Consider the following 57,671-nt stretch of genomic DNA (forward strand, 5'->3'; position numbering starts at 1 on the left):
GTTGTTCGATCTCCGTTGTCGATTGACGTTGATCGGCCGGGTGGTCCAGGACGTGGATCGAGTGCAGCGAGCGCCCGGGGTCGGGGCCGAGTCGCCGGCTGCCAATGTCGCGCGGTGCGGCCCGAGGGTGGTGCGGCCGGAGGGTGGTGCGGCCGGAGGGTGGTGCGGCCCGAGGGTGGTGCGGCCGACGTCGACGCTCGGCCGACGGTAGTGCGGCCCGACGGCGGCCGTCGGCTGGTCGCGAGGGCTTGATCGACTCGGATTTCTTGAAGTCGGCCGGTCTCCCTCCCCGGGACCCCCCGATTTCAAGGAACGCGAGTGGATCAACCCCGCTCGGCTCGGCCCCGCCCCGCCCGGCCCGGCCCGGCTCGGCTCGGCCCGGCCCGGCCCGGCCCGGCCCGGCCCGGCCCGGCCCGGCCCGGCCCGGCCCGGCTCGGCCCCGCCCGGCTCGGCCCGGCTCGGCCCCGCCCGGCTCGGCCGGTGGGCTCGCGGCCGTTCCAGGCCGCGCCCAAAGGTTGAATGTTATCGATAACACCGGCCCCTCGCGCGGCCCCGGGGTGAGCCCAAAGCCCCCGGGGAGCGCTCGCTCATGAGTCATCGTGATGCCGGCAGCGATGCCAGAGGTCCGACCATGGGAGCACGGCGGCTCGGTGATGTTATCGCCAACATCATCAGACGCCGGTGCTCGGGCGGGCGTCTGGCGGTGCGGTGGTGCGGTCCCCGTCGCCCGGCCCGTCGAGGGGCTTACGGTCGATGGCGGTCCGTGCGACGGGCCTCGTCCCGGCTGCCCGATCGGTGGAGGGTGCGTGCGACGGCCCCCGGCCCCGGCTGCCCGATCGGTGGCCGACACCGGATTCGCGTGCTTTGTGGCGGTCCGCCAGCGACGCGCCCGAGTCGACTCGGCTTCCGCGTTCCGTTACGGAGCTGTTGCGCCTAGATGTCTTGACGAGGCTGGATGTGAGCGTTAACACTATCCCCGTTAACGGTGGAGGTGAACATGAACCGTGTGGACGGAGCTGACGACCGCTACGTCGTCGGTGTCGACTTCGGCACCCTGTCCGGGCGAGCTCTGGTGGTCCGTGTCGGCGATGGTGCCGAGTTGGGGACCGCGGTGCACGAGTACGGCGACGGCGTGATCAGCACGGCGCTTCCGGGAGGCCGAGCGCTGCCTCCGGACTGGGCTCTGCAGAACCCGGACGACTACCGCGACGTGCTGCGCCACGCCGTTCCGGCAGCGGTGTCCGCCGCGGGGGTGGACCCCGCCGCGGTGGTTGGCATCGGCATCGACTTCACCGCCTGCACGGTGCTGCCGACGCTCGCCGACGGCACCCCGCTGTGCGAGACGGCCGAGTTGCGCGACCGGCCGCACGCCTGGGTCAAGCTGTGGAAGCACCACGCCGCCCAGCCGCACGCCGACCGGATCAACGCGCTGGCGCACGAGCGGACCGAGCCGTGGATCGGCCGCTACGGCGGCAAGATCTCCGCCGAGTGGCAGTACGCCAAGGGTCTGCAGATCCTCGAGGAGGACCCCGAGGTCTACGACCGGGCCGAGCGTTTCGTCGAGGCGGCCGACTGGATCGTCTGGCAGCTCTGCGGCACCGAGACCCGCAACGTCTGCACCGCGGGCTACAAGGGCATCCTCCAGGACGGTCACTACCCGTCCGAGGGCTTCCTGACCGCGCTCAACCCCGACTTCGGCGACTTCGTGACAAAGCTCGACGGTCCGTTGCTGCCGCTCGGTGCCCGGGCCGGCGCGCTCACCGCTCAGGCCGCCGCGTGGACCGGCCTACCGGAGGGGATCGCGGTGGCCGTCGGCAACGTCGACGCGCACGTCACCGCGGCATCCGCGCAGGCCGTGGAGCCCGGCCGTCTCGTCGCCATCATGGGCACCTCGACCTGCCACGTCGTCAACGGCGCGCAGGTCGCCGAGGTGGCCGGGATGTGCGGTGTGGTGGACGGCGGCATCAGCCCCGGCGCGTGGGGTTACGAGGCCGGGCAGAGCGGTGTCGGCGACATCTTCGGCTGGTTCGTCAAGCACGCCGCCCCGGCCGGCATCGACTCGCACGAACAGCTCACCGAGCTGGCCGCCAGCCAACCGGTCGGTGCGCACGGGCTCATCGCGCTGGACTGGTGGAACGGCAACCGCTCGCTGCTGGTCAACCACGACCTCAGCGGGATGATCGTCGGAATGACCCTGGCCACCCGGCCGCAGGACATCTACCGGGCGCTGCTGGAGTCCACCGCCTTCGGCACGCGGATGATCATCGAGGCGTTCGTCGACGCCGGTGTGGCCGTGAACGACCTGGTGATCGCCGGTGGCCTCACCAACAACGCGCTGCTGATGCAGATCTACGCCGACGTCACGCGGCGACCGCTGAACATCATCGCGTCCGCGCAGGGGCCGGCGCTCGGGTCGGCGATCCATGCCGCCGTCGCCGCCGGTGAGTTCCCGTCGATCCACGAGGCGTCGCAGGCGATGGGCCGGGTGCACGAGGCGGTCTACCGACCGGACCCGGACCGGGCGCGCGCCTACGACGCCCTGTACGCCGAGTACCGAGCGTTGCACGACCACTTCGGTCGCGGCGGCAACGACGTCATGCTCCGCCTGCGGGCGATCCGCAACGCGGCGGCCGAGACCGCCACGGCGACCCAGGAGGCCGCGCTGGAGGTCGTCGCGTGACAGCGGCCGGCGAACTGGACGTCCACGGTCGCCAACCAGTCCCACCGGCGGGTTCCTGACCCTCTGCGGCCACACCCGACCCGCCGGTCTGCACCACCCCGAAGTAGCAGCACGCAACACCCGCGTACGCCGCTCCTTGCACATCGGCGGTTGGCGCGGTTCCCCACCACACCGAGCCAAGGAGATTCGATGCGCAAGATGCGAATGCACTCCGCTCCGTGGCGCGCTGCCACGGTCCTCGCCAGTGTGCTGCTCGTCGGCAGCATGGCGGCCTGCGGCAACAGCGACACCGGCGGCGGCGACACCAAGGACGACGGCAAGATCACGATGGGCTTCTCGCAGGTCGGTGCGGAGAGCGGCTGGCGTACCGCGAACACCACCTCGATCAAGGAGTCCGCCGCCGCGGAGGGCATCGAGCTGAAGTTCGATGACGCGCAGCAGAAGCAGGAAAACCAGATCAAGGCGATCCGCAACTACATCCAGCAGAAGGTCGACGTGATCGCCTTCTCGCCGGTGGTGGAGTCCGGTTGGGACACCGTGCTCAAGGAGGCCAAGGACGCCAAGATCCCGGTCATCCTGACCGACCGCTCGGTGGACTCGGCCGACAAGTCGCTGTACAAGTCGTTCCTCGGCTCGGACTTCGTCAAGGAGGGCAAGCTCGCCGGTGAGTGGCTGGTCGAGCAGAAGAAGACCGCCACCGGTCCGGTGAACATCGTCGAGCTGCAGGGCAACACCGGTGCGGCGCCGGCGAACGACCGTAAGAAGGGCTTCGGCGAGGCGATCGCCGCCAACCCGAACCTGAAGATCATCGCCTCCCAGCCGGGTGACTTCACCCGCGCCGGTGGCAAGCAGGTCATGGAGCAGTTCCTCAAGGCCAACAAGCAGATCGACGTGCTGTTCGCGCACAACGACGACATGGGCCTGGGTGCGCTCGAGGCGATCACCGCCGCCGGCAAGGTGCCGGGCAAGGACATCACCATCATCACGGTCGACGCCGTCAAGGATGGTATGCAGGCCCTCGCCGACGGCAAGTTCAACTTCATCGCGGAGTGCAGCCCGCTGCTCGGCCCGCAGCTGATGGACCTGGCCAAGAAGGTCCACGCGGGCGAAGAGGTCCCGGCTCGGATCGAGACCCAGGAGACCACCTTCACCCAGGCGCAGGCCAAGGAGGCTCTGCCCACCCGCAAGTACTGATCGACGTCGGGGGGCCGCCGCGCTCGCGTGGCGGCCCCGCCTCGTTCCCCCATAAATCCGAACGGACCGGGCATGACCCGCGATGACCCGCGCCACGCCCGCCCGAGCCCCCCGCAGGGGCGGCCGGGCGTGCGCGGTGGGAGCGCAGCGGCCCTTCCGCGTCGACAACCCCCAGAAGAGGTCTGATGGGATGACGGATAGCCGTCCGGTCCTGACGATGACCGGGATCAGCAAGTCCTTTCCCGGGGTGCGCGCACTCCACGACGTCAACTTCCGGCTTTTTCCCGGCGAGGTGCACGCCCTGATGGGCGAGAACGGCGCCGGCAAGTCGACCCTCATCAAGGTGCTGACCGGCGTCTACGACACCGACGCGGGCACGATTACCCTGGACGGCGAGCCGGTGTCCTTCACCGGGCCGATGCAGGCGACCGCCCACGGCGTCAGCACCGTGTTCCAGGAGGTCAACCTCTGCACCAACCTGTCGGTGGCGGAGAACATCTTCATCGGCCGTGAGCCCCGGCTCCTCGGCGCCGTCCGCTGGGGCGAGGTTCGCCGCCGCGCCCGAGCCCTGCTCACCCGCCTCGACCTCGACCTCGACGTCAGCGCGCCGCTCGGCTCGTACTCGCTGGCGATCCAGCAGATGGTCGCCATCGCCCGCGCCATCGACATCAAGGCCCGGGTGCTGATCCTGGACGAGCCGACGTCCAGCCTCGACGCAGGCGAGGTCGCCCAGTTGTTCCGCATCATGCGGCAACTACGCGACGAGGGCATCGCGATTCTGTTCGTGACCCACTTCCTCGACCAGGTCTACGACATCGCGGACCGCATCACCGTGCTGCGCAACGGTGGGCTCGTCGGCGAGTACCTGACCACCGAGCTGCCCCAGCTCTCCCTGGTGGAGAAGATGATCGGCAAGGAACTCGACGTCCTCGAGGGCATCGAGGAGCACTCCCGACGGGACCTCGCCGCGGTGGAGAAGGGCACCCCGCTGGTGGCGGTGTCGGACTTCGGCCGGGCGGGGGCGGTCGAGCCGTTCAGCCTCACCATCCACGCCGGCGAGGTGGTGGGCCTGGCCGGCCTGCTGGGCTCGGGGCGTACCGAGGTCGCGCGGTTGTTGTTCGGCGCGGACCGGACCGACGGCGGTCAGGTCGCGGTCGACGGCACGACGAGTAGCCTGCGGACCCCCGCGCAGGCCATCGACCATGGCGTCGGCTTCTGTTCGGAGAACCGCCGCGCCGAGGGCATCGTCGCCGACCTGTCGGTCCGGGAGAACATCATCCTCGCCATGCAGGCGGCCCGCGGCTGGCTGCGGCCCATCCCGCGCCGTCGCCAGGACGAGCTGGTCGACAAGTACATCAAGGCACTCAACATCCGGCCCGCGGACCCGGAGGTTCCGGTCCGCAACCTCTCCGGCGGCAACCAGCAGAAGGTGCTCCTGGCCCGGTGGCTGATCACCGAGCCGCGGCTGTTGATCCTCGACGAGCCGACCCGGGGCATCGACATCGGTGCGAAGACCGAGATCCAGAAGCTGGTGACGCAGCTGTCCGACGGAGGCATGGCGGTGCTGTTCATCTCTGCCGAGTTGGAGGAGGTGCTGCGCCTCAGCCACAAGGTGGCCGTCATGCGGGACCGCCAGATGGTCGCGCAGCTCGCCAACGACGACAGCCTGAACGCCGACCGCATCATGCAGACCATCGCGAGTGGGTCCCACCGCGAGGAGGCAGACCGATGAGCGACACCGTGAGCCGCTACCGGACGATCACCGGTCACCGGCTGTTCTGGCCCGCGGCCGTGCTGGTCGCCATGCTCGCCGCGAACACGATCTACCGGCCCGGGTTCCTGTCCATCGAGCTCAAGGACGGGCACCTGTACGGCTCGCCGATCGACATCCTGCGGTTGAGCGCGCCGTTGATCCTCGTCGCGCTGGGCATGACCCTGGTCATCTCGACCGGCGGCATCGACCTGTCGGTCGGCTCGATCTGCGCGATCAGCGGCGCGATGGCCTGCATGTACATCAGCAAGCAGCCCGACCAGAACAGCCTCACCGTGGTGCTGATCGCCCTCGCGATGGCGTTGGGGCTCGCGCTCGTGCTGGGCGTCTGGAACGGGGTGCTGGTGGCCGTGATCGGGATCCAACCGATCATCGCCACCCTGATCCTGATGGTGGCCGGCCGGGGTCTCGCCCAGCTGATCACCCAGGGGCAGATCATCACCATCAACTCCGGGCCGTTCCGGGCGATCGGGCTGGGTCACCTGCTGACCCTGCCGTTGGCCATCTTCATCGCCCTCGCCGCGGCACTGCTCGTCGCCGCGTTCACCCGCCGCACCGCACTCGGCATGATCATCGAGTCGGTGGGCGGCAACGCGGAGGCGAGCCGACTCGCCGGCATCCGCTCCGGCCGGGTCATCTTCCTCGCGTACGTCGTCAGCGCCGTCTGCGCGGCGGTCGCCGGCTTCATGATGACGGCCAACGTCTCCAGCGCCGACGGCAACGCCGTCGGCCTCTGGGTGGAGTTGGACGCCATCCTCGCGGTCGTCATCGGTGGCACGTCCCTCGCCGGCGGCCGATACTTCCTGAGCGGCACCATCCTCGGCGCGCTGATCATCCAGACCCTGACCACCTCGGTGTACGCCATGAACATCTCGCCGCAGACCTCGCTGCTGTTCAAGGCGGTCGTCGTCATCGCCGTCTGCCTCATCCAGGCGCCGGCCTTCCGGGCCCGGTTCGCCCGCCGCAGGCGCAGCGTTCCGCCGTCCGCCCCCATCGCCGACAAGCCGAAGGAGCAGGTGCCGGCATGACCACTGGAACGCTTACCGCCGGTCGTACCCGGTTCCGGCTGCCGAGGAAGCAGATACCGGTCCTGGCGACGCTCGCCCTGCTACTGGTGATGTACGCCATCGGGGTGTCGCAGTACACGGCGTTCTCCAACGTGCAGGTCATCTTCAACGTCTTCATCGACAACGGCTTCCTGCTCGTCGTCGCGGTCGGCATGACCTTCGTGATCCTCACCGGCGGCATCGACCTGTCGGTCGGGTCGGTCGTCGCCATGACGGCGATGGTGTCGGCCGCGCTGCTGCAGGACGGCATGCCGGCGGCACTGGTGCTCGTCATCGCCCTGCTCATCGGCCCGACGCTCGGTCTGCTGATGGGTTGCGCCATCCACTTCTTCGAGATCCAGCCGTTCATCGTCACACTCGCCGGGATGTTCTTCGCCCGGGGCATGTGCACGTTCATCTCCGGCTCGTCCATCCCGATCACCGACGGGATCTGGACCTCGATGTCGCAGGAGCGGATCGGTAACCCGCAGGGCAACTTCGTGTCGATCAGCGTGCTGATCGCCTTCGTCGTGGTCGCCGTCGCCGCGTACGTGCTGGCCTACACCCGGCTGGGCCGCAACGTGCACGCCATCGGCGGCAACCCCCAGTCGGCCCTGCTGATGGGCCTGCCGGTGGGGCGGACCCGGATCGCCGTGTACACGATCAGTGGCCTGTGCTCCGCGATCGGTGGGATCCTGTTGTCCTTCTACACCCTCTCCGGTGCGCCACTGATCGCCGTCGGCATGGAGCTGGACGTCATCGCCGCCGTCGTCATCGGCGGCACGGTGCTCACCGGGGGCGCGGGTTACGTCTTCGGAACGGTGCTGGGCGTGCTGGTCCTGGGCGTGATCCAGACCCTTATCACCTTCGATGGGAGCCTCAACTCCTGGTGGACCAAGATCGTGATCGGCGGTCTGCTCTTCGCGTTCATCCTCCTCCAGCGCCTCATCGGAATCCGTTACAAGTGACAGTTCCTCTCGCGGAAGGCAACCCCATGGCACCACAAACCCAACCCGAGATCTGGTTCCTCACCGGCAGCCAAGGCATGTACGGCGAGGAGACGCTCCGGCAGGTCGCCGAGCAGTCCCGCCAGATCGCGGCCGCGCTCGACGACTCGCCGCAGATTCCCGCCCGGGTGGTCTGGAAGCCCGTCCTGACCAACAGTGGTGAGATCCTGCAGGTCTGCCGGGACGCCGCCGCCCAGGGTGCCGTCGGGGTCATCGCCTGGATGCACACCTTCTCTCCGGCGAAGATGTGGATCTCCGGTCTGGACGCGTTGCAGACGCCGCTGCTGCACCTGCACACCCAGGCCAACGTGCTGCTGCCCTGGAACGACATCGACATGGACTTCATGAACCTGAACCAGGCCGCCCACGGCGACCGGGAGTTCGGGTACATCCAGACCCGTCTCGGTGTGGCCCGTAAGACGGTGGCCGGGCACGTCAGCGACCCGCGGGTCACCGCTCGGGTCGGGGCGTGGGCACGTGCGGCGCTCGGTTGGTCGGCGATGCGGTCGCTGCGCCTGGCCCGCTTCGGTGACAACATGCGCGACGTCGCGGTGACCGAGGGCGACAAGGTCGAGGCGGAGCTGCGGTTCGGGGTCTCGGTCAACACCTACGGCGTGAACGACCTGGTCGAGGTGGTCGGTGAGGTCACCGACGCGCAGGTGGACGACCTGGTCAAGGAGTACCAGGACACCTACCGCATCGGCAGCGACCTGCTGCCCGGCGGCGACCGGCACGACTCGTTGCGGTACGCGGCCCGCCTGGAGCTGGGCATGCGCACGTTCCTGGACGCGGGCGGGTTCCGGGCCTTCACCACGAACTTCGAGGACCTCGGGGGCCTGCGTCAGCTGCCGGGCATCGCCGTGCAGCGGCTGATGGCCGACGGCTACGGCTTCGGTGGCGAGGGCGACTGGAAGACGTCGGTCCTGGTGCACACGCTCAAGGCGATGTCGGTGGGCGTGGACGGCGGCACGTCGTTCATGGAGGACTACACCTACGACCTCACCCCGGGCGAGGAGTTGGTGCTCGGCGCCCACATGCTGGAGGTCTGTCCGACCATCGCCTCCGACGTACCCAACGTGGAGATCCACCCCCTGAGCATCGGCGGTCGGGAGGACCCGGTCCGGCTGGTGTTCGACGCCGCGCCCGGCCCGGCGGTGGTGCTCGGGCTCGCCGACATGGGCGAGCGGTTCCGGCTGGTGGCCAACGAGATCGACGTGGTGACGCCGCCGCAGCCGTTGCGTCGACTGCCGGTGGCCCGTGCCGTCTGGCGTCCGCGGCCCGACCTGCCCGTTTCGGCCGAGTCGTGGATCACCGCCGGGGCGCCGCACCACACCGTGCTGTCGCAGGCGGTGGGCGTGGAGGAGTTGCACGACCTGGCCGAGATGAGCCGTACCGAACTCGTCGTCATCGACGCGGACACCGAGCCCCGCCGCTTCGCCGACGAGATCCGCTGGAACCAGGCCTACTACCGGTTGGCCCGCGGCTTCTGACCGGCGCGGCCCGGCCGCGTCCATGACGGGTGGTCCATCCCGGCCTGCGGGCCGGAGGTGGGCCACCCGTTCGCGTCTGCGCCAGCAGGGCCACGAGGCGATTGTGTTACGCCTTGACTAACAGCATGTTATCGCTCACAGTCTATAGCCAAGATGGTCGATGTCGTTGGCTGGTCCGGCCGCGCGCGCGTCCTACCCCCGCGGTTTCGGCACCTCGTCACCGCGACGGTCGGGCAACCGGTGTTAGCGATCACATGGCCGGGCGTGGTCAGCTCGGTGCCCCGCCCGGTGCCGCGGACGCCGACCCAGACCGCACGGTTCGCGTCAGCAGAGGAGGATCATGCTTTCCATCGGTCGGGTTCCCCGGGGTGCACCACGGCGAGGGTGGCTCACGAGACTCGCCGTCGCCGCGATGGTGCTGGTGGTCGGTGGCGCGGCTGCGGCCGTCGCCTCGTCGCCCGCGTCAGCGGCCACGGTCGACACCAGCGCGTGGTACGTGTTGGTGAACCGCAACAGTGGCAAGGCAGTGGACGTGTACAACCTGGCCACGAACGACGGCGCGCGGATCACCCAGTGGACGCGCAACAACGGCAACCAGCAGCAGTGGCAGTTCGTCGACTCCGGCGGTGGCTACTACCGGCTCAAGTCGAGGTTGTCGGGCAAGGTGCTGGACGTCTCCGGCCGCTCGACCGCCGACGGCGGGGCGATCGTGCAGTGGTCTGACAACAACGGCACCAACCAGCAGTTCCGGTTGGCCGACTCGGACAGCGGTTACGTCCGGCTGATCAACCGCAACAGCAACAAGGCGATGGAGGTGCAGGGCGCCTCGACCGCCGACGGCGGCAACATCGTGCAGTACGCCGACTGGAACGGCACCAACCAGCAGTGGCAGCTCGTCCGCGTCGACGGCGGGACCGACCCCACGACGCCACCGCCCACCACCACGCCGCCCCCGTCGAACGGCACGTACACGAACCCGGTGGTCTGGCAGGACTTCGCCGACGTCGACATCATCCGGGTGGACAACGCCTACTACATGTCGGCGTCCACCATGCACTACTCGCCGGGCGCCCCGGTGCTGCGCTCGTACGACCTGGTGAACTGGGAGTTCGCCGGTCACTCGGTGCCCAAGCTCGACTTCGGCTCGAAGTACGACATGAGTGGCGGCAGTAACGCGTACGTCGACGGGATCTGGGCGTCGACCCTGAACTACCGGCCGAGCAACAAGACGTACTACTGGGCCGGGTGCATCGACTTCGCGCAGACCCACATCTACACCGCGTCCGCCGTCGACAGCACGTGGAGCAAGCACACCACCATCCCCAACTGCTACTACGACGCCGGCCTGCTGTTCGACGACAACGACACCCCGTACGTCGCCTACGGCAACGGCACCATCAGCGTCGCCCAGCTTTCCGCCGACGGGAAGTCCCAGGTCCGGGCCCAGCAGGTGTACCAGACGCCGTCGAGCATCGGGACGCTCGAGGGCGCCCGCTTCTACAAGCGCAACGGCGCCTACTACATCTGGCTCACCCGCCCGGCCAACGGCCAGTACGTGCTGAAGTCGACGAACGGCCCGTTCGGCCCGTACGAGCAGCGGCAGGTGCTGCTCAACCTGCCCGGCCCGATCTCCGGTGGCGGCGTGCCGCACCAGGGCGGACTGGTGCAGACCCAGAACGGCGACTGGTACTACATGTCCTTCGTCGACGCGTACCCCGGTGGTCGGATGCCGGCCTTGGCCCCGATCACCTGGACCGGCGACGGCTGGCCGGTGCTGCAGACGGTCAACGGCACGTGGGGCACCACGTACCCGAAGCCGAACCTGCCGGCGCCGCCGCGAGCGGTCAAGCCGCTCACCGGCACCGACACGTTCGCCGGCACCACCCTCGGCCCGCAGTGGGAGTGGAACCACAACCCCGACACCAGCAAGTGGTCGGTGAACAACGGGCTGAACCTGCAGACCGCCACCGTCACCGGCGACCTGTACAAGGCGCGCAACACGCTGACCCACCGGATCCAGGGCCCCACCTCGACCGCCACCATCGAGTTGGACTACTCCACGATGCGCGACGGAGACCGCACCGGCCTGGCGGTGCTGCGCAACTCGTCGGCCTGGATCGGGGTCCGGCGGGACAACGGGTCCACCCGTCTGGTCATGCAGAACGGGCTCACGATGGACGGCAGTTGGAACACCACGAGCACCGGCAGTGAGGTGGCGAGCACCGCCGTCTCCGGTGGCCGGATCTGGTTGCGGGCCAACGCCGACATCAGACCCGGGTCCGGCCGCCAGGCCCGCTTCTCGTACAGCACGGACGGGGTCAACTTCACCTCGTTCGGCAACACCCTGACGTTGGCGAACAACTGGCAGTTCTTCATGGGCTACCGGTTCGCCATCTTCAACCACGCGACGTCGGCGCTCGGCGGCGCGGTCACGGTCCGCAGCTTCAACCTGTCGACGCCGTGACACCGGTCACACAACGATCGGTTTGACCGGTGGCGTCGACGAGCGCCGGCCCAGTCGGCACACGGAGTCGGCGCCACCAGGTCATGTTCCAGTCGGCCCTGCTCCACGCTCTCTCCAGGAGCGTGGAGCAGGCTGGCGTGCCACCGCAGCCCGTAACCGCGAGCCGGATGCCCGCGTACGGCGGGTGGGAAATGCCTTGTGCGGCTTTCGATGCGTAGCACATCCGGGCACAGCCGTCCCGTATTCGAAGCGGATGCTGGCGTAGACTGACGGCGATTCAGCGCTGGTCACCTGGGATTCAGCACCGGCGTGGTGGCTGAGCGAGGGGGATCGGGCCGGGCCGCTCCAGTCGACGTCGACGGGCCGCGGGCCGGAGACGTAGCGGGGAGAGTGAAATGGCCGTCCACGGTCCCGCGATGACAGATGTCGCTCGTCTGGCCGGTGTCTCCCATCAGACGGTGTCGCGGGTGCTCAACGGGCACCCCAACGTTCGTGAGCAGACCCGGCTTCGGGTGCGGGCGGCGATCGCCGAACTCGGCTATCGCCCCAACGGCGCCGCTCGTGCCCTGGTGACCGGCCGATCCCAGGTCATCGGGGTGGTCGCACAGAACACGACGCTCTACGGTCCGGCCTCGATGTTGGCCGCGTTGGAGCAGACCGCCGCCGAAGAGGGTTTCGCGGTGAGTGTCGGCAGCGTGCGAAACCTGGACCACCGCTCAATTTCGGCAGCCGTCGAGCGACACCTGTCGCACCGGGTTGCCGGCATCGTGGTCATCGCGCCGGTGGAGTCGGCGGGTGAGGCGCTGGAACACCTGCCGCAGGATGTCCCGCTGGTCACGGTCGACGGCGACCCGAGCCGCCCGGTCCCGTTGGTGACGGTCGACCAGGTGGCGGGCGCCCGGGCGGCGACCCAGCATCTGCTCGACGCGGGGCACCGCACCGTCTGGCACGTCTCCGGGCCGTTCGACTGGTTCGACAGTGTCGGCCGGATCGACGGTTGGCGGGAGGCGCTGCTGGCAGCCGGGGTGGACCCGCCGCCGCTGATGCCGGGGGACTGGTCCGCCGCATCGGGTTACCGGTGCGGGCAGATGTTGGCGAGGATGCCGGAGGTCACGGCGGTCTTCACCTCGAACGACCATCTCGCGCTGGGCGTGCTGCGGGCGTTGCACGAGTTCGGCAGGCGGGTGCCGCACGACATCAGCGTGGTCGGCTTCGACGACGTGCCGGAGGCGGCGTACTTCATTCCGCCGCTGACCACCGTCCGCCCCGACTTCGACGCGGTGGCGCGGGCGAGCCTGCAGATGCTGCTGGCCCAGATCGAAACGGGCACCGGCGGGGCGATGCGGCAGACCATCGCCCCGGCCCTGGTCGCCCGCGAGAGCGTCGCCCCACCGCGGAGTTGAGTCGGTCCCAGCCGGAGGCTGTTGGGCGGGGTGACCGGAGGTTGTCGGCGTTCGCAGCACGTCGCCGTACTGCTGGCTCGTCACCGTCGGTAAGACGACGCTCAATCGAGCGCTGACTTTTTTCATCGACCGAAGGCAATGCAACTGGTGGCGAGGTATTGAACCTCGTGAAATGTGGCCGTAACATGATGGACGTCTCTGTTAACGCTAACAAGATTTGGCGTCCAGCTATCGCCCCACCAGTCAGATCGTAGTCACGGGCGGGCGCCACCGACAAGGAGGCTCGATGAACCGCATCACCCGAGGTCGACGCTGGGGGAGCGTACTGGCGGCCGGAGTGCTTGTCGCCGGTGCTCTGGTCGGCCTCCGCGCCCCAGCGGCGCAGGCACTGGACAACGGGGTGGCGCGTACTCCCCCCATGGGCTGGAATTCGTGGAACTCGTTCGGCTGCAACATCAACGAGGCGCTGATCCGGCAGACGGCGGACGCGATCGTCAGCAGCGGCATGCGGGACCTGGGCTACAACTACGTCGTGGTCGACGACTGCTGGTTCAACCCCAACCGGGACAGCTCCGGCAACATCCAGGGCGACCCCACCCGGTTCCCCAGCGGGATGAAGGCGCTCGGCGACTACCTGCACGCCCGGGACCTGAAGTTCGGCATCTACCAGGTGCCCGTCGACAAGACCTGCGCCCAGTACTTCGGCGCCTACCCCGGAGCAACCGGCAGCCGGGGCCACGAGGTGCAGGACGCACGCCAGTTCGCCGCCTGGGGCGTCGACTTCCTCAAGTACGACTGGTGCTCGCCGGAGGGCAGCATCAACGACCAGGTGGCGACCTTCGCCAAGATGCGTGACGCGCTGGCCGCCACCGGCCGACCGATCGTCTACAGCATCAACTCGAACAGCATCCACGCCAAGACCGGCCCGCAGCGCAACTGGGGCGATGTGGCCAACATGTGGCGTACCACCGAGGACATCACCAACGCCTGGGACACCGGCCAGACCAACGGCTACCCGATGGGCATCCAGAACATCATCAACGTGACCGTTCCGTTGGCGTCCTACGCGAGGCCGGGTGGGTTCAACGACCCGGACATGATGGAGGTCGGTCGCGGCGGCATGAACGACACGGAGATGCGCAGCCACTTCGCCATGTGGGCGATCATGGCGTCTCCGCTGATCGCCGGCAACGACGTCCGGAACATGAACTCCGCGACGCAGACCATCCTCAAGAACGCCAACCTGATCGCGATCAACCAGGACTCGCTCGGGTTGCAGGGGACGCAGGTGTCGTTCGACGGCACCCGCCGGGTGCTGGCCAAGCGGCTCGCCAACGGTGACGTCGCCGTCGCCCTGTTCAACCAGGGTGGCTCGACGACGACGATCTCGACCACGGCCGCCGCCGTCGGCAAGTCCGGGAGCTCGTTCACGCTGGTCGAGGCGTGGTCCGGTGCCACCACCTCCAGCAGCGGCACCATCAGCGCCAGTGTTCCGGCGCACGGCACGGTGGTCTACCGGGTCAGCGGTGGGGGGACGACTCCTCCGACGACCCCGCCGCCGACGACCCCGCCGCCGGGCACGTCGAGCGCGCTCGCCAGCGCCGCCTCCGGCCGCTGCCTGGACGTTCCGAACAGCAACACCACCAACGGCACCCAGCCGGTGATCTGGGACTGCAACGGCGCCGCCAACCAGCGCTGGACCGTCAACGGTCAGACCCTCCAGGCGCTCGGCAAGTGCCTGGACGCGCCCACGAACGCCGCGGCCGGTTCCAAGGTGCAGATCTGGGACTGCAACGGTGGGGCCAACCAGCGGTGGACCGTCAACGCCAACGGCACGATCAGCGGCGCCCAGTCCGGGCTCTGCCTCGACGTCAACGGCAACGGCACGGCCAACGGCACCACGGTGATCCTCTGGAACTGCACCGCGGCGGCCAACCAGCGGTGGACGCAGCGATAGCCGACCGGGTCCGTCGACCGACCAGGTCGCGGCAGCCCACCTGATCCGGCTCCACCCCGGTGCCCGCGGACGACGCCCGTCGTCCGCGGGCACCGTCGCGTCCGCCGACCGTCCGGGCCGGTGGTGCGGCCACCCGGCGGCGGTCTTGCCCGGGGGTAGCCCCGCGCTGTGGCGGTCCGGCTTGGTGGGTCGCCTGGTCGGGCCCCCGCGCGGCGGCGGTCCGGGCCGGTGGTTCGGGACGCTCGACGGTCCCGCCCGACGGCTGTTCGCTCCGGCGCCGGTCACCGCTGTGCTCCCAGGTCCGGGCACCTCCGAGCGCTGGTCTCGTCCGTGGAGACGCCTCCGTTACGAGACCGTGACACCGGTATTTCGGATCAAGTGTTGACGTGCCGGATGTGAGCGCTAACACTACCCCGAAAGGTGACAGTTTTGGCCCCGGCACTCGACGGGGGAGTCCAGAGAGGAGAAGCCCGTGGGCAGGAGATTCCTGGTTGCTCTCGGCGGCGCTATGCTGACGCTGAGTATGGCAGCGTGCAGTGGCGGGGGTGCCGGCAGCGGTGACGACAAGAGCAGCGCGAAGCCTGGTGACCTGACCATCGGTGTGTCGATGCCGACCCAGACCTCGGAGCGGTGGATCGCCGACGGCAACGCGGTGAAGTCCAAGCTTGAGGGCAAGGGCTACAAGGTCGACCTCCAGTACGCCGGCGACGACATCCCCACCCAGTCGCAGCAGGTCGACCAGATGATCACCCAGGGCGCTGACGTCCTGATCATCGCGGCGATCGACGGCACCGCGCTCAGCAGCCAGCTGCAGGCCGCCGCGTCCGCGAAGATCCCGGTCATCTCCTACGACCGGCTGATCCGCGGTAGCAAGGACGTCGACTTCTACGTCAGCTTCGACAACTACAAGGTCGGCGTCGCCCAGGGCACCGCGCTGCTCGTCGGGCTCGGCCTGCTGAACAAGGACGGCTCGAAGGGCACCGCCAAGGGGCCGCTGAACGTCGAGCTCTTCGCTGGGTCGCTGGACGACAACAACACGCAGTTCTTCTTCAGCGGCGCAATGGACACGCTCAAGCCGTTCGTCGACGACGGCACGCTTGTCGTCAAGTCCAAGCAGACCACCCCCGAGCAGGTCGCCACCCTGCGGTGGCAGCAGGAGACCGCGCAGAAGCGCATGGAGAACCTGCTGACCTCCAGCTACAACGACGGCTCGAAGGTCGACGGTGTGCTGTCGCCGTACGACGGCATCTCCCGGGGCATCATCACCGCCCTGCAGAACGCCGGCTACGGCACCGGCGCGAAGAAGCTCCCGGTGGTGACGGGTCAGGACGCCGAGATCGCCTCGATCAAGCTGATCAACGACGGCGTGCAGAGCTCCACGGTCTTCAAGGACACCCGTCTGCTGGCCGACCAGGCCGTGAACGCCGCCGAGGCGTTCCTGCAGAAGAAGGAGCCGGAGGCCAACGACACCAAGACGTACAACAACGGTGTCAAGGTCGTCCCGTCGTACCTGCTCCCGATCGTCACGGTCTACAAGGACGACATCAAGACCGCGCTGATCGACTCCGGCTACTGGACGGCGGAAGAGGTCGCCGCCGGTCAGGCCAAGAAGTAAGCCTATCGTCGGGCCCGGCGGTCGCCGCCGGGCCCGACGTCTGGGCGTACCGTGTCCAGACCTGACGGAGGACAGTGACCATGGACGACACCATCCTCGAGATGCGTCGCATCACCAAGACCTTCCCCGGCGTGATCGCGCTGGAGGACGTCACCCTCGCAGTGCGCCGTGGGGAGATCCACGCCATCTGCGGTGAGAACGGCGCCGGCAAGTCCACCCTGATGAAGGTGCTGTCCGGCGTCTACCCGTCCGGCTCGTACGACGGCGAGATCCTCTTCGACGGCAAGCCGATGCAGTTCCGGGGCATCCGGGACAGCGAGGCCAACGGCATCGTCATCATCCACCAGGAGCTCGCCCTGGTGCCGTACCTGTCGATCGCGGAGAACATCTTCCTCGGCAGCGAGCGGCGCAACCGCCTCGGGCTCATCGACTGGAACCTGGCCAACGCCGACGCCGCCAAGTTGCTGGCGTCCGTCGGGCTGCACGAGAACCCGGTCACCCCGGTCATCCAGCTCGGCGTCGGCAAGCAGCAGTTGGTGGAGATCGCCAAGGCGCTGTCGAAGAAGGTGCGCCTGCTCATCCTGGACGAGCCGACGGCCGCGCTCAACGACATCGACTCGGCCCACCTGCTCGACCTGCTGCGGGCACTCCGCGACCAGGGCATCACCTGCATCATGATCTCGCACAAGCTCAACGAGATCACCGCCATCGCCGACTCCACCACCGTCATCCGGGACGGGCGCGCGGTGGAGACCCTCGACATGCGCTCCGACGAGGTGACCCAGCAGCGGATCATCCGGGGCATGGTCGGGCGCGACCTGGACAGCTTCTACCCCGACCGCGAGTCGTCCCCCGGCGAGGAGGTCCTCCGGATCGAGGACTGGACCGTGCGGCACCCGGTGCAGGACCGGATGGTCGTCGAGGACGTCGCCCTGTCCGTCCGCGCCGGCGAGGTCGTCGGCATCGCGGGCCTGATGGGCGCGGGGCGCACCGAGCTGGCGATGAGCGTGTTCGGTAGGTCGTACGGGCGCGACATCCGGGGCCGACTCTTCGTGCGCGGTCAGGAGGTACAGGCACGCACCGTCGCCGAGGCGATCGACAACGGCATCGCCTACGTCACCGAGGACCGCAAGAGGTACGGGCTCAACCTCATCGACGACGTCCGCCGCAACGTCTCCGCCGCCGCGTTGGACCGGCTGTCCCGCCTGGGCTGGGTGAACGGCAACGAGGAGATCAAGGTTGCCGAGGACAGCCGGCGGGAGATGAACATCCGGACGACGAGCGTCATGGCGGTGGTCGGGAAGCTCTCCGGCGGCAACCAGCAGAAGGTCGTCCTGTCGAAGTGGCTGTTCACCGACCCGGATGTGCTGATCCTGGACGAACCCACCCGGGGGATCGACGTCGGTGCGAAGTACGAGATCTACACGATCATCAACCGGCTGGTGGCCGCGGGCAAGGCGGTGATCGTCATCTCCTCGGAGCTGCCGGAGTTGCTCGGGATGTGCGACCGCATCTACACCCTCGCCGCCGGCCGGATCACCGGCGAGATGCCGGTGGCCGAGGCGACTCAGGAGAGCCTCATGGAGCTGATGACCAAGGACAAGGAGCTCGTGGCGTGACCACCATCAAGACCCCTCCGACGGAGAGTCCGGCGACTCCGGACGGCACACCCGCGGCCGCACTGCACAGCGGGACGAACGACCTGCGGGCGCTGGTGTTGAACAACCTGCGGCAGAGCGGGATCTACGTCGCCCTGGTCGTCATCGTCGCGTTCTTCGCGATCCTGACCGACGGGGTGCTGCTGAGCCCCGGCAACATCACCAACATCGTCCTGCAGTACTCGTACATCCTGGTGCTCGCGATCGGGATGGTCATCCTGATCATCGGTGGGCACATCGACCTGTCGGTCGGATCGATCGTCGCGCTGACCGGAGCGGTGTCCGCCGTCCTGGTGATCCAGCAGGGCTATCCCTGGTGGGTAGGAGTCGTGGCCGCGATCGCCGTCGGCGTCGCGGTCGGCGCGTGGCATGGCTTCTGGGTGGCGTACGCCGGGATTCCGGCCTTCATCGTGACCCTGGCCGGGATGCTGCTGTTCCGGGGTCTCACCCTCCGGGTGCTCGACAACATCTCGCTGTCGCCGTTCCCGGCGGAATACCAGAAGGTCGCGGCGGGCTTCCTGAACGGGCTGCTCGGCGGGCAGGGCTTCGACGCCTTCACGCTGCTGATCGGCGCGGTCGCCGTGGCCGGGTACGCGGTGAGTGGTTTCCGCACCCGGGTGGCGCGCATCCGCTACCAGCAGCCCGTCGAGTCGTTCCCGTTGTTCGTCGCCCGGGTCGTGCTGGTCGGCGCGGTCATCATGTACTTCGCCTGGCAGCTGGCGCACGCCCGCGGCCTGCCGATCGTGCTGATCATCCTGGCGGTTCTCGTCCTGGTCTACGGCCTGCTCACCCGGCGTACCGTCTTCGGCCGCCAGGTCTACGCGATCGGCGGCAACCTGTCGGCGGCGGCGCTGTCCGGGGTGAAGGTCCGCACCGTCAACTTCTGGATGTTCGTCAACATGGGCTTCCTGGCGGCGGTGGCCGGCGTCATCTACTCGTCGCGGTCCAACGGCGCTCAGCCCGCCGCCGGCAACATGTTCGAGCTGGACGCGATCGCCGCGGCCTTCATCGGCGGTGCGGCGGTCACGGGCGGGGTGGGCACCGTGGTGGGCGCGATGGTCGGCGGTCTGATCATGGCGGTGATGAGCAACGGCATGCAGCTGATGGGCATCGACCAGTCGACCCAGTCGGTGGTGAAGGGCCTCGTCCTGCTCGTTGCGGTCGCCTTCGACGTCTACAACAAGCGCCGGGCCGGCACGGCCCGCTGACGTCGCAACAGCACGACCGTGGCCCCTGCCCGCCTCGCGGGCAGGGGCCACGCGTCAACGTGTAGTCGGTGGGCACACCGGGCGCGCCGCGCCGCCGCGCCCGGCACGCCGGCCGCGGGCTCCCGCGCCGATGCCTGAACCGCCCCTGCAGGGTCGATGCCACCTGTCGGCGGTCCTGTAGAGCTGCCCCAGATATGGACCAGCGCCGGCCTCGTGCAGGCCCCTACCCGAGGCACACCCCGCGCCGCCCCGTATCCGGGGCAGCTCTACAGGGCACCGGACACACCCAAGGCCCGCCAGGCGGGCGACGCAACAGCGCGGCGGGGTCGAGCGCGGGAGGATCCCGCCGCGCTGCGGACGGCGCAGCGGGATCCACGCGGTCAGTGGCAGGTGCCGGTGCCGCTGTCGGTGTAGGTCTGGCCGGCCACCGGTACGAACTGCCAGTCGTAGCTGTTGGAGTGCAGGGTGAACTTCAGGAGTCCCCAGGCCGAGCTGTTGCGCGCCTCGCTGTTGGGCTGGATGGTGCCGAAGCCGTAGTGACCCGCGCCGCCCATGCCGGCGACGAAGCTGCGCATGCCCCGGCTGGCGTCGGCGCCGCCGGACGGGTTCATCGGCGCGAAGCGCTCGTACACGTGGTTGTGTCCCCACACCACGACGTCGGCGTTGTAGTCGTAGAGCGCCTGGTACAGCGGACGCGTGGACGTCGACGGCGCGTGGTTGGAGCTGGACGTGAACAGCGGGTGGTGCCAGTACGCGATCGTGCACGGCTTGCTGCTGGCGGCCAGGTCGGCCCGCAGCCACTGCTCCTGGGTCGAGCCGGCGGACATGCTGATGTTCGAGTTCAACGACACGACGTGCCAGTTGCCGAGGTCGAACGAGTAGTAGCCGCGTCCGCTCGGGCCGGCGGACGTACCGAAGTAGTTGTAGTAGCCGGTCGCGCCCGACGTGTTGTAGTCGTGGTTGCCCGGTGACGGGCGGGTGCGGGACTTGTGCCGACCCCAGGTGGGCTCGTAGTAGCTGCTGAACTGCGACGCGGTGCCGCTGTCGTAGACGTTGTCGCCGGTGGTGAAGACCGTGCCCGGGATGTTGTCGAGCAGCGTGGCGGTGGCGCTGTCGCCCGAGCCGGAGTCGGCGATGTCGCCGGCACCGACGAACACCGGATCCCCGGACGGCGGTGTGGTGGTCCCCGTGGTGACGACCAACTGCGGGGCGTCCGCGCCGCTCTCGCGCGTGTCGTAGTAGGCGCCGTCGCCGCTGGCGGAGGTCGCACCGAAGCTGTACGTCCCGTTGCCGGTGACGGCTGCCGTGACGTCGACCTCGTACCAGGTGTTGCCGCCTACCGCGCCGATGGTGCCGAGCGTGGCCCCGTCGATCGTCGGCTGGTTGTTCCAGGTGGTGCCGGTCTCCGACCACGTCGTGTTGGACATCCGGCGGAACGTGCCACCGGCATCGCTGCCGCTGTTGCCGCTGATGGTGCGCAGTCGTAGTTTGGCGCCGGTCACCGTGCCGCTGACACCGCTCACCGAGAAGCGCAGGAACGAGCGCCGCACCGGTGAGTTGTCGACCACGACCTGCGTGGACGTGCCGTAGTTGGTGGCGGCCGTGTCGCTCTGGACGTAGGTGTCGGCGACCGGCGTGAACGTCACGCTCGCCGCCGACGCCGCGACCGAGCCGGTGAGGACGACGGCGGTGCTGGCGACGACGAGCACCGCGACCGTTCCCAGCGTCAACGGTGGGCGGTTGATTCGAATGTCCATCCAGGACCCCTTCTTTGCGGGTGGAGAGCGCAAGGAATGTAGGAAGGCGGATGAACCGACGTACTGCCGTTAGATGAACAGTACGCTCGAACAACGAAACTCTTCGATGTTTGTCGCTTGTTCACCCGTCGCATGTCTGCTTGACGCCCACGGTCCCTTGCGGCCCTTCGGACCCGGTCGCCACGATGGCTGACCGTCAGTCGTCGACCCGAGGAGATGCTCGTGTACCTGTCGACCGTTTCCCGACCGGTCGCCGACCCGCCCGAATCCCGGCCACGGCGCCGGCGGCTCGCCCTGGTCAGCGGCAATGTCGTCGCACTCGGCACGGTCAGCCTGATCACCGACATCTCCGCCGAGATGGTGGCCGCCGTCCTACCGCTCTATCTGGTGCTGGGCCTCCAGCTCAGCCCGGTGGCCTTCGGCGTGCTCGACGGCGTCCACACCGGTGCCACCGCGCTCCTGCGGGTCGTCGGTGGGTTCGCCGCCGACCGGTTCCGGCGGCGCAAGCTGATCGCCGGCATCGGCTACGCCCTCTCGGCGGTCGCGAAGCTCGGCCTGCTGCTCGCCGGCCGGTCGATACCCGCGATCGGCGCGGTCATCGCCGTCGACCGGCTCGGCAAGGGTGTACGCAGCGCCCCGCGCGACGCGCTCATCACGCTGTCCACGCCGCCCGAGGCGCTGGGTCGGGCGTTCGGGGTGCACCGGGCGATGGACAGCGTGGGGGCGTTCCTCGGGCCGCTCGCCGCGTTCGCGGTGCTGCTGGTCGTCGGGCAGTCGTACGACGCGGTCTTCGTCACGAGCTTCTGCGTCGCCGCGCTGGCCGTCGTCGTGCTCGTGCTCTTCGTCCGGGAACGCCCCGCCGAGCAGGCGACGGCCGGCCCGGACGAGCCGGCGGTCTCCGTGCGGGAGGCGTTCGGACTGCTGGGCGGGGGACCGGCTCGCCGGCTCGTGCTGGCCGCGGCGATGCTCGGGCTGGCCACCATCGGCGACGGTTTCGTCTACCTGCTGCTGCAACGCCGCGAGGACCTCGGTCTGCGCTGGTTCCCGCTGCTCGCGGTGGGAACCAGCCTGGCCTACCTGCTGCTCGCCGCCCCGCTGGGCGTACTCGCCGACCGGATCGGCCGGCTACCGGTGGTGCTCGGCGGCTACACCGCCCTCGGGGCCACGTACCTGCTGCTGGCCGGTCCGGTCGACGGATGGCCGCTGATCGTGCTGACCCTGGGGCTGTACGGCGCGTTCTACGCCGCCACCGACGGTGTGCTCATCGCGCTCGCCGGACCGGTGCTGCCGGCGCGGCTGCGGACCACCGGCATCGCGCTGGTGCAGACCGGGCAGGCCCTCGCGTACCTCGTCTCCTCTGTCCTGTTCGGTCTCGCCTGGCAGGCGTGGGGGCCGGAGGCGGCGATCCGCGCGGCGGCCGTGGCGGTCGCCTGCGTGCTGGTCGGCACGCTGCTCCTGCTGACCGCCCCGTCCCGTCTGATCACCTGGAGGGTGCCCCGATGACCGCGTTGTCGACCCGAGCGAAGATCGGTGTGGTGGTCGCCTCGGCCGTGCTGCTGGGCAGCGTGGCGGCCGGTTACGTGGCCATGGCCGCGGAACCCACTCCGACGCCACGCCCTGCCTCCGGCGACCAGGCGGTCACCCTGACGCCCGGCCCGCGCCTGCTGGCCCTCACCGACCGGCACCTGTCCACCGTCGCCACGGCCGACCCCACCGGGCCTCGCACAGTCTCCGGCCTGGAATGCCTGCGGGTGTACGCCGCGGCCGGCACCGGTGTCTGCCTCAAGCAGGAAACCGCCTGGTCGTACCAGGTCGTCGTGCTCGACGCGGCGCTGCGCCAGACCCGGACGATCGACGTGCCGGGCCTGCCGAACCGGGCCCGGGTCTCGGCCTCCGGCCGGATGGTCTCCTGGACGACGTTCGTCGGCGGGGACTCCTACACCGCCAGCGGCTTCTCCACCCGTACCGGGATCCTCGACACCACCACCGGCGCCACGGTGACCTCGCTCGAAGAGTTCGCCGTCACGCGGGACGGCCGGAGCTACCGCAGCCCGGACGTCAACTACTGGGGCGTCACCTTCACCGCCGACGACAACCGCTTCTACGCGACCATGTCCACCGGGGGCAAGCGCTACCTCGTCCGCGGTGACGTCGCGGCCCGGACGGTCGAGACGGTGATGGAGAACGTCGAGTGCCCGTCGCTGTCACCCGACGGCACCCGGATCGCCTTCAAGGAGGCCGTCGACGCCGACCCGGCGAAGGGCTGGCGGCTGTCGGTCCTCGACCTGGCGAGCATGCGGGTCACCGCGACGGCCGAGAGCAGCAGCGTCGACGACCAGGCCGCCTGGCTGGACGGGCGGACACTCGCCTACACGAGACGCCAGAGCGACGGCCAGCCCGACGTCTGGAGTGTCCCGGCCGACGGGTCCGGTACGCCGAAGCTGACGATCCCGGGCGCGGAGTCACCGGCACCGCTGAGCTGACGGTCCGGCTACCAGGCGGCCCGGACACCTGACCGCCGCGGTGCCGTACCCCTTCAGACTCGGCGTTTGCTCCTCGGGTTGGCGCGACGAACTCGACCTGGTTGATGTCCGCCGACGAGTTGCGCCGCCTGAAGGCGCGGGGCACCAGGGCGAGCTGACCCCGTTGACCCGGGTCGGCCGACCTCTCCCGGTCGGGGAGGGGTCAGCCGGCCCGGGGTGGCCGCTCGTACCGGACCAGGGCGGTGAGGAGGGCCGCCAGCAGGCCGAGGGCGGCCAGCGCGGGCAGGATCCGGGCCACCGGCAGCAACAGGAGGACGACGCCGATCGCGGCGAGATGGCCCAGCGAGCCGCCGACGGTCAGCCGGAGGAACAGCAGACGACCGATGAGGTAGAGCGCGGCACCGCCGTAGAGCACTGTCGTCGCTGGCCATCCCATCGGCTCCCCGGCGGGGTGCCGAGGCTGATCCGTCAGGTTCGCGAGGATCAGGTGGATGCCCAGGGCGAAGTAGACGACCCCGGCGACCAGCGGCAGGTGCGCCAGCGTGTACGCGTCCGACGCCAGTTGCTGACGGCGGCGGGTATTCGGCGAGGCCGAGGTCAGCACCTTCGCGGCCTCCGGGGCGACGCCCACGAAGTAGAGCCACCACAGGCACACCGTCGCGGCGAAGCCGAACACCGCGGCCACCAGCACCGGCCAGACGATCGTGGCCCGGCCCACACCGGCCCCGGCCGACAGCAGGGACTCACCGAGCACGATGATCAGCACCAGACCGTGGCGTTCGGCGAAGTGCGCCCCGCTGCGGACCTCCCCGAAGCTGGCGGCGGTGGCGATCCGGCCGCCGCCGTAGTCGACGAGGAACGCCACGGTCCACAGCACGGTCTGCGCGGTCCCGCCGAGGACGGCTCCCACCAGGAGCGGGACCCAGGCGAGTGTGGTGGACACGGCGAAGCGCAGGGTCTGCCGGCGGTACTGCGGGTTGCCGGACGAGGCGTAGGTCATCAGGGTGAGGTGCACCCCGCGGACCGCGATGTAGGCGATGGCCAGGGTGAGCGGCGGGCTCAACGCGCCGTCGTGGCGCTGCCAGGCCTCCGGGATCACCAGGGCGGCCACGAAGATGGCGGCCATCGCCGCGAGCATTCCGGCCAGCACGGGGCCGTTGTCCGCGCGGACCTGATTGCCCAGCCAGGCGTAGCAGCTCCACGCGTACCAGAACCAGAGCAGGAGCAGCAGCCCCTGGTAGAGGGTGAGCGGACCCAGCGACTCCGCCATGAAACCGATGAGCCGCGTCAGCGCGAAGACCAGGACCAGGTCGAAGAAGATCTCGAAGGTGGTGGCCCGGTGTGCCTCCTCGACCAGCACCGGCCGGGACCGGCGGATGCGGCTCATCCGCCCATCCTGGTCGGTGTCACCCCTCGTCCGGGGGCCAACGGTCAGCTCCGCCGGATCAGGCGAAGAGCAGGTCGAGGTGGGCGTCCAGCGCGCCCAGCGCCTGCTCGGCGGTGTACTGCCCACCCAGCAGGTACACGCCGAGCCCTTCCATGAGCGCCAACAGTCCGGCCGCGGCGGCGTAACCGTGCCGGTCGGGCAGGACGCCGGCGATGAATCCGGTGAGCTGCCGCGTGCCCTCCCGGAGGCTGGGCGCGGCGGCCGGACGTACCGCCGTGTAGGCGAGGAACGCGAGCGCCACCCGCCCGTCGTCACGGGTCCCCTCGTCCAGGGGCAACAGGGCGGCGAGCATCGTGCGCAGCAGCAGCCGGGGCGGTGGGTCGTCACCCAGTCGCGCCAGCGCCTCGGTGACCCTGATCTGGCTGCGTTCCCGCACCACGCTCAACGCGAACGCCATCATCTCGTCCTTGGTCCGGAAGTAGTGCTGGACCATCCCGGCGGACACCCCGGCCTCGGCGGCCACGTGGCGGAGGCTGACGGCCTCCAGGCCCTGATCGGCGGCGACCCGCATCAGCGCGTCCGCGATGAGGGTGCGTCGCTCCTGGTGGTCGACCTTCTTGGGCATGGCCTCGATCGTTTCACAGTGGGTGGCCCGGACACCCCGCCAGCGGCGGCGGTCACCGGCTGACGGTGGCGTTCGCGGGGGTGCCCCGCGCGCTGCGCAGGAGGCCGTCCGGGTCGTCGGCGTACAGGCGCAGCTCGTTCATCGGCAGGGTCCCGGTCTTCGGCAGATCGAAGGTCAGCGGTCGGCGCAGCAGGACGTCGACGCTGGTCTGGCTGCCGACCGAGATGGACACCACCCGGCGGTCACCCTCCTGCTCGACCTGCACCGATCTGCTCGACGGCAGCGAGCGGTATCGCTTGCGCAGGGCCTCGACGTCGGTCCACGGGATCCAGATGTCGATGCCCGAGCTGAGGCGTACGCGCAGGCCCCGGTCGCCCACCACGTGCGGATGGATCGTCATGCTGGCGAGGAGCCCGATCATCCAGAGCAGGCCCCAGATGCCGAGGCCGAGCACGATCCAGCGGGCCGGCCGCCACGGCACCACGTGGGTGACGACCACGTCGAAGATGGGGATCTCCACGACCGACAGGCCGATGAAGATGCCCAGGATCGGCGTGACCACGCCCCGGTAGCCGAACGGCTCGTCGCCCGGTCCCAACGGCAGGGGACGGCGGCGGGCCCAGACGTACAGGCTGCGCCACATCGCGGCCTCGGCCTCTGCGGCCCGGCGCAGCAGTGGACCCACCCGCGTCCTGGTCGGTGCCTTCGTGTCGGTCATGGTCGTCCCTTCTCTGCGAGGGCCGACGGCCCGTGCGGCGTGACGGTTCCGGCGCCACCGTCCACCGTGACGAGTTGTCCGGTCGTGATCGTCCGGGTGGCGTCCGGGACGCAGATGACGGCGGGAATGCCGTACTCGCGGGCCACCGTCGGGCCGTGCGCCATGATCGCGCCGGTCTCGGTGACCAGCGCCGCCGCGGTGAGGAACAGTGGGGTCCAGCCCGGGTCCGTGGTCGCGGCCACCAGGACGTCGCCGGGCTCGACATGGGCGGTGGCCGGGTCGTCCACGACCCGGGCGGGACCGGTCACCCGGCCCGCCGACGCCCCCACGCCGATCAGCGTCCCGTCGGCGGCGGCCACCGCCGGCAGGACGGTCTCGACGTCGGTGCCGTCGGACAGCAGCGCCACCGGCACGTTCCGGCGGCGCACCTCCCGCCGGTGCGTGACCCGTCGGGAGGTGACCGTCGCGCGCGGGTCGACACCCTGGTGTACGGCGGCGTGCGCCTCGTCGAGGGTCAGGAACATGATGTCGTCGGGTTGGTCCAGCAGCCCCGAGTCGTGCAGGTCGGCGCCGACGAGCAGCAGTTGGCGGCGCGTCTCGCGCAGCGGGTACAGCCCGGCGAACTTGCCGGCCTCCCGCAGGCCGGCGAGTGACCGCGCCCGGCGCAGCAGGAACCCGGCGAGGCTGCCCCGCACCGGCCGCCGACGGCGGGCCCGCCCGACCAGCTCCCGCAACGCCGCCTCCGCTGCCGCGCTGGCCCGCTGGAAGCGCTGGTCGGGGCCCTGCCGGGGATCGGTGACCCGCAGGTAGTTGGCGAGCGCGGCGAAGACCGGGGTGGGATCCTCCGCCCAGCGCGGCACCCCGAGGTCGACCTCGGCGACGCCCCGGTGACCGTAGGCGTCCAGGAAGGCGGTCATGCCGATGTCGGGCAGCGTCCCGTGCAGGTGGCGTTCGGCCAACTCGGCCGGCGGGGTGTCGAGCAGGAGTTGACGGTGGTCGCCCGCGCCCTGGGCGAGTCGCCAGAGGGCCAGGTCCATCTCGATGGTGACGTTGTGCGGCATGCCGCCCAGCACGGCGTGGATCTCGTCCGGGCCGGCGACGCCCTTGAGCAGGGCGGCCGGCAGCGCGGTGGCGAGCATCCCGGCGACGATCGGCCACATGATCGCGTCGGCGGTGTCGTCGGCGTCAGCGTCCTGCGCCTGCACGAAGCGCAGCCGATCGGCCGCGGTCCGCAGGTCGGCGGGGGCGGCGGATCGTACTCTGAGCTGCTCGACGGCCTCGAACATCCGGACCCGTGCGGTCTCCGGACGGGTCAGAGCCCGCAGGATCCCCACCACCGCGCGACCGGCCGTCCGCAGCGACGCGGCATCCTGCGCCCGGCCGCGCGTGGCGCGGCCACCGGTCGGGGCGAACCGGGGGTCCGCCAGCACGTGCTGCATCACCGCCTGGGCGCGCGGGCCGAAGTCGACAGCCATGAGCTTCACCAGTCGCCTGCGGGCCGAGGAGTCCCGCGCCAGGTCGGTCAGGTCGCCGTAGAGCCGACCACCGATGTCGACGATCTCGACGCGGATGCCGAGCGCGGCGAGCATCCCGGCGATCTGCGCCCGCAGGGTCGACATGCCCATCGGCGTGACCGGTTGCCGCATGCCCTGGACGTGACCGAACTCCAGGTAGACGCGGGGGAGGGGCTTACCGCTCTCCGGTGGGAGGGGAAACAGGGTGGTGATCGGCCGCGACTGCAGGAGCCACCGGACGCCGTCCGCGTCGATCGCCCACTCCACGTCCTGGGGGCAACCGAAGTGGGCCTGCAACCGTTCGCCCGTGGCCCGCAGGTCGGCGAGGTGCGCCGACGTCAGGCAGCCCGTGTCGTCGCGCGGGACGCCGTCGAGGACGTAGTGGTCCACGCGCGCCGCGCCGTCGACCACCGTCGTGCCGAGACCCACGGCGGCGTCGACGGCCATCTCGTCGCGGTGGCCGGTCAGCGGGTTCGCGGTGAACAGCACCCCCGCCACGCTGGGCGTGATCATGCGTTGCACGACGACGGCCATCCGTACCGTCTGGTGATCGATCCGGCGGGCGTCGCGGTACGCGGTGGCGCGCTCGTTGTGCAGCGAGCCCCAGCAGGTCTCGATGGCGGCGATCAGGTCGGCGGTGCCCGTGACGTCGAGGATGGTGTCCTGTTGCCCGGCGAAGCTCGCGTCCGGCAGGTCCTCGGCGGTGGCGCTGGAGCGGACCGCGACGGGACCCGCGCCGAGGCGCTCGTACGCGGCGACGACCTCGGCCGTGGGGAGGACGCCGAGGCGGTGCGCCTCGGTGGTGACGCAGAAGCCCTCGGGCACCCGCTCGCCGCACCTGATCAGCTCGCCCAGCCCGGCCGCCTTGCCGCCGACCAGGTCGACCATGTCGGCGCTCGCCTCGGACAACGCGATGACCCGCATCGGAGCCTCTTCTCTTTGCAATGCGATCGTATCGCATCAACCGTAACGCTTTCACGATGCAACTGCAATGTCACGCGGGGTGCGAGACGTGACCGGCCGCAGCGGCGTTGCCGGCGTCTGCCATCCTCGGGACGGTGACGACCGGCCACCCGACCGCAGCCCGCTCCCACCGCCGCGCCCGCAGCCGTAAAATCCGCGTCCTCATCGCGCTCGTCGCGGCGGCGGCCGTCCTCGGCATCGCCCTTGTCGTCGTGCCGATGCTGCGACCGGCCGGACCGCGCCCGCTCTTCCAGATGCCCGTGACCTGCGGCGAGACGTGGCAGCTCAGCACCTACCCCGGTCACGACGACTACGACGTCGACTTCTTCCCGATCGAGGGCGAGACGTGGGGGCGGCCGGTGCTCGCGTCGTACGCCGGCACGGTCACCGTGGCGGGCATCAACGGCTCGTTGGGTGGTCGGACTCCGGACAACCCCGAGGGTCCACGCGGGCGTGGTGGCGGTTACTGGGTGAAGATCGACCACGGCGGCAAGTGGGAGACGCAGTACCTGCACATGCTCGAAGCACCGATGGTCAAGGTCGGTCAGCAGGTCAGTCAGGGTGACCAGATCGGGCGGCTCGGCAGTACCGGCAACTCCGGCGCTCCGCATCTGCACTACGAGCAGCGGCGCGGCTGGGAGAAGGTCGAGACCCACTTCGACGGCGAGCCGTCGGGCATCACCACCGACGAACGCGAACAGATTCTGCGGCGGGTGAGCAACAACTGCCCGGCCGTCTCCTGAGGACCGTAGTTTGCCCGGCGCGGCTCGGGGCACTGATTCGGGAGACAGTGCAGACGCAGGGAGGAGCCGGCCATGGTCAAGGGTGACGTCGACACGTACCACGAGGACGGGCAGTGGAAGAACAAGGCGGAGGGCAACGAGCGGGCCAGCAGCACGCATGAGGTGAAGGCCGACGCGCAGGCCCAGGGCCGGGAGATGGCTGCCGACCGTGGCGTCGAACACGTGGTCAAGAAGCAGGACGGCACGATCGGGGAGAAGAACACCTACCCCCGCAGCCGCGACCCCCGCGACATCGAGGGCTGACACCCTCCCACCCACAGCCGCGATGGCCCCGTCGATTCCGCGTCGACGGGGCCAGCGCGATGCCGCGCCGCCCTCAACTCCTGTTGCATCGGGATATCGGGCCACCCACGCCTAATGTCCGATAAAGTCCGAATTGGGACTGGAGTGGGTGCGGAAATGAGGTGGGCATGGTGGTACCAAGCCGGCGCGGGTCAGCACTTGTCGCGCTGGTGCTCGCCCTGACCGTGGGTGCCGTGGTGGTCGCGCCCCGGCCGGCGGCGGCGGTCGGGGCGGTCCTGTTCGACCAGCCGTTCCACAACAACACCCCGAATGGCATCGGCGCGGTGACGGTGCCCGCCGTGCCGACCGCTGGTGCCAGCAACGCGGCCTGCCTCAGCGCGGCCGGCAACTCCACCACCGGCCCGTTGCTGAGTTGCACCACGTCCACCGATCCGCAGGGCTCGGGCAAGCTGCGACTCACCCCGGCCGTCGCAAACCGGCAGGGTGGGGTGTTCGGTGCGGTGAGCGTGCCCACCTCCCAGGGACTGCACGTCACCTTCAACACCTATCAGTACGGCGGCATCAGCACCGGAGCCGACGGTCTGGCGTTCGCGCTGGCCGCGGTCGACCCCGCCAACCCGCGGTCCCCGGCGGTGATCGGCCAGTCGGGCGGATCGCTGGGCTACTCGGCGGCCTTCAACGGCGGCTCGGTGGGCCTGTCCAACGGTTACCTGGGCATCGGGCTGGACGTCTTCGGCAACTTCAGCAACAGCCTCTACCAGGGCACCGGCTGCACGAACCCGCCGTACATCTCGACCACCAACACCCGGGTCCCCGGCCAGGTCGTGATCCGCGGGCCGGGCCGCAACGGGGTCGGTTACTGCGCCATCAACAGCACCGCCACCAGCACCTCGTCCCCGCCCGTGGCGCTGCGTGCCGCCACCCGGGCCGCGTCGGTGGTGCCGGTCGAGGTGGTCGCCAACACCACCGCGTCCCCGTTCACCACCGACACCGGCATCTCCGTACCGGCGGGGGAGTACCGGGTCAGGTTCACCCCGGTCGGCGGAGCGGCGCGGACCCTGGCCGGCAGTCTCCCGGTCGTCTCGCCGAGCCTGTACCCGTCGCCGACGTGGCTCAACGCCAACGGCTACCCCCGGCAACTCGCCTTCGGCTGGGTCGGCTCCACCGGCTCGGTCACCGACTTCCACGAGGTCGACAACGCGCGGGCGGTCACCTTCAACCCGGTGCCGGACCTGAACGTGGCCCAGACCAGCGCGGTGGGGGCCAGTCCACAGCCGGGTGACCCGGTCACCTACTCGATCACCGCCGGGGTCGATCCCGGCGCGACCGAGACAGCGCCGATCTCGGTCACCCAGACCGTGCCGGCCGGAGTCGTGCCGCGGGCCGCCTTCGGCTCCGGCTGGGTCTGTGCCGCGCCCTCCGGCCAGAGCATCACCTGCACCAACAGCAACGGCCCGTTCGCCGGCGGCAGCTCGTTGCCGCCGATCACCGTCGTCGCGACCGTGACCGGCACCGGAGTGACGCCGGCACTGATCCAGACGGCCACGGTGGCGACCTCGTCGTCGATCGACGCGAACCCCGGCTACTCCACCGCCACCACAGCCGTGGCACCGGCCGCCGCGCCGACCGGCGTCACCGTCACCCCGACGCAGAGCGCGATCTCCGGGGGCATCGCGGTCACCGTCGGCGGGAGCAACCTCGCCGGCGCGACGGCGATCACCATCGGTACGACCGCCGAGCAGCAGGCGGGCACCTCGGTGCTGCTGGTGCCGTGCACCTCCGGCCCGGCCGCCGGCTGCTTCACCGTGAACCCCGACGGCACACTCGGCATCTCCTCGATGCCCGCCCGGTCCAGCCCGGCGACGGTCACCGTCAGCGTCGTCACCCGGGGTTCCGCCGGCTCGGCGACCTACGTCTACGCGTCCGCGCCGGGCACGCCGGCCACGCCCACGGCGGAGGCGGGCAGCGCCAGCGCCACCGTCAGTTGGACCGCGCCCGCGAGCAACGGCAGCCCGATCACCGGGTACCTGATCACCCCGATCCGAGACGGGGTCACCCAACCGACTCTCACCTTCGACGCCTCCACCACCAGCCGCACGTTGACCGGGCTGACCGTCGGCTCGTCGTACGCCTTCCGGGTGGCGGCGGTGAACGCGTACGGCACCGGCGCTGCCAGCCCGGCCTCGGCGGCGGTGGTCCCGTACACCCTGCCGGAAGCACCGACGATCACCTCGGCCACCGCCGGAACCAATGCCGCCAGGCTGAGCTGGACGACCCCGGCGAACGGCAGCTCGGCGATCACCGGCTACACCGTGACGCCGTACCTCAACGGGGTGGCGCAGACTCCGCAGACCTTCACCGGAACCGCCACCACCCAGATCGTCACCGGGTTGACCGGCGGCGCCACCTACACCTTCCGGGTGGCCGCGACCAACGCCGCGGGGACCGGCCCACAGTCGGCCCCGTCGGCGTCGGTGCCGGTCAACCCGGCACCGACGCTGACATTCGCGCCGCCCCCACCCGGCAGGGCGTACGACCCGTACCAGTACCAGTTGACGGTGACCGGTGGCACGAGCCCATTCGCCTGGTCGGTCAGCGCCGGGAGCCTGCCCGCCGGGCTGACCCTCGACCCGGCCACCGGCCTGCTCTCCGGCACGCCCACCGTCGCCGGTACGTACTCCTTCACCGTCCGGGTGACCGACTCGTTCCAGCAATCCGCGACCCGACCTGTCGAACTGGTCATCGCCCCGCTCGGCGGGCTCTCCATCAACGTCCCGGCGATCACCCCGCTCGGCACCGTCACCTCGGGTACGACAGGCGTCTCGGGCCACCTCGGCCCGGTGACCGTGACCGACGACCGCGGGCCGTTCTCCGGGCAGTGGGTAAGCCTCGTCTCGGCCACCAACCTCACGACGGGTTCCGGTTCCGGTGGCGAGACCATCCCCAACAGCAACATCACGTACGCCTCCGGTGCGCCCCTCGCCGCCACCGGTGTCGGGACGTTCCACCCGCAGCCGGGCGCGGTGTTGGACATGCCGCAGCTGGCCGCTGGCTGGTCCGGCCCGGCCGGTGACCCGAACTCCGTCACCTGGAACCCCACGCTGTGGCTGGCGATCCCGTCCACAGTGGTGGTCGGCGACTACGTGACAGTCGTGACGCACTCGGTCATCTAGCGCCGCCGCCAAATCGTGTGGACGACGTGGCCACACGTCGCTGCCCGGCCGTTCCTCGGGGGACGGCCGGGCAGTCCGTGCGGGCTGTGCGGGTCAGCGGTGTGCGGGTCGGATCAGCCGGGCGCGTTGCCGGCGGAGGAGATACCAGCCGGCGAGGGTGATCAGCACCAGCAGGGCGATCCCGCCGACCGCGTAGACCAACCACCTCGGCCCGGTGGAGGTCGCGACCGTCATCGGCGCCGCGACGGGCAGGGTGATCGTCCCGGTCGCGGTGCGTTCCACGATGCCGCTGGCGAGCTTCGCGTGCACGTCCCAGACCCCCGCCGGCAGCGCCTGGTTGATCTCGATCCGGACCTGGCCGCTCTGGCCGGGCAGGATCGTCACGCCGTTTGTCACGGCGAACGGGCCGGCCTGGACCGCCGCCTTGCGCAGCGACAGGGTGCCGGTCATGTCCAACGCGCGTTGACCGGTGTTGGTGACCTTCGCGGTGACCACCGGAAACTCGCCGCGGCCAGGTTCTGCCGCCAGTCCGTCGACGCGGAAGTCGGTGGGCGGTTCACCACCGGGACCGATGTCGAGGTAGATCCGGATGCCCACCCGGTGGATCTGGGTGACGTTGCCGGTTCGCTCCTTCGTGCTGGTGACCTGCGCCCAGATCGCCGCGTACCGCTCGCCCTTGGACGCCTTCCTCGGCACGGCGATCTCGACCGCGACCGGCCGTCGCTCGCCCGGTTCCAGGTCCATCCTGGCGGTCTTCAGCCGGATCCACCCGCTGAGCTCGTTGCCCGTGCGTCCCTCGGGAACGGTGAAGGCGTTGTCCTCGACCGAGGCGGCGCCGGAGTAGAACTCGATCTTCTGCGTCTCGGCGGAGGTGTTGTGCACCTCGACCCGGCGGTGGATCGTCGTACCGGGGTTCAGGTGGTCGACGATGTAGACCTGGGCCCGGGGATCCTGCGCCCGGCTGGCCGGGATGTCCACCATCCGGATGCTGATCGCGGCCTCGTCGGCGGGCTCCTGTCGCTGCTCCCGCACGGCAACGGCTGGCACCGCCGAAACCCCGAGCGCCACGAGGGCGACCGAGGCCAGCAGCGCCAGCCGGCCGAGCGGCTCAGAACACCGAATGTGTCACCGTCCCCGTGTAGACACCCTGGACGGTGCCGACCGGGATGTCGACCGCCAGGGTGGGGTTCCAGGTCGCGAAGTTGTTGCCCGTGCCGCCGGTGTGGGTCATCGCCGTCCGAGGAACGTTGATGATCACCTGCTGGGCCGCGCCGGGCTGGCCCGGCGTGAAGGTGCCGCCACCGGCGGTCGCCGTCGCAGGGCCGGACCAGTACAGGACGTTGATGGCCGGGATCGTCTCTCCGGAGCTGCCGCCGCCGGTGACGAAGTCGGTGGAGACGACGCTGGCGGACCAGTTGGGGGTGAGCGAGCCGCGTTGGTCGAGCACGGTCACGGGGCCGAGTTGACCGGTGACGGTGGAGCCCTCCACGCCGTGCCCGATGTTCGCCGTCGCCGGTACGGTGATCGACAGGCCACCGGCGGCGTCGACGGTCAGGGTCACGATCGTGTCGCCCGTGGTGTCCGCGGCCGCCGGCCCGGCGAGCGCGACGACGGCGGCAACGCCGGCCAGGCCCGCGAGAATCTTTCTACGCATCGAGTCTCCCTTGTCCCTAGAAATGCCCCTTGGTAGCAGCTCAGAGCCTATCTAGGATGAAAGCCCCATATCGGACTAACGGCACGATCGTTGTTATCTCCCCCCGTCGTTGTCGTCGAGCAATGGGCGACGCGCCGATGGGTCGGTCAGGCCGGCACCACGTACGGGAAGCTGGCGGCGCGGGCAGCCTTGGCGACCGCCGGGGTGAGGCCGGACGTGGTGCCCGTGTTGAGCACCAGGGAGAACATCACCTCGGGTGCGTTGTCGGCCATGCCGCGTCCGTTGCGGACCGCGAAGCCGTAGTTGGCCGCAGTGCCGACCTGGTAGGAGAGCAGGTCGGGGTAGAGCTGTCGGGCGACGCTCCACCCGTACGCCTGCGGGTCGGGGGCGGTGCCGTTGGCGGCGACGACTCCGGCGACGGCGCTCGCGATCTCCTCGCCGTCCTCGGAGAGGTCCCTGCTGGGGTGCCGGACGTTGGCGGGGTCGGAGAAGTCGGTGTCGTGCGGCCAGAACAGGGGCCACATCATGGGGTGGCCGGCGCGGTTGATCTGTCGCCATCCGCCGGCGTCGGTGGCCAGCATCGTGCGGCACCAGACGCCGATGTCGGTGCCGTCACGCAGCAGTGGCTCGTCGTGGGAGACCTCGAGGACGATCGACTCGACTGTCGTGCCGGCGAAGCTGTTCTTGGCCTGGTCCATTCGCCAGGCGGAGCGGTCCACCGGGGCGCCGTTCTTGAGCGCGCCGTTGATGGTGGCGAGTTCGTCGAGATCGATGTAGAACGGGTCGGTGATCCGCCCGGCCCAGATCCGGACGTTGCCGCCGGTCGACACCTCGCCGGTGTGTCCCTCGGCGATGGGAGTGCCCATCGCGGCGTCGTCGCGGGCATCCGCGCCGGCGAGCTCGTACAACTGGAAGGTCTGCCTGCCGTTGCCGTCGGGCTCGCCGAAGGCGAACCGGTAGGCCAGTCCCTCCATCTCCGCGCCGTTGAAATGGATCTTGATTTCGTACCGCGCCTCGGGGTGGAAGCCGCGCTTGATGTCCGCCTTCGTCACCGAGCTGTTGACATCCATGACGAACACCGTGGCGCGGTCGCCGTTGAAGACGTAGAGATCGTCGATGTAGAGCTGGCCGCCCTGGGCGGCGAGGGGGGTGTCGAGATGGTGCGACATGAGCTGACTCCCGAAATGCCGGATTCTGGACGTATCCGAACATAGCGGGCGTCAGACCGCTGGCCTCGCCATCGGGCTAATTCCGGCTCGCCCTGGCCGGGAGCCCAGGGCGAAGGGCCGCCCTAAGCTGCTGCCGTGGGCGGCCCTTCGCTCGTGTCGCGTGTCCTCAGACGCGGGACCACTTCTGGTTGGCGGCCCCGAGGCAGTCCCACAGGTGCAGCTTGCCGCCGTTGTTGGGATTGGCCTCCCGCACGTCCACACACCTGTTGGCGTTGATGTTGACCAGGTCGCCAGCGGCGTTGAGGGTGAAGCGCTGCGCGGTGTTGCCGTTGCAGCTGACCAGGTTGACCTCGGTGCCGTTCGCCGTGCCGGCCCAGGCGGGGTCCATGCACTTGCCCATCGCGCGGACCGTCCCGTCGGAGGCGAAGGTCCAGGACTGGGCCGCGGTGGTGTTGCAGTCCCAGATCTGGAGCTTGGCGCCCTCGATCGGGTTGGCGCTGGGGATGTCGACGCACCGCCCGCTCTGTGCGCCCCGGATCCGGCTGGTGCCGGGTGCCGGGTCACCGCCGCCGGAGGTGTAGCTGGACACCCGGACATAGTCGACGAGCATCTGCTGCGGGAACTGCGTGGAGCCGTCCGGGTAGCCGGGCCAGTTGCCGCCCACCGCCACGTTGAGAATCATGAAGAAGGGGTGGTCGAACACCCAGCGGTTGCCGCCGAGCCGCGCGGGGTCCACCCGGTGGTACTGGACCCCGTCCAGGTACCAGGTGATCACGTTCGGCTCCCAGTCCACCCGGTAGGTGTGGAAGCCGTCGGCGAGCGGCCCCCCGATATTGCGACTGCCGGTGATGCCGCCGCCGCCGGAGTAGCCGGGCCCGTGCACGGTGCCGTACACGGTGTTGGGCTCCCGGCCGATGTTCTCCATGATGTCGATCTCGCCGGCGTCGGGCCATCCGCCGCCGGTGCCGAGCATCCAGAACGCCGGCCAGATGCCCTGGCCGCGCGGAATCTTGATCCGGGCCTCGAACCGGCCGTACGTCTGGGTGAAGGTGGCCGCCGACAGCAGCCGTGCCGACGTGTACTCGCAGCGGCCGTAGTGGCACTGGTAGTTGGCGGGATTGTCCCGGCGGGCCGTGATGACCAGGTTGCCCTGGCCGTCGTGGACGGCGTTGCTGGTGCTGTTGGTGTAGTACTGCCGCTCGTTGTTGCCCCAACCGCCGCCGCCGATGTCGAAGCGCCACTTGTTCTGGTCGACAGGCGTTCCGGCCGGGGAGTTGAACTCGTCCTGCCAGCTGATCGAGCCGATGGCGGCCTCGGCTCGGTCGGGATGGGCCGGGACGAGCGCCGCGGCGGTCGCGACGAGGGCGACCGCCAGGAGTACGAGGGGACGAGACCGGGTGCGGGCTGTGAACACGGGAGGCTCCTCGGCGGGAGAGTGGTGGAGGCTGCGCGGCGAAGGACGGAGAGCGCTCTCTGTAGAGAAGCATGTCGATATCGGGTCTTTCTGTCAAGAGTGTTTCCAATACGCCCCGCATCGCCCTTCGCGTCGTCGCCGTCGGGTGGGGGTTACTCGATAGCGGTCGAATCGACCCTTCCTATTGCCGTGGGGCGTCCACCCGGGACAGGATGACGAGGCGTGCGGGAAACCTTCTCGTAACCTGCGCGCTGCTGGTCTCTGTCACAAGGAAGTGGGAGTCAGTCATGAGCGACGCGTCGACGGCGCTGGGTGTGCGCCTCTACCCGGATCTGGTCGAGCGAGGTGGTCTGGCCCCCGCGCTCATCGAAACCGCTGCCCGACACGGGCTCGAACTCGGCCAGGTCACCGCCCCCGAGCAGGGGCGGGGCCGTTTCACCTGTGCGGAGCTGCACTCCGGGCAGGGCGTGGTCTGCGTGAAGCTGGGATCGCAGGCCCGCTACTTCATGATCGATCTGCGGGTGTCCGGCGAGGTGCTGGCGCGCGGCGACGTGATGGACCTGTTGCAGGTCGCCAAGGTGGCCGCGGCCTGGCAGGCCGGGCTGACGATCGCCGAACTCACCGCCCAGTTCCCGTTCATGGAGGAGATCAGGCACCGCCCGGCACCGGTGGCCCAGGCCAGCTAGCCGCGCCGCCTCGTCCGCGTCAACACCGCAATCGCGGTGGCAGCGACGCCTCGACGCCGACACCACGGTCCAGATAGGTCGACTGGACGAAGGCGACGAACCGTTCCGCGTCGGTCGCGGTGGACGCCAGCCCGAACGAGACACGGACCGCGCCGCCCGTCGGCAGGCGCAGCGCGGCAAGGTACTGGTCGATCGTGTCGACCCGTGCCAACAGCCGCCGCCGCACCGAGTCCCGGCTGATGCCGAACGCGCCCTCGCCCGCGCCCGGGTTGCAGAAGCAGCCGGTTCGCAGGGCGAAGCCGGCCGCCGCCGACTCCCGCGCGACCAACCGCTCGTCGACCAGGGCGCCGTCCGGGTCGCGCAGGTTGAACGTCACCGTGCCGCCGCGGCCCGTGCCCGTCGTCGGCCCGTACACCTGCACCAGGGGTTGACCGCTGGCGTGCCGCAGCGTGGTCAGCCGCGCCAGCAGCCACTCGGTGAGCAGACCGACCCGGGCGTGCACGAGGTCCACGCCGATCGAGTCCAGCCACCGCAGCCCGAACTCCACGTCCGGGATGCTCAGGAAGTTGAGCGTGCCGTCCTCGAACGCCGACTCGTCGTCCATCGACCGGTGCCAGTCACCCTGCACGCTGACCGCGCGGATCGTGCCACCGGCGAACCACGGCCGGCGCAGTCGGGCCAGCGCGTCGCGGCGGGCCAGCAGCGCGCCGATCCCGGTCGGGTAGCCGAAGAGCTTGTACCAGCTCAGACACACGAACTCCGGCCGGACGACGCGGAGGTCCAGCCGATTCGTCGGCGCGAAGGCGGCAGCGTCGAGCAGCACGTCGTAGCCGTGCTGGTGGGCCACCTCCACCCAGTCCAGCGGGTGCCGCACGCCGGAGAAGTTGCTCTGCGCCGGATAGGCGAACAGACCCCGACCCCGCCGCGCGCCACGGCCGGCGTGCAGCACCGTGGCCAGGTCCGACTCCGCGACCCGCAGCTCCGGCCCACTCAGCGGTACGTAACGCACGGCCGCGCCGGCCGCGCGGGCGTACTCGCGGATGCCGTTCACCGAGTTGTGGTTGTCCCAGGTCAGCACGAGCGGAGCGGTGCGGCCGAAGTCGTACGCCTCACCGACGAGTCGGCAGGCGCCGCTGGCGTTCGGGGTGAACACCACCGCGTACTCGGACGGGTCCGCGTGGAAGAAGTCGAGAACCGCGCGTCGTGCCGACTCCACCAGGGAACCGGCCGCCGCGCTGCTCGGGTTCTCCGAGTGCGGGTTGCCGTACAGGCCGGCCAGCAGCCGGTCGTGATGCTCGCGTACCTGGGCTCGCGCCACGACCCCGGCACCGGCGTAGTCGAGGTACACCTGCCCGGCGGTGTCCAGGTGGCGGTACTCGGTGGCGCGCAGCTCGTCGATCCGGCGGGTGGCGGCGTATCCCGGCAGCGCCGTGGGGGAGGCGTGCGGGATCAGCTCAGGACGCATGACGGGAGTCCCGTCGGGCCAGCACCGCCCAGGCGGCGACGAGGAAGAGCACCGTGAAGCCGCCGAGCACCAGCCAGTTCACCCAGACCGGCCGGGAGAAGCTGTCACCGTACGTGGCCAGCAGCGGCGGGCCGAGCGGGGAGCCGCCGTCGCGCCAGAGTCGTTCCACCCCGGCGGTGTGCCCCAGACCCTCGAACGCCCAGCGGTTCGACATCGCGACACTGAGCCACTGACCGCCGACCGCCATGGCCGGCACCGGCAGGATGGCACCGACGAAGAGCACCTGTGGAAAGCAGAGCATCGGCAGCAGCAGCGTCGCCTGGGCCGCGTCGGAGACCGCCGCCGAGCACAGCAGGCCGAGGGTGAGCGCCGCCGCCGAGGAGAGCAACAGGGTCGCGTACAGGGCCGCGAAGTCGGTGCCGTCGACCGGCGGCAGCCGGTCGATCCCGCGCAGCACCCCGAGCAGGGCCAGGTCCACCAGGGCCAGCAGCGGCAGCAGCACCGCGACCTTACCCAGCAGGTACGGCAGCAGCCGGACACCCGCCAGCCGCTCCCGGCGCAGGATCGGCAGCTCGGTGCAGATCTGCAGTAACCCGTAGGTCAGCCCGAAGAAGAAGCCGCCGAACGCGATCCAGAACAGGATCATCACGGTCACCGTCGGGCTGGGGCTGGTCGGCTCGAACGCCCCCGGGCGGAACAGCAGCGCGAACATGCCGAGCACCAGCAGCGGCGAGCCGAGCAGGATGGCCAGGGTCAGTCGACTGCGGACGACGATCTCCGCGTTGCGCGCGGTGAGGACGGCCCACTGACGCAGCCGGCCGACCCGCCGGGGCGCTGGCAGGGCGCTGTCACCGTCGCCGCTCGCACCGGCCGACGGGCTGGCGTCGCGCCGCGCGGCGAAGCGATCGGGCCACTCGGCCGGATGCGCCGCCTCGTCGAGCCGCAGGTGCACCTCGACGAGGGACCGCAGGTCGAAGAACTCCCGGGCGGCGGCGGGCGTGCCGGTGAACGCCAGACGGCCCTGACGGGTCAGCACGACAACCCGGTCGCAGCGGTCCACGTCGGTGATCTGGTGGGTGGTGAGCACCACGGTGGTCCCGGAGTCGGCGAGCGTACGCAGCACCCGGAGCAACTCCACGGCGATCGCCGGGTCCAATCCCGAGGTGGGTTCGTCCAGGAAGAACACGCCGGGCCGGGTGAGCAGCTCGACGGCGATGCTGGCGCGTTTGCGCTCACCACCGCTGAGCAGGCCCACCGGGGTGTCGGCCCGTTCGGTGAGGCGCAACTCGGCGAGCACCTCCGCGACTCGGTGAGTGGCCTCGGCCGGCCCGGTGCCGGCGGCCAGGCGCAGCCGGGCGGCGTAGCGCAGGGTGTGGGCCAGGGGCAGCTCGCGGTGGATGATGTCGTCCTGCGGGACGAAACCGATGGCGCCCGCCGGGGCGGTGCCGTCGTAGGTCACGGCGCCCGCGGTCGGTCGCCGTACCCCGGCCAGCAGCTCCAGCAGACTGGTCTTGCCGGCCCCGCTGGCGCCGATGATCGCGACCAGTTCGCCAGGTGCGATGGCCAGCGAGACGTCGGCCAGGATCTGGCGACCGCCCCGGACGCTCTGGCCCAGAGCGGTGGCGGCGATGCCGACGCCGGTACGTGACGGAGAGGTGGTCTGCTCGGTCGTCATGTCGGGTGCCCGATCCGGTCGGGGGAGTGGTCCGCCTGAACATCGTCCGTCGCCGATGCTACTGAGTGACGGCGCAGTGCGCCCGGTGTGGACGGTCAACGACAGTCGTCCGTTCAGCCGGTGGTGGTGACCACCGGCCGCCGCCAGTCGGCGTCGCTGATCAGTTGTGCGACCGTCGGTCAGGCCGTTGACGCCTCGACGAAGAACCGCCGCAGGGCGTCGGCGACCAGAGTGGGCGCGGTCATGGTCACGAAGTGTGACTGACCTGCCCAGACGGTGTAGCGGGCCGCCGGAAGCGTCCGCGCGAGGGTGGTCATCGTCGTGGGCATCGGCTCCCAGGTGTCCGCGCCGGCCAGCAGGAGGGTCGGCACGGTGATCGCGGACCACCTGGTGATGTCCGTGCTGTCCCCGGCGAGGGCTTCGAGATCGTGCAGCCAGCCGATCGCCGCCCGCCGCGCCTCGGCCGGGTCGGGCGTCCGGGTGCCCGCCGAGGCGGCGAGCGCGGCGACGATCTCGGCGGGCACCCGGGTCACGTCGTTCAACGCCGCTGCCATCGCCGCGGCGTCGTCGCGTTCGAAGGCGGAACGGTAGCGGACCAGCAGGGGTGCGACCTCCGCTCCGGCCGCGAAGAGCGGGGGTTCGAAGATGGCGAGCGAGCGGATGCCGCGCGGGTCGGCCGAGGCGGTGTGCAACGCCACCGTCGCGCCGTAGGAGGCGCCGACGACATGGACCGTCCGGCCGGTGGGCTGGCCCGCCGCCTCGATGACGGCGAGCAGGTCGGCGGTCTCGTCGGTGAAGGACTTGGGGCCGGGCGGGACGTCGCTGGGACCGTATCCGCGGCGGGCCGGCAGCCACACCTCGTGGTCGTGGGCGAGCTGGTCCGCGACGGTGGCCCAGGAGTGCAGCCCACCGCCCGATCCGTGCACCAGGACGACGGGGTCGCCGGCACCCAGGCGCCGGAGCGCCAGGCGCGTCCCGTCGGCGGACTCGACGTACTGGTCGTGGCTGCTCACTGCTGCTCCTGTTGTCCGGTCGGCCAGTTGTTCAGAGTCGTGTGGACCGCGTCGAGGATCGAGTGCCACGACGCGTCGACGGCGCGCGGATGCCCGAAACCGTCGACGACTTCGAGGCTCGCGAAGCCGTGCAGGGTGCTGCGGACGAATCGCATCGCGTCGGTCAGCGCCGGTTCGTCGAGCCCGTAGCCGCGCAGCATCGCGTAGCTCAGCTCGATCAGGCGCAGGTGCCCGGCCGAACTCGTGCCGACCTCGGGCGGCAGCGGGAGTTGCGTCGCGGCGTACTGCCCCGGGTGCGCCACGGCGAACGCGCGCCAGGCGTCGGCGAACCCGACGAGAGCCAGGTGGCCCGATCGTCCGGCCACGGCCATCGCGAGCTCGTCGGCGAGCGCGGCCGCCGCCCGGACGGCGACCTGCTCGATCAACGCGTCGCGACTGCGGACGTGCACGTACAGCGCGGCGTCCGAGACGCCGAAGTGCCGGGCCACGGCCGCAACGGTCAACCGGGACAGACCGACCGCGTCCGCCAGTTCGGCCGCGGCGGCCGACACGCGTGCGCTGGTGAGTCCCTGCCGTGGCATGGTGAACCTTTGTCTCGCTAGGGAGAAACTTAGGATCCCTAAGATAGCACTGCGTTCCGCCTGGTCCAACGCCCCGGGCATGAACGGCCCGGTCGGGGGAAGGCCGGCTCTTTCGTCACCGAGGCAGGAGACCCGGGATGCGAGCCGTCGTCTACACCGACGTCCGGACCGTCGCGGTGCGGGAGGTGCCCGACGCGACGCTGGAGGCGGAGACCGACGCGCTCGTGCGCATCACCTCCACCGCGCTGTGCGGCACCGACCTGCACATGTACGACGGACGGACCGGCGCCACCCCCGGACTGGTGCTCGGCCACGAACCACTGGGCGTGGTGCGGGAGGTGGGCCGGGCGGTGCAGACGGTCCGGCCGGGCACCCGGGTGGTGATCCCTACGCACCTCTTCTGCGGGACGTGTGTGATGTGCGCCCGAGGTCTCTCGGCTGCTTGTCTGCGGGCCCGGGCGGAGGGGCCGGGCGCGGCGTACGGCTACGCCGGGATGGGCCCCTACCGCGGTGCCCAGGCCGACCTGCTGCGCGTGCCGTGGGCCGACGCCAACTGCGTACCCGTGCCCGGTGAGCCGGGGGACGGGTACGAGGACGACTTCGTGCTGCTGGCCGACGCGTTCGTCACGGGGTGGCACGCCGCCGCCACCCTCGCCGGGGTCGAGCCCGGTGACACGGTGGCCGTCTTCGGGGCCGGCACCATCGGCCTGCTCGGCGCCTACGCGGCGCTGCTGCGGGGCGCCCGGGTCGTCTACTGCGTCGACGGCATCGACGCTCGGCTCGACAAGGCCGGGGAGATCGGTGCCGTACCCGTCGATTTCCGCCGGGGGGATCCGGTCGAGCAGATCCGCGCGGACCGGGCGCGGGTGGGGCTGCCGCTCGGGGAGGAGAAGCTCGGCGGGGTCGACAAGGTGATCGACGCGGTCGGGTTTCAGGCCCGCGACCGGGAGCGCCCCGACCGGGAACGCCCGGACCAGGTCATCGCGGACGCCGCCCGGCTGGTCAACCCCGCCGGCGCGATCGCCGTCGCGGGCGTGTATCCGGAGAAGGACCTGCGCCCCGGACCAGGCGCGGACGCCCACGAGGATCTCGTCGCACCGTGGGGGACGCTGTTCGCCAAGGGCGTTGCCGTCCGGTTCGGCCGCACCCACGACCGCCGCTACACCGTGCTGCTGCGCGACCTGGTCGTCGCCGGTCGCGCCCGGCCCAGCATCGTCGTGACCCACCACGGCACCCTGGCCGACGCGCCGGAGTTGTACCGCCGCTTCGACCGCCGGGACGACGGGGTGATCAAGGCGGTGCTGCGCCCGGGGTGACCGGTCGGCACGGGCGCGGGCCGGAGCCAGATGGCCCCCGATTCGCCCTTAAGGGATGTTAAGTCACGGACCCGCCCCCTGGTGGCGGCCCTGAGGCGACGATCCTTGTCGATCCGACCTGGCGATTGAGGCGCGGGTCACATCGCCGGCCGGGGGTCGTCGGGGCCGTCCCGGGCGCGGCGTGGGTGCGGCGGCCCGCTCACGGTCACTCGATGGTGGCGGGGGCGCGGCGTGGCACCCCTTCTCCGGCCTGCCACGGATCGTGGCTGGTCGTGGGCCTGTCGAGGAAGATGGGAGCCGGGTGTGGTGTTGTCTCCATTTGACAACGTTGCCACCGACGGGCGAAGGTGCCGGGAGGGGCTGCGGAGGCGGCTGTGACAGGCGAAAACTGTGCGTCGTCGATATTGCCGGATTGTTACATTTTCAACAGTCCCTCGCCTTGCGGATGGCCCTTCGGCCGCAATACGTTGCCGACAACAACAAAACCAAGTGAAGGTTCAACCTTCCGGAGGCAACCGATGACGTTGGCGAGGTGGTACGAGCGATGAGCAACGTGCCGACCCTCCTTGAGATGCGCTCCATCACCAAGGAGTTCCCCGGAGTCAAGGCCCTCTCCGACGTCAACCTGGTGGTTCGCGCCGGTGAGATCCATGCCATCTGCGGCGAGAACGGTGCGGGCAAGTCCACGCTGATGAAGGTCCTCAGCGGGGTCTACCCGTACGGCAGCTATGACGGCCAGATCGTCTACCAGGGGTCGGAGACCAAGTTCTCCGACATCCGGGCCAGCGAGAGCGCCGGAATCGTGATCATCCACCAGGAGCTCGCGCTCATTCCGGGCATGTCGATCGCCGAGAACATCTTCCTCGGCAACGAGCCGCGCAAGCGGGGCGCGATCGACTGGAAGGCCGCGAACCGGATGGCGCTGGACCTGATGGCCCGGGTCGGTCTCCAGGAGGACCCGGACACCCTGATCAAGGACATCGGTGTCGGCAAGCAGCAGCTCGTGGAGATCGCCAAGGCGTTCGCCAAGGACGTCAAGCTGCTCATCCTGGACGAGCCGACGGCCGCGCTGAACGAGGCGGACTCCCGGCACCTGCTGGACCTGCTGCGCGGCTTCCGCTCCCGCGGCATCACCTCGATCATGATCTCGCACAAGCTGAACGAGATCGAGGCGATCGCCGACCAGATCACCATCCTGCGCGACGGCCGGACCGTGGAGACCCTCGACGTCAAGGCGGACGGGGTCGACGAGGACCGGATCGTGCGGGGGATGGTCGGCCGTGAGCTGGGCAGCCGGTTCCCGGACCACACCCCGAAGATCGGTGACGTCTTCTTCGAGGTCCGCAACTGGAACGTCCGGCACCCGATCTCCGCCGACCGGCAGGTCTGCAAGAACGAGAGCTTCGTGGTGCGCCGCGGCGAGATCGTCGGCTTCGCCGGTCTCATGGGCGCGGGCCGCACGGAACTCGCGATGAGTGTCTTCGGCCGCTCCTACGGGGTGTACGAATCGGGCACCATCATCAAGGACGGCAAGGAGATCGTCCTGAAGTCGGTCGCGGACGCGATCGACAACGGCCTCGCGTACGTCAGCGAGGACCGCAAGGCGATCGGCCTCAACCTGCTCGACGACATCAAGACGTCGACGGTGGCCGCCAAGCTGTCCAAGATCCGGCACCACGGCGTCCTGAACGAGGTCGAGGAGTACCAGGCGGCCGAGGCGTACCGCAAGGAGTTGCGGACCAAGGCCCCGACGGTCGACGAGGGCGTCTCGAAGCTCTCCGGCGGCAACCAGCAGAAGGTCGTGCTGGCGAAGTGGATGTTCACCGACCCGGACCTGCTGATCCTCGACGAGCCGACGCGCGGCATCGACGTCGGCGCCAAGTACGAGATCTACGGCATCATCCAGCGGCTCGCCGACCAGGGGAAGGGCGTCGTCGTCATCTCCTCGGAGTTGCCTGAGCTGATCGGGCTCTGCGACCGCATCTACACCGTGTTCGAAGGCGCCATCACGGGCGAGATCGCCCGGGCGGACGCCACCCCGGAAAACCTCATGAAGCAGATGACCTCGACGAAGAAGATGGCCACACGATGAGCCGATTGAAGGACCTTCAGAAGAACCTGTTCGGAGGAACCACCTCCAACGCTCGCCAGTTTGGAATGATCTTCACTCTGGTGGCGATCGTCCTGATCTTCCAGATCTGGACCGACGGGCTGACCCTGCGGTCGGACAACCTGATCGCGCTGTTCCAGCAGAACTCGTACATCCTGATCCTGGCCATCGGCATGCTCATGGTGATCGTTGCCGGGCACATCGACCTCTCGGTCGGCTCGGTCGCCGCCTTCGCGGGCATCCTGGTCGCCAAGTCGATGACCGAGTGGGACCTACCATGGCCCGCCGCGATCGTCTTCGGCCTCGCCATCGGCGCAGTCATCGGCGCCTGGCAGGGGTTCTGGGTGGCCTACATCGGGGTGCCGGCGTTCATCGTCACCCTGGCCGGCATGCTGCTCTTCCGCGGCGGCAACCAGTTCATCGGCAACGCGCAGAGCATTCCGGTGCCGGAGGGCTTCCGGGACATCGGCTCCGGCTTCCTGCCCGAGTTCGGGCCGGACACCGGCTACAACAACGCGACGCTGCTGCTCGGCCTTGCCGCCGCGGCTGCCGTGGTGTGGCGCGAGCTTCGGGCCCGCAACACCCGGCGGGCCATGGACGCCGACCCGGCGCCCATGTGGGTCTCGATCCTGCGGATGGCCATCATGGTCGGGGTCATCGCCTTCGCCTCGCTGCGCTTCGCCAGCGGTCGGGTGGGCACCAGCTTCCCGATCTCCGGCATCATCCTGCTGCTCCTGGTCATCGCGTACTCCTTCTACACCCGCAACACGGCCGGTGGCCGGCACATCTACGCGGTGGGCGGCAACTCCCGAGCGGCCGAGCTGTCCGGTGTGAAGCTCAAGCGGGTCAACTTCTTCGTCATGATGAACATGTCCGTCCTGGCCGCGCTGGCCGGCATGATCTTCGTGGCCCGTTCGGCGGCCTCCGGACCGCAGGACGGCAACGGCTGGGAGCTGGACGCGATCGCCGCGGTCTTCATCGGTGGCGCGGCCGTCGCCGGCGGCATCGGCACCATCAGCGGCTCGATCGTCGGTGGTCTCGTGATGGCCGTGCTCAACAACGGCCTCCAGCTCCAGGGCGTGGGCACCGACAAGGTCCAGATCATCAAGGGCCTGGTCCTGCTGCTGGCCGTCGCGATCGACGTCTACAACAAGAGCCAGGGGCGCTTCTCCATCATCGGGAGCCTGATGCGGCCGTTCCGCCGCGAGGACTCCGCTCCACCCGCCTCACCGCCGGACGCGGAGCGCGAGCCCGCCAAGGCAGCGGTGTCCAGCTGACGGTCACCGACCCTCACCACCCCGTTACACATCCAGAAAGGCAAGTCCTCACCATGCGTAAATTCTTCGGCACGTCGGTGGTCGCCATCAGCGCCGCCGCGATGCTGGCCCTCGCCGGTTGCGGCTCCGGCCGTGACGGCGACTCCGGTTCCAAGGGCGACGCCGCCAAGGGTTTCCCGGCCAACTCGCTGATCGGCGTGGCCCTCCCGGCCAAGACGTCCGAGAACTGGGTCCTCGCCGGTGACCTGTTCACCAACGGCCTCAAGGAGGCCGGCTTCGAGGGCAACGTGCAGTACGCCGGCGCGTCCACCACCGTGGCCGACCAGCAGGCGCAGATCACCTCCATGGTGACCAAGGGCGCCAAGGTCATCGTCATCGGCGCGACCGACGCCGCGCAGCTGTCGACCCAGGTCGCGGCGGCCCACGCCGCCGGTGTGAAGGTCATCGCCTACGACCGGCTGATCACCAACACCCCGGACCTCGACTACTACGTCGCGTTCGACAACTTCAAGGTCGGCCAGCTCCAGGGCCAGGCCCTGCTGGACGGCATGAAGGCCAAGAAGCCGAACGGCCCGTACAACATCGAGCTGTTCTCCGGCTCGCCGGACGACAACAACGCCGGTGTCTTCTTCGACGGCGCGATGAGCGTGCTCAAGCCGGAGATCGACAAGGGCAACGTGGTCGTCGCCTCCGGTCAGAAGGAGGTCAAGCAGACCGCCATCCAGGGCTGGAAGGCCGAGGGTGCGCAGGCCCGCATGGACCAGCTGCTGACCTCGACGTACGGCAGCAAGGAGCTGGACGGCGTCCTCTCCCCGAACGACACGCTGGCCCGCGCGATCCTGACCTCGGTCAAGGGCGCTGGCAAGCCGATCCCGGTCGTCACCGGCCAGGACTCCGAGGTCGAGTCGGTCAAGTCGATCGTCAAGGGTGAGCAGTACATGACGATCAACAAGGACACCCGCAACCTGGTGAAGGAGACCATCAACATGGTCAAGGCTCTCCAGGCCGGTGACAAGCCGCAGGTCAACGACACCAAGTCGTACAACAACGGCAGCAAGGTCGTCGACACGTACCTGCTCCCGCCGGTCGCCGTCACCAAGGCGAACGCGGCGGAGGCGTACGCCACCGACCCGAAGCTCGCGCCGCTCACCAAGTAATCACCGCACGGTAGGCAGCAAGGCCGATGGGTCCCGGATCTCCTCTTCCGGGACCCATCGTCGTCCGGACTGCCCCGCGCCACCCGGCACCGACCCGGAAGGAGGTCTGACCGTGGCAACACCCGTCCGGTCCAGGCCCGCCGGCGTCGGACGCCAGACCGAACCTCCGCTGCCGTCGGTCCCCGGCGCCAGCCAGGAGGAGATCCGGCGGCAGAATCTCGGCGCCGTGCTGCGCTACGTCCACGTGCACGGGCCGACGTCCCGGGCCGAACTGACGAGCCGGCTCGGCCTCAACCGAAGCACCATCGGCGCCCTCGCGGCCGACCTGGTCGCCGGCGGCCTGGTCACCGAGGAGGCGCCGACCACCGCCCGCCGCGCCGGCCGGCCCTCACTCGTGGTCAGTCCCCGCTCCGACCGGGTCTACGCCCACGCGTTGAGCATCGACGCGGACCGGCTCCGTGCCGCCCGGGTCGGCCTCGGTGGGCAGATCCTCGATCGGCGGGAGATCCCGCGACCCAGCGGCCTGTCGGCGGTCGACGCCGTCCGGCCCCTCGCCGACCTGGTCCGGGACATGGAACGGTCCGTGGCCACCGACGCGCTGCTGGTCGGCGGTGCCGCCGCGGTCACCGACACCACGCGTGGCCAGGACGGCCGGATCCGGATCGCCGGCATCGACGAGACGCTCGGCATCGCGCTGGAGGCGGAGTTCAGCGGCGGCCCCGGTTTCGTGGCCGGTGACCTGGCCGACATCGCCGGGCTGGCCGAGCACGTCCGGGGCGTGGCGGTGGGCATCGACGACGTCATCTACCTGCACGGTGACCTGGGCATCAGCGCCGGCATCATCGTCGGTGGCCGGCTGGTGATCGGTCACCGCGGTCACAGCGGCAAGGTCGGCCACATGGTCGTCAACCCGAACGGCCTGCCCTGCGGCTGCGGCTCACGTGGCTGCTGGGAGACCGAGATCTCCGAAGCCGCCCTGTTGCGGCACGCGGGCCGGGACCCGAGCGACCGTGCGGCGGTGGCCGAGGTGCTTCGCGCGGCGGCCGACGGCGACCGAACCGCGCGGGCCGCCGTCGAGCAGGTCGCCGGGTGGCTCGGCTTCGGCGTGGCGAACCTGGTCAACGTGGTCAACCCCGACGCCGTGGTGTTCGGCGGGTCGCTTCGCGACATCTTCACCGCCGGAGCGGACGTCGTCCGCGAGCGGTTGGACACCATGCCGCTGCCGGCCTCCCGCGAGCACCTGCGCCTGCGCGCGGCGGCACTCGGCCGCGACGCCGTCCTGATCGGGGCGGCCGAGCTGGCCTTCGACAAACTCCTGGCCGACCCGCTGAACGTCGGCGTCGCGGGCCAGGTCGGGACCACCGAGCCCGCGTAGCCGCGACCGCCCCCCGTCGGCGAACCGTCAGGGACTCGGCACCTCTTCCACCACGCTACTGCCGCTGCCCGGCCGGGACTCCCAGGACCAGGTCTCGTGCAGCCGGACCCGGCCGTCGGGCAGCACCGACACCTCCGAGACGCAGTGCCCCGAGGACGTCTGACCGTCGGCGTTGAGCTGGACGTACCGGAAGTCCAGTCGGTCGCCCTCCCGGGTGCCGACGAGGTGGCCGCGCCGAATGGACCCGCCGGCGTACTCGGCCCACACCTCGCCGGCCCGCTCGTGGTACGTGAAGACGGTCTGCGTGCCCACCTCACCGGTCACCACGTCTGCCACGGCCCGGAACCGCCGACCGTCCACGGAGATCGAGATCGTCATCTGCCGAACCTAGTCGACGCATCGTTCCCGTATCTCCTACCGTATGTTGTACGGTAGCGCGGTTGACGCCTGCGGAAGGGGAGCGCTGTGCCGACAAGAGGTGACGCGATAGTGGCGGACGGGCTGCGTAAGCGGTATCGGGACCGCTACGCGCTGGACGGCTTCGACCTGCGGGTGCGACCGGGGACGGTGTGTGGCCTGCTCGGCCCGAACGGGGCCGGCAAGACCACCTCGGTACGGATCCTGTCCACCCTGCTCCGGCTGGACGAGGGGCGTGCCGAGGTCGCCGGGTTCGACGTGACCCGCCAGCCCGACGAGGTGCGCTACCGCATCGGGTTGGTGGGGCAGCATCCCGCGCTCGACGAGGCCCTGAGCGGCCGACAGAACCTGGTGCTCTTCGGCCGGCTGTTCCATCTGGGTCGCCGCCGCGCCCGGCAGCGAGCGGTCGAGCTGCTGGACCGCTTCGGTCTCGCCGACGCGGCCGAGCAGCCGGTCAGCACGTACTCGGGGGGCATGCGCCGCCGGCTCGACCTGGCGGCCGGCATGATCCTGGCCCCCGCGGTCCTCTTCCTCGACGAACCCACCACCGGGCTGGACCCGCGGGGCCGTAACGAGGTGTGGGAGTCGGTCCGGGAGTTGGTGCGCACCGGCACCACCGTGCTGCTCACCACCCAGCACCTGGACGAGGCCGACCAACTCGCCGACCGGATCTCGGTGGTCGAGGCCGGCCGGGTGATCGCCGAGGGCACTCCGGACGACCTCAAGACCCGCCTCGGTGGCGACCGGATCGAGGTGGTCGTCGCGGCCCCGGCCGACCTCGCCGCCGCCGTCGCCCAGGTGCGCCGGGTGGCCGGCGACGAACCGACTGTCGACGTGGACCGGCGGATGGTGAGCGTCCGGGTGGGTCACCGGGCGGGCGCGCTCGTCGACGTGTTGCGGGCGCTGGACGCCGAGCACGTACCGGTGGCGGACGTCGCACTGCGCCGCCCCACCCTGGACGACGTGTTCCTGCACCTCACCGGGCACCGCACCCGGACCGCCGAGGAGGTGGCCGCATGAGCGCGGTGAGTACGCCGGTCCCGGGGGTGGACCTGACGCCCGGCCGGCCCGCCCTCCTGGCCGACAGCGGCACGCTGATCTGGCGCGGCCTGGCCCGGTGGCGACGCGACCCCGGCCCGCTGATCGCCTCACTCGGCTTCAACATCCTGATCGTGCTGATGTTCGCGTACCTGTTCGGTGGCGCGTTGCAGGTCCCCGGCGGTGGCAGTTACCGGGAGTTCCTGATGCCCGGCATGTACGTGATGACGATGGTGTTCGGCATCAGCCTCACCACGATCGCCGTCGCCGAGGACCTGGAGCGAGGGGTGACCGACCGGCTCCGGTCGATGCCCGTCGCGCCGCTGGCCCCGCTGGCGGCGCGGGCCGTGGCCGACATGTTGTTCGCCGTGGTCACCCTCGGGATACTGCTGCTGACCGGTCTCGCCATCGGCTGGCGGGCGCACGGCGGGGCCGTTGCCACGCTCGCCGCGGTGGGGCTGATCCTGCTGCTGCGCTTCGCCCTGATCTGGGTCGGCATCTTCCTCGGGCTGGTCACCCGTGGGCAGACGGCCGTGGTGGCCGTGCAGACCCTGGAGTTTCCGCTCGGCTTCCTCTCCAACGCGTTCGTCGCACCGTCCACCATGCCCGCCTGGCTCGGTGCGGTGGCCGCCTGGAACCCGCTGTCGGCGACCGTCGGCGCCACCCGGGAGTTGTTCGGAAACCCCGGCTGGGGTGGTGACTCCTGGGCGGCGCAGCACTACCCGTTGCTGGCGGTGCTCTGGCCGGTCGTCCTGGTCGCGGTCTTCCTGCCGCTCTCGGTCGCCCGCTACCACCGACTGGCCGGCTGACCCGCCCGCCGGACCGGCCCGGTGGTCGACCCACCGGCGCGGACGGGTGATCGCCGAGCCCCTGTGGCCCGGCGATCACCCGTCGTCGACTACGCGATCCGGCGCACCCGGCGGATGGCGAGGTAGAGCAGGAGCAGGGCCAGGGCGACGAAGATGCCCGTCTCGATCCCCTGGAACAGCCAGAACCGGTCCGCCGGCTGGTACAGCTGCCAGTTGTACGCGCCCGGCTCGAGCCCCAGCTCCGCACCGCAGACCCGACCGTCCGGCCCCTTACCGCCCGGGGGGCACTGGATCCGGCCGCCCTCCGAGATCACCGTCCCGTCGGGGTTCCGGATGCCCTGGGCGAGGACCCAGTTCCCCCGACTGATCTCCGGTGGCCCTTCCCCCTCGGTCGAGAAGGTCTGGGTCAGGGCCGGCTGGTAGTGCCGTCGGGCCAGCAGTTCCACCGCCGCCCGTACGCCGATGTAGCCGGCGAGGGTGATGCCCATGGCGGGCAGTATCCGCTTCCAGACGGTGCCGGCGAAGACGCCGAGCGCCACGGCGAACAGGGTGTATCCGATCGGGACGATGCCCTGCAGGTCGAAGACGATCATGCCGAGCCGGCCCTCGAGCACGGACTTGGTGAGCGGGTCGACCCACCAGGACATGCCCAGCCCGTAGACCGTCGCGAGGACCAGGACGGCCCCGCTCACCAACCCGAACTTCACCAGGGCCCAGCGGGTCCGGCCGACGCCCTGGGTCCAGGCGAACCGGTGGGTGCCGTGCTCCACCTCGCGGGCGACGAGCGGCGCGCCCCAGAACAGGCCGAGAAGTGCCGGCAGGGTGATCAGCAGTACGGCCACCAGAGTGAGGCTGCCGTACTGGTTGCCGAAACGCCGATAGCCCGCATCGCACGTCTCCCGGGTCGTCTGCGCCACATCGGCGCGGGCGAGTTGGCTGGCGCAGTCCGTCAGCCCGAGGTCGGCGTAGGTGTTCCGCATGGCCAGGCCGATGGGCACCAGCAGGGCGGCGAGCGCCACGAGCCCCAGCAGGGTGTAGAGCGCCTGCTTGCGGTGTTGCCGCCAGGTCAACCAGATCATGCTGCCACTCCCCACTCGCTGTGCCGGGTCTGCGTGGTGCCGTCGGCCAGGTAGGCCAGCACGACGTCCTCCAGGCTGACCTCGCGGACCGTCCAGGCCGGGTCGGTGACCGGGCCGTCGGTGCGGACCAGCAGCGTGGTCTGCCGGTCGGTGTGGCTGGCCCGGACCACGGCGGCGACGCCCCCGATGACGCCGCCGTCGTGCCGGGGGCCGACCAGTTGGCGGTGCTCGGCGACCACGTCGTCGACCGCGCCGGTGAGCTGCACCTGGGCGGAGTTCAGCACGATCAGGTAGTCGCAGACGCGCTCCAGGTCGGCCAGCAGGTGCGAGGAGAGCAGGACCGTGGTGCCGGATTCCGCGACGCTGCCCATCAGCGACTGGTGGAACTCCCGTCGGGCCAGGGGGTCGAGGCTGGCCACCGGTTCGTCGAGCAGCAGCAGCCGGGGCTGCTTGGCCAACGCGAGGGCGAGCGCCACCTGGGCCCGTTGACCGCCGGAGAGTTTGCCGACCGGTCGGTCCGGCGGAATGCCGAGCTGTGCCAACCGCTGACGGGCCAGCGTGGCGTCCCACCGTCTGTTCAGCTTGCCACCGGCGATGACCAGCTCGGCCGCGGTGAAGTCGCGGTAGAGCGGGGTGTCCTGGGCGACGAAGCCGATGTCGGCCAACCCCTCGGTGTCGCCGTAGGGGGATCTGCCGAAGACCCGGACCGCGCCCGCGTCGGGCTTGAGCAACCCGACGGCCAGGTGCAGCAGGGTGCTCTTGCCCGCGCCGTTCGGCCCGACCAGCGCGGCGATCCGCCCGGCCGGCAGGTGTAGCGAACAGTCCCGCAACGCCCAGGTGCTGCCGTACCGCTTGCCCAGCCGGTCGGCCTCCAAGACCATGTCCATCCTCTGTCCTCTCGATCCGGCTGCGCCCGCGGCTTCGTGGGGGAGCAGCCCTTGCTTCGGTGCCTGGTGGTTCGCTTGCCGCGCACGCTCAGGCGGGCTCCTTCTGCGGGGCGTCGTCGGCGAGGGTGGCGCGCAGCGTGGTCTCCACCAGGGCGATGACGTCCTCGGCCGTGAGGCCCGCGGTCTGCGCGCGGTGCAACCAGGCGACCAGGTCCTCGCGTAGCTCGGCCTGGTTGGGCAGGGACGCGCCGGCCAGGGTGCGCTGGACGAACGTGCCCACCCCGGGTCGGCCGCCGACCAGACCCTCGATCTCCAACTCGCGGTACGCCTTCAGCACCGTGTTCGGGTTGATCGCCAGTGACTGTGCGACGTCCCGGACCTTCGGCAACTGGTCGCCCGGCGTCAGCAGACCGACGCGCAGAGCCTGCTTCACCTGCTGCACGAGCTGCATGTAGGTGTTCACCTTCGACCGGCTGTCCAACACGAACTCGATCACTCGCGATGATCCTTCCTGTTGTCCTACGACAGTAGGACTAATAGACAGCTTCATCGGTGCCCCCGCCGCTGTCAAGTTCGCGGCGCGTCGCGATGGATCCGGCGCGTCGGTCCCGGTGGCACCAGCGGGCCAGAGGTTGGCACCAAGGGGCCAGCAAAACGGGAAGGGACCGGCACGAAATGCGTGTCGACGGATGAGGTGTTCGATGGTCACCAACGACGTGGCGACGTCGACAGCGACTCCACTACAGGTGGCTCGCGCCCGGGGGCGGGTACGCGGTCGACTGATCCTGCTCGGTCCGGCGTTCGTCGCCGCCGTCGCCTACGTCGACCCCGGCAACTTCGCCACCAACTCCGCCGCCGGTGCCCGGTACGGCTACCTGCTGGTCTGGGTCGTGGTGGTGGCCAACCTGATGGCGATGCTGGTGCAGACCCTCACCGCCAAGCTGGGTCTGGCCACCGGGCGCAGCCTGCCCGAGCTGTGCCGGGAGCGGCTGCCCCGGCCGCTGAACCGGCTGATGTGGGTGCAGGCCGAGTTGGTCGCCATGGCCACCGACCTGGCCGAGGTGATCGGTGGCGCGGTCGCCCTCTACCTGCTCTTCGGCATTCCGCTGCTGCCCGGCGGGCTCATCATCGGCACGGCGGCGTTCGCCGTGCTCGCCCTGCGCTCGCGTGGGTTCCGCGCCTTCGAGATCGTCATCGCCGTACTGCTCGGTGTGATCGTCCTGGCCTTCGCCGCCAACCTGCTCGCCTCCGGCTCCGACCCCGGCTCCGCCATGGCCGGTCTGGTGCCTCGGCTCCAGGGCACCGACAGCGTGCTGCTGGCGGCCGGCATCCTCGGCGCCACCGTCATGCCGCACGTCATCTACGTGCACTCCGCGCTGACCCGCGACCGCATCCCGGCCACCGACGACACCGAGCGTCGGGTCCTGTTCCGGGGTCAGCGCACGGACGTACTGCTCGCCCTGAGCGCGGCCGGCGCGGTGAACCTCGCCATGCTGCTGATCGCGGCGGCCAGCTTCCGCGGCGGCGGTCCGGGTGGCGCGGACAGCCTGGAGGGTGTGCACGCCGGGCTCGGTCAGAGCATCGGCACCGCCGCGGCGTTCGGGTTCGCCGTCGCCCTGCTGGTGTCCGGGCTGGCCTCCACGAGCGTCGGCACCTACGCCGGTGAGGTGATCATGCAGGGCTTCCTGCGGCGGCGGGTCCCGCTGCTGCTGCGCCGGCTGGTCACCCTGGTGCCGGCCCTGGCCGTGCTCGCCATCGGCCTCGACCCCACCCGAGCCCTGGTCCTGTCCCAGGTCATCCTCAGTTTCGGCATCCCGTTCGCGCTGATCCCCGTGGTTGCCTTCACCCGGCGCCGCGACCTGATGGGCAACCTGGTCAACCATCCGCTCACCACCGCGGCCGCGTCGCTGGTGGCGGTACTGGTGGTCGCGCTGAACGCCTTCCTGCTCTGGCAGGTGACCGCCGGCTGAGCCGGCGTGGCCGGCTGAGCCGGCCGGTATGGCGTGGCCGGTTGGCTGCCCGGGGCCGGGTGACCGGACGGGCGCCTATACCTGTGGGTCATATTTATGACTCACAGGTATAACGCGTGATCGGGATCGTGTCAGGTCGGATCCGACGCGGCCGGCGGCAATGGGTGCGGTCAGGTGCGCCGGCCCTCGTCGCGGGTTGAGATCTCCTGGCGCTGTTCCAGGGCGTCGGCCGGGTTGGCGTCGGCCGGCAGTGACGTCACCTCTTCGAGCGTGCCCGCCGGTAGGGCGCCCTGCTCGGCCAGGTCGGCCTCGGACGCCTCCGGGTCGACGTCACCCGACACCCGGTCCGGCGGCCCGTAGTCGACGGCGTCCTGTCGCTGCTCCTGGGCGTCCGCCTCCGGGGGAGGAAACGTCTCGCCCTGGTCATCCCGGTACGTGCTCATCGGAGCCTCCCACCCGGCGGGTGTCGACGTGCCGCCGGGCCACTGCCTACCCCGCATCGCGGAACTCAGACCTGCCGCCTGGGTCCGAGCCGCTGGCAACGAGTGACCGGCCGGGGTGCCGTTTCCTCGACGACAGGCCCGGCCACGTCCCCGCGCTGACCCCGCCGGTGGCCCGGATCGGCCAGGATGGGCAGGTGGCCCGGGGCGCGGCCGCGACGAGGAGGGTGGGCGATGCGGGTACGCGGGCGGTTGACCTGGGGGCGACGTGCCGGTGCGGGCGCGGCGCTGGCGGCGCTGCTCGCCGGCGCGGGGGCGCCGGCCATCGCACTGACACCGGCAGCGGCGGCGGGTGCGGCGGCGGCCGGGACGCCCGTGTGCCAGGTGCGCGACGACCGGCTCCGTGAGATCTCCGGGATGGTCGCCACCGACGACGGGTACGTCATGATCAATGACGGTGCCGACGACGAGGCCCGCCGCCGGATCTTCTTCCTCGACGAGCGCTGCACGGTGGTCCGGGCGGTGGCCTTCCCGTCCCGGCCCCGCGACACCGAGGACCTGGCCATCGGTCGCGACGGCACCGTCTGGGTCGCCGACATCGGCGACAACGACCACTCCCGGCCGACGATCGCCATCTGGCGACTCGCTCCCGGAGCGGACCAGCCGGTGCTGCACCGGATGACCTACCCGGACCGCCCGCACGACGCGGAGGCGTTGCTGCTGGACGCGTCCGATCGGCCGCTGATCATCACCAAGGGCGGCAGCGGCACCGTCTTCCTGTACGCCCCGACCGCCGCGCTGCGGCCGGGGGCGACGACGCCGCTGGCCTCGGTCGGCCAGGTGACCCTGCCGACGACGAGCACCAGCAACCCGTTCTCGTTCCTCGGACGGGGTGTGATCACCGGGGCGGCGAGCGCACCGGACGGGCGTCGGGTGGTGCTGCGCAGCTACGCCGACGCCTTCGAGTACGACGTGCCCGA

The 57,671-nt window shown here is 70.3% G+C and carries 46 protein-coding genes (1 of these 46 running past the window's edge); 28 read left to right on the forward strand and 18 right to left on the reverse strand.

Annotation, left to right across the window (positions count from 1 at the left end):
• Positions 1–318: 318 nt before the first annotated feature.
• The 13 genes from AB0C25_RS22405 (at position 319) to mmsB (AB0C25_RS22465) (ending at position 19,493) form a co-directional block, all read left to right on the forward strand.
• The gene (locus AB0C25_RS22405; RefSeq protein ID WP_357376024.1) at positions 319–519 is read left to right on the forward strand and encodes a hypothetical protein; all 201 of its coding nucleotides are present in this window, start codon (positions 319–321) and stop codon (positions 517–519) included.
• Between the two features lie 478 nt (positions 520–997).
• On the forward strand, positions 998–2,680 hold the full coding sequence (araB, locus tag AB0C25_RS22410; RefSeq protein WP_357376026.1) for a ribulokinase: 1,683 nt from the start codon (positions 998–1,000) through the stop codon (positions 2,678–2,680).
• A 189-nt stretch (positions 2,681–2,869) separates the two neighbouring features.
• Positions 2,870–3,874, forward strand: coding sequence for an ABC transporter substrate-binding protein (locus tag AB0C25_RS22415; protein WP_357376028.1), 1,005 nt, complete (start codon positions 2,870–2,872; stop codon positions 3,872–3,874).
• A 190-nt stretch (positions 3,875–4,064) separates the two neighbouring features.
• Positions 4,065–5,606 (forward strand): sugar ABC transporter ATP-binding protein, encoded by a 1,542-nt coding sequence (locus tag AB0C25_RS22420; protein ID WP_357376030.1) that lies wholly within the window; start codon positions 4,065–4,067, stop codon positions 5,604–5,606.
• Positions 5,603–6,673 (forward strand): ABC transporter permease, encoded by a 1,071-nt coding sequence (locus tag AB0C25_RS22425; protein WP_357376032.1) that lies wholly within the window; start codon positions 5,603–5,605, stop codon positions 6,671–6,673. Before AB0C25_RS22420 ends, AB0C25_RS22425 begins: the two co-directional genes overlap by 4 nt.
• Entirely contained in the window at positions 6,670–7,659 is a 990-nt protein-coding gene (yjfF, locus tag AB0C25_RS22430) for a galactofuranose ABC transporter, permease protein YjfF (protein WP_357376034.1), read from the forward strand. The genes AB0C25_RS22425 and yjfF overlap by 4 nt, the downstream gene beginning before the upstream one ends.
• A gap of 26 nt (positions 7,660–7,685) precedes the next feature.
• Positions 7,686–9,188, forward strand: a complete 1,503-nt coding sequence (gene araA, locus AB0C25_RS22435; RefSeq protein ID WP_357376036.1) for an L-arabinose isomerase — start codon at positions 7,686–7,688, stop codon at positions 9,186–9,188.
• A 340-nt stretch (positions 9,189–9,528) separates the two neighbouring features.
• A complete protein-coding gene (locus AB0C25_RS22440; RefSeq protein WP_357376038.1) occupies positions 9,529–11,652 on the forward strand; it encodes a family 43 glycosylhydrolase in 2,124 nt (707 codons plus the stop codon).
• 416 nt (positions 11,653–12,068) lie between these two features.
• Positions 12,069–13,055 carry a LacI family DNA-binding transcriptional regulator gene (locus tag AB0C25_RS22445; RefSeq protein WP_357246122.1) on the forward strand — a complete coding sequence of 329 codons (987 nt, stop codon included), beginning with the start codon at positions 12,069–12,071 and terminating at the stop codon, positions 13,053–13,055.
• A gap of 286 nt (positions 13,056–13,341) precedes the next feature.
• Complete coding sequence (locus AB0C25_RS22450; RefSeq protein WP_357376040.1) at positions 13,342–15,012, forward strand: alpha-galactosidase; 1,671 nt, start codon at positions 13,342–13,344, stop codon at positions 15,010–15,012.
• A 472-nt stretch (positions 15,013–15,484) separates the two neighbouring features.
• Positions 15,485–16,627, forward strand: a complete 1,143-nt coding sequence (gene chvE / locus AB0C25_RS22455; RefSeq protein ID WP_357246116.1) for a multiple monosaccharide ABC transporter substrate-binding protein — start codon at positions 15,485–15,487, stop codon at positions 16,625–16,627.
• An 80-nt stretch (positions 16,628–16,707) separates the two neighbouring features.
• The gene (gene mmsA / locus AB0C25_RS22460) at positions 16,708–18,246 is read left to right on the forward strand and encodes a multiple monosaccharide ABC transporter ATP-binding protein (protein ID WP_357376042.1); all 1,539 of its coding nucleotides are present in this window, start codon (positions 16,708–16,710) and stop codon (positions 18,244–18,246) included.
• Complete coding sequence (gene mmsB / locus AB0C25_RS22465) at positions 18,243–19,493, forward strand: multiple monosaccharide ABC transporter permease (protein WP_357376044.1); 1,251 nt, start codon at positions 18,243–18,245, stop codon at positions 19,491–19,493. Before mmsA (AB0C25_RS22460) ends, mmsB (AB0C25_RS22465) begins: the two co-directional genes overlap by 4 nt.
• A 380-nt stretch (positions 19,494–19,873) precedes the next feature.
• On the opposite strand, the gene AB0C25_RS22470 is transcribed toward mmsB (AB0C25_RS22465), so the two are convergent.
• The gene (locus tag AB0C25_RS22470; RefSeq protein ID WP_357376046.1) at positions 19,874–21,250 is read right to left on the reverse strand and encodes a DNRLRE domain-containing protein; all 1,377 of its coding nucleotides are present in this window, start codon (positions 21,248–21,250) and stop codon (positions 19,874–19,876) included.
• Positions 21,251–21,466: 216 nt separating this feature from the next.
• Here AB0C25_RS22470 and AB0C25_RS22475 point away from each other — a divergent pair, with 216 nt between their 5' ends.
• Together AB0C25_RS22475 and AB0C25_RS22480 are read left to right on the forward strand one after the other, a co-directional pair.
• Positions 21,467–22,753 (forward strand): MFS transporter, encoded by a 1,287-nt coding sequence (locus AB0C25_RS22475; RefSeq protein ID WP_357376048.1) that lies wholly within the window; start codon positions 21,467–21,469, stop codon positions 22,751–22,753.
• Entirely contained in the window at positions 22,750–23,733 is a 984-nt protein-coding gene (locus AB0C25_RS22480; RefSeq protein ID WP_357376050.1) for a hypothetical protein, read from the forward strand. Before AB0C25_RS22475 ends, AB0C25_RS22480 begins: the two co-directional genes overlap by 4 nt.
• Before the next feature lie 202 nt (positions 23,734–23,935).
• Here AB0C25_RS22480 and AB0C25_RS22485 read toward each other — a convergent pair whose 3' ends face one another.
• The 4 genes from AB0C25_RS22485 to AB0C25_RS22500 are packed head-to-tail and all read right to left on the reverse strand — an operon-like array spanning position 23,936 to position 28,901.
• Positions 23,936–25,120 (reverse strand): low temperature requirement protein A, encoded by a 1,185-nt coding sequence (locus AB0C25_RS22485; RefSeq protein ID WP_357376052.1) that lies wholly within the window; start codon positions 25,118–25,120, stop codon positions 23,936–23,938.
• Positions 25,121–25,178: 58 nt separating this feature from the next.
• Complete coding sequence (locus AB0C25_RS22490) at positions 25,179–25,745, reverse strand: TetR family transcriptional regulator (RefSeq protein WP_357376055.1); 567 nt, start codon at positions 25,743–25,745, stop codon at positions 25,179–25,181.
• A 52-nt stretch (positions 25,746–25,797) separates the two neighbouring features.
• On the reverse strand, positions 25,798–26,463 hold the full coding sequence (locus tag AB0C25_RS22495) for a hypothetical protein (protein WP_357376057.1): 666 nt from the start codon (positions 26,461–26,463) through the stop codon (positions 25,798–25,800).
• On the reverse strand, positions 26,460–28,901 hold the full coding sequence (locus AB0C25_RS22500) for a PEP/pyruvate-binding domain-containing protein (protein ID WP_357376059.1): 2,442 nt from the start codon (positions 28,899–28,901) through the stop codon (positions 26,460–26,462). Before AB0C25_RS22500 ends, AB0C25_RS22495 begins: the two co-directional genes overlap by 4 nt.
• 134 nt (positions 28,902–29,035) lie before the next feature.
• On the opposite strand from AB0C25_RS22500, the gene AB0C25_RS22505 reads away from it, so the two are divergent.
• From AB0C25_RS22505 to AB0C25_RS22515, 3 genes are all read left to right on the forward strand, one after another.
• Positions 29,036–29,683, forward strand: a complete 648-nt coding sequence (locus AB0C25_RS22505; RefSeq protein ID WP_357376062.1) for a M23 family metallopeptidase — start codon at positions 29,036–29,038, stop codon at positions 29,681–29,683.
• A gap of 72 nt (positions 29,684–29,755) precedes the next feature.
• A complete protein-coding gene (locus tag AB0C25_RS22510) occupies positions 29,756–29,986 on the forward strand; it encodes a DUF2188 domain-containing protein (RefSeq protein ID WP_357376064.1) in 231 nt (76 codons plus the stop codon).
• Between the two features lie 167 nt (positions 29,987–30,153).
• Positions 30,154–33,159: a fibronectin type III domain-containing protein gene (locus AB0C25_RS22515; RefSeq protein ID WP_357376066.1), complete on the forward strand. Its 3,006-nt coding sequence runs from the start codon at positions 30,154–30,156 to the stop codon at positions 33,157–33,159.
• Positions 33,160–33,252: 93 nt separating this feature from the next.
• Here the strand turns inward: AB0C25_RS22515 and AB0C25_RS22520 are convergent, their stop codons facing one another.
• The 4 genes from AB0C25_RS22520 to AB0C25_RS22535 form a co-directional block, all read right to left on the reverse strand.
• Positions 33,253–34,206 carry a hypothetical protein gene (locus tag AB0C25_RS22520; RefSeq protein WP_357376068.1) on the reverse strand — a complete coding sequence of 318 codons (954 nt, stop codon included), beginning with the start codon at positions 34,204–34,206 and terminating at the stop codon, positions 33,253–33,255.
• Positions 34,207–34,267: 61 nt separating this feature from the next.
• Positions 34,268–34,813, reverse strand: a complete 546-nt coding sequence (locus AB0C25_RS22525) for a hypothetical protein (protein WP_357376070.1) — start codon at positions 34,811–34,813, stop codon at positions 34,268–34,270.
• Between the two features lie 146 nt (positions 34,814–34,959).
• Positions 34,960–35,982 (reverse strand): DUF4331 family protein, encoded by a 1,023-nt coding sequence (locus AB0C25_RS22530; RefSeq protein WP_357376072.1) that lies wholly within the window; start codon positions 35,980–35,982, stop codon positions 34,960–34,962.
• 166 nt (positions 35,983–36,148) lie between these two features.
• Positions 36,149–37,396, reverse strand: coding sequence for a family 16 glycosylhydrolase (locus AB0C25_RS22535; protein WP_357376074.1), 1,248 nt, complete (start codon positions 37,394–37,396; stop codon positions 36,149–36,151).
• A gap of 287 nt (positions 37,397–37,683) precedes the next feature.
• Between AB0C25_RS22535 and AB0C25_RS22540 the strand changes: the two genes are divergently transcribed.
• Entirely contained in the window at positions 37,684–38,082 is a 399-nt protein-coding gene (locus AB0C25_RS22540; RefSeq protein WP_357376076.1) for a hypothetical protein, read from the forward strand.
• Positions 38,083–38,101: 19 nt separating this feature from the next.
• Here AB0C25_RS22540 and AB0C25_RS22545 read toward each other — a convergent pair whose 3' ends face one another.
• The 4 genes from AB0C25_RS22545 to AB0C25_RS22560 form a co-directional block, all read right to left on the reverse strand.
• Complete coding sequence (locus AB0C25_RS22545) at positions 38,102–39,547, reverse strand: aminotransferase class V-fold PLP-dependent enzyme (RefSeq protein WP_357376077.1); 1,446 nt, start codon at positions 39,545–39,547, stop codon at positions 38,102–38,104.
• Positions 39,537–41,222, reverse strand: coding sequence for an ATP-binding cassette domain-containing protein (locus tag AB0C25_RS22550; RefSeq protein ID WP_357376078.1), 1,686 nt, complete (start codon positions 41,220–41,222; stop codon positions 39,537–39,539). Before AB0C25_RS22550 ends, AB0C25_RS22545 begins: the two co-directional genes overlap by 11 nt.
• 179 nt (positions 41,223–41,401) lie before the next feature.
• Complete coding sequence (locus tag AB0C25_RS22555; protein WP_357376080.1) at positions 41,402–42,235, reverse strand: alpha/beta hydrolase; 834 nt, start codon at positions 42,233–42,235, stop codon at positions 41,402–41,404.
• Positions 42,232–42,816 carry a WHG domain-containing protein gene (locus AB0C25_RS22560; RefSeq protein ID WP_357376082.1) on the reverse strand — a complete coding sequence of 195 codons (585 nt, stop codon included), beginning with the start codon at positions 42,814–42,816 and terminating at the stop codon, positions 42,232–42,234. Before AB0C25_RS22560 ends, AB0C25_RS22555 begins: the two co-directional genes overlap by 4 nt.
• 137 nt (positions 42,817–42,953) lie before the next feature.
• On the opposite strand from AB0C25_RS22560, the gene AB0C25_RS22565 reads away from it, so the two are divergent.
• The 5 genes from AB0C25_RS22565 to AB0C25_RS22585 all read left to right on the forward strand — a co-directional run bounded on the left by AB0C25_RS22565 (position 42,954) and on the right by AB0C25_RS22585 (position 50,051).
• The gene (locus AB0C25_RS22565) at positions 42,954–44,132 is read left to right on the forward strand and encodes an alcohol dehydrogenase catalytic domain-containing protein (protein ID WP_357376084.1); all 1,179 of its coding nucleotides are present in this window, start codon (positions 42,954–42,956) and stop codon (positions 44,130–44,132) included.
• A 544-nt stretch (positions 44,133–44,676) separates the two neighbouring features.
• A complete protein-coding gene (mmsA, locus tag AB0C25_RS22570) occupies positions 44,677–46,224 on the forward strand; it encodes a multiple monosaccharide ABC transporter ATP-binding protein (protein WP_357376086.1) in 1,548 nt (515 codons plus the stop codon).
• Positions 46,221–47,519, forward strand: coding sequence for a multiple monosaccharide ABC transporter permease (gene mmsB / locus AB0C25_RS22575; protein ID WP_357376088.1), 1,299 nt, complete (start codon positions 46,221–46,223; stop codon positions 47,517–47,519). The genes mmsA (AB0C25_RS22570) and mmsB (AB0C25_RS22575) overlap by 4 nt, the downstream gene beginning before the upstream one ends.
• A gap of 53 nt (positions 47,520–47,572) precedes the next feature.
• Complete coding sequence (locus AB0C25_RS22580) at positions 47,573–48,676, forward strand: sugar-binding protein (RefSeq protein WP_357376090.1); 1,104 nt, start codon at positions 47,573–47,575, stop codon at positions 48,674–48,676.
• Between the two features lie 169 nt (positions 48,677–48,845).
• Positions 48,846–50,051 carry an ROK family transcriptional regulator gene (locus AB0C25_RS22585; protein ID WP_357376371.1) on the forward strand — a complete coding sequence of 402 codons (1,206 nt, stop codon included), beginning with the start codon at positions 48,846–48,848 and terminating at the stop codon, positions 50,049–50,051.
• A gap of 27 nt (positions 50,052–50,078) precedes the next feature.
• On the opposite strand, the gene AB0C25_RS22590 is transcribed toward AB0C25_RS22585, so the two are convergent.
• Entirely contained in the window at positions 50,079–50,429 is a 351-nt protein-coding gene (locus AB0C25_RS22590; protein ID WP_357376092.1) for a hypothetical protein, read from the reverse strand.
• 87 nt (positions 50,430–50,516) lie between these two features.
• Between AB0C25_RS22590 and AB0C25_RS22595 the strand changes: the two genes are divergently transcribed.
• A complete protein-coding gene (locus AB0C25_RS22595) occupies positions 50,517–51,488 on the forward strand; it encodes an ATP-binding cassette domain-containing protein (RefSeq protein WP_357376094.1) in 972 nt (323 codons plus the stop codon).
• A complete protein-coding gene (locus AB0C25_RS22600; RefSeq protein ID WP_357376096.1) occupies positions 51,485–52,315 on the forward strand; it encodes an ABC transporter permease in 831 nt (276 codons plus the stop codon). The genes AB0C25_RS22595 and AB0C25_RS22600 overlap by 4 nt, the downstream gene beginning before the upstream one ends.
• A gap of 89 nt (positions 52,316–52,404) precedes the next feature.
• Here AB0C25_RS22600 and AB0C25_RS22605 read toward each other — a convergent pair whose 3' ends face one another.
• The 3 genes from AB0C25_RS22605 to AB0C25_RS22615 form a co-directional block, all read right to left on the reverse strand.
• Positions 52,405–53,394, reverse strand: a complete 990-nt coding sequence (locus AB0C25_RS22605) for a transporter (protein ID WP_357376098.1) — start codon at positions 53,392–53,394, stop codon at positions 52,405–52,407.
• Complete coding sequence (locus tag AB0C25_RS22610; RefSeq protein ID WP_357376100.1) at positions 53,391–54,281, reverse strand: ABC transporter ATP-binding protein; 891 nt, start codon at positions 54,279–54,281, stop codon at positions 53,391–53,393. The genes AB0C25_RS22605 and AB0C25_RS22610 overlap by 4 nt, the downstream gene beginning before the upstream one ends.
• An 88-nt stretch (positions 54,282–54,369) precedes the next feature.
• Entirely contained in the window at positions 54,370–54,777 is a 408-nt protein-coding gene (locus AB0C25_RS22615) for a GntR family transcriptional regulator (protein ID WP_357376102.1), read from the reverse strand.
• Positions 54,778–54,982: 205 nt separating this feature from the next.
• Between AB0C25_RS22615 and AB0C25_RS22620 the strand changes: the two genes are divergently transcribed.
• Positions 54,983–56,251: an Nramp family divalent metal transporter gene (locus tag AB0C25_RS22620; protein WP_357376105.1), complete on the forward strand. Its 1,269-nt coding sequence runs from the start codon at positions 54,983–54,985 to the stop codon at positions 56,249–56,251.
• 170 nt (positions 56,252–56,421) lie between these two features.
• Here AB0C25_RS22620 and AB0C25_RS22625 read toward each other — a convergent pair whose 3' ends face one another.
• Positions 56,422–56,694, reverse strand: a complete 273-nt coding sequence (locus AB0C25_RS22625; protein ID WP_357376107.1) for a hypothetical protein — start codon at positions 56,692–56,694, stop codon at positions 56,422–56,424.
• Positions 56,695–56,925: 231 nt separating this feature from the next.
• Here AB0C25_RS22625 and AB0C25_RS22630 point away from each other — a divergent pair, with 231 nt between their 5' ends.
• A protein-coding gene (locus AB0C25_RS22630; RefSeq protein ID WP_357376109.1) for a hypothetical protein crosses the window boundary here: on the forward strand, positions 56,926–57,671 show its 5' portion. The gene runs 367 nt beyond the window's last position; the window shows 746 of its 1,113 coding nt (coding positions 1–746); the start codon lies at positions 56,926–56,928; its stop codon lies beyond the right edge, outside the window.

The sequence above is a fragment of the Micromonospora sp. NPDC048839 genome (genome assembly GCF_040649915.1).
Classification (GTDB): domain Bacteria; phylum Actinomycetota; class Actinomycetes; order Mycobacteriales; family Micromonosporaceae; genus Micromonospora.

Coding starts and splice junctions, on each gene's coding strand:
- AB0C25_RS22525 (WP_357376070.1), bottom strand. CDS start 34,813: ATGCGTAGAAAGATTCTCGCGGGCCTGGCCGGCGTTGCCGCCGTCGTC.
- AB0C25_RS22515 (WP_357376066.1), top strand. CDS start 30,154: ATGGTGGTACCAAGCCGGCGCGGGTCAGCACTTGTCGCGCTGGTGCTC.
- AB0C25_RS22510 (WP_357376064.1), top strand. CDS start 29,756: ATGGTCAAGGGTGACGTCGACACGTACCACGAGGACGGGCAGTGGAAG.
- AB0C25_RS22480 (WP_357376050.1), top strand. CDS start 22,750: ATGACCGCGTTGTCGACCCGAGCGAAGATCGGTGTGGTGGTCGCCTCG.
- mmsA (WP_357376042.1), top strand. CDS start 16,708: ATGGACGACACCATCCTCGAGATGCGTCGCATCACCAAGACCTTCCCC.
- AB0C25_RS22470 (WP_357376046.1), bottom strand. CDS start 21,250: ATGGACATTCGAATCAACCGCCCACCGTTGACGCTGGGAACGGTCGCG.
- AB0C25_RS22425 (WP_357376032.1), top strand. CDS start 5,603: ATGAGCGACACCGTGAGCCGCTACCGGACGATCACCGGTCACCGGCTG.
- araB (WP_357376026.1), top strand. CDS start 998: ATGAACCGTGTGGACGGAGCTGACGACCGCTACGTCGTCGGTGTCGAC.
- AB0C25_RS22475 (WP_357376048.1), top strand. CDS start 21,467: ATGCTCGTGTACCTGTCGACCGTTTCCCGACCGGTCGCCGACCCGCCC.
- AB0C25_RS22580 (WP_357376090.1), top strand. CDS start 47,573: ATGCGTAAATTCTTCGGCACGTCGGTGGTCGCCATCAGCGCCGCCGCG.
- AB0C25_RS22540 (WP_357376076.1), top strand. CDS start 37,684: ATGAGCGACGCGTCGACGGCGCTGGGTGTGCGCCTCTACCCGGATCTG.
- AB0C25_RS22500 (WP_357376059.1), bottom strand. CDS start 28,901: ATGCGGGTCATCGCGTTGTCCGAGGCGAGCGCCGACATGGTCGACCTG.
- AB0C25_RS22485 (WP_357376052.1), bottom strand. CDS start 25,120: ATGAGCCGCATCCGCCGGTCCCGGCCGGTGCTGGTCGAGGAGGCACAC.
- AB0C25_RS22545 (WP_357376077.1), bottom strand. CDS start 39,547: ATGCGTCCTGAGCTGATCCCGCACGCCTCCCCCACGGCGCTGCCGGGA.
- AB0C25_RS22440 (WP_357376038.1), top strand. CDS start 9,529: ATGCTTTCCATCGGTCGGGTTCCCCGGGGTGCACCACGGCGAGGGTGG.
- AB0C25_RS22610 (WP_357376100.1), bottom strand. CDS start 54,281: ATGGACATGGTCTTGGAGGCCGACCGGCTGGGCAAGCGGTACGGCAGC.
- AB0C25_RS22490 (WP_357376055.1), bottom strand. CDS start 25,745: ATGCCCAAGAAGGTCGACCACCAGGAGCGACGCACCCTCATCGCGGAC.
- AB0C25_RS22445 (WP_357246122.1), top strand. CDS start 12,069: ATGACAGATGTCGCTCGTCTGGCCGGTGTCTCCCATCAGACGGTGTCG.
- AB0C25_RS22495 (WP_357376057.1), bottom strand. CDS start 26,463: ATGACCGACACGAAGGCACCGACCAGGACGCGGGTGGGTCCACTGCTG.
- AB0C25_RS22590 (WP_357376092.1), bottom strand. CDS start 50,429: ATGACGATCTCGATCTCCGTGGACGGTCGGCGGTTCCGGGCCGTGGCA.
- AB0C25_RS22565 (WP_357376084.1), top strand. CDS start 42,954: ATGCGAGCCGTCGTCTACACCGACGTCCGGACCGTCGCGGTGCGGGAG.
- AB0C25_RS22560 (WP_357376082.1), bottom strand. CDS start 42,816: ATGCCACGGCAGGGACTCACCAGCGCACGCGTGTCGGCCGCCGCGGCC.
- araA (WP_357376036.1), top strand. CDS start 7,686: ATGGCACCACAAACCCAACCCGAGATCTGGTTCCTCACCGGCAGCCAA.
- AB0C25_RS22620 (WP_357376105.1), top strand. CDS start 54,983: ATGGTCACCAACGACGTGGCGACGTCGACAGCGACTCCACTACAGGTG.
- AB0C25_RS22625 (WP_357376107.1), bottom strand. CDS start 56,694: ATGAGCACGTACCGGGATGACCAGGGCGAGACGTTTCCTCCCCCGGAG.
- mmsA (WP_357376086.1), top strand. CDS start 44,677: ATGAGCAACGTGCCGACCCTCCTTGAGATGCGCTCCATCACCAAGGAG.
- yjfF (WP_357376034.1), top strand. CDS start 6,670: ATGACCACTGGAACGCTTACCGCCGGTCGTACCCGGTTCCGGCTGCCG.
- AB0C25_RS22420 (WP_357376030.1), top strand. CDS start 4,065: ATGACGGATAGCCGTCCGGTCCTGACGATGACCGGGATCAGCAAGTCC.
- AB0C25_RS22530 (WP_357376072.1), bottom strand. CDS start 35,982: ATGTCGCACCATCTCGACACCCCCCTCGCCGCCCAGGGCGGCCAGCTC.
- AB0C25_RS22415 (WP_357376028.1), top strand. CDS start 2,870: ATGCGCAAGATGCGAATGCACTCCGCTCCGTGGCGCGCTGCCACGGTC.
- AB0C25_RS22450 (WP_357376040.1), top strand. CDS start 13,342: ATGAACCGCATCACCCGAGGTCGACGCTGGGGGAGCGTACTGGCGGCC.
- mmsB (WP_357376088.1), top strand. CDS start 46,221: ATGAGCCGATTGAAGGACCTTCAGAAGAACCTGTTCGGAGGAACCACC.
- AB0C25_RS22600 (WP_357376096.1), top strand. CDS start 51,485: ATGAGCGCGGTGAGTACGCCGGTCCCGGGGGTGGACCTGACGCCCGGC.
- AB0C25_RS22550 (WP_357376078.1), bottom strand. CDS start 41,222: ATGACGACCGAGCAGACCACCTCTCCGTCACGTACCGGCGTCGGCATC.
- AB0C25_RS22605 (WP_357376098.1), bottom strand. CDS start 53,394: ATGATCTGGTTGACCTGGCGGCAACACCGCAAGCAGGCGCTCTACACC.